This window comes from Dorea amylophila (assembly GCF_025567265.1).
Taxonomy (GTDB): Bacteria; Bacillota; Clostridia; order Lachnospirales; family Lachnospiraceae; genus Dorea_A; species Dorea_A amylophila.
In genome coordinates this window covers 1-57,671 of record NZ_JAOQJW010000007.1, presented here as the reverse complement: position 1 = coordinate 57,671, position 57,671 = coordinate 1, and the positions used below count along the sequence as shown (strand labels likewise).

At 40.5% G+C, this 57,671-nt stretch carries 44 protein-coding genes and 2 pseudogenes (1 of these 46 running past the window's edge); 37 read left to right on the top strand and 9 right to left on the bottom strand.

All coding sequences use genetic code 11. From position 1 onward, the window contains the following. From OCV72_RS05700 to OCV72_RS05600, 20 genes are all read left to right on the top strand, one after another. Positions 1 to 2,248, top strand: the 3' end of a protein-coding gene (locus OCV72_RS05700; protein WP_055282544.1) for a SpaA isopeptide-forming pilin-related protein. The gene continues 3,647 nt to the left of window position 1, outside the view; only the last 2,248 of its 5,895 coding nucleotides appear in the window; the start codon falls outside the window, past its left edge; it ends in the stop codon at positions 2,246 to 2,248. Between the two features lie 94 nt (positions 2,249 to 2,342). After that, a complete protein-coding gene (locus OCV72_RS05695; protein WP_172677208.1) occupies positions 2,343 to 2,489 on the top strand; it encodes a hypothetical protein in 147 nt (48 codons plus the stop codon). Further along, positions 2,479 to 2,721, top strand: coding sequence for a hypothetical protein (locus tag OCV72_RS05690; RefSeq protein ID WP_029730830.1), 243 nt, complete (start codon positions 2,479 to 2,481; stop codon positions 2,719 to 2,721). The genes OCV72_RS05695 and OCV72_RS05690 overlap by 11 nt, the downstream gene beginning before the upstream one ends. Continuing rightward, positions 2,714 to 3,622, top strand: a complete 909-nt coding sequence (locus OCV72_RS05685; protein ID WP_276554499.1) for a DUF6017 domain-containing protein — start codon at positions 2,714 to 2,716, stop codon at positions 3,620 to 3,622. Before OCV72_RS05690 ends, OCV72_RS05685 begins: the two co-directional genes overlap by 8 nt. Before the next feature lie 31 nt (positions 3,623 to 3,653). Next, positions 3,654 to 4,172 (top strand): PcfB family protein, encoded by a 519-nt coding sequence (locus OCV72_RS05680; RefSeq protein WP_029730832.1) that lies wholly within the window; start codon positions 3,654 to 3,656, stop codon positions 4,170 to 4,172. Next, complete coding sequence (locus tag OCV72_RS05675; RefSeq protein WP_055282540.1) at positions 4,169 to 6,106, top strand: VirD4-like conjugal transfer protein, CD1115 family; 1,938 nt, start codon at positions 4,169 to 4,171, stop codon at positions 6,104 to 6,106. The genes OCV72_RS05680 and OCV72_RS05675 overlap by 4 nt, the downstream gene beginning before the upstream one ends. Before the next feature lie 147 nt (positions 6,107 to 6,253). Beyond that, positions 6,254 to 6,466 carry a Maff2 family mobile element protein gene (locus tag OCV72_RS05670; RefSeq protein WP_005421639.1) on the top strand — a complete coding sequence of 71 codons (213 nt, stop codon included), beginning with the start codon at positions 6,254 to 6,256 and terminating at the stop codon, positions 6,464 to 6,466. Positions 6,467 to 6,493: 27 nt separating this feature from the next. Next, positions 6,494 to 7,363: a VirB6/TrbL-like conjugal transfer protein, CD1112 family gene (locus OCV72_RS05665; RefSeq protein ID WP_055282538.1), complete on the top strand. Its 870-nt coding sequence runs from the start codon at positions 6,494 to 6,496 to the stop codon at positions 7,361 to 7,363. A gap of 24 nt (positions 7,364 to 7,387) precedes the next feature. Further along, positions 7,388 to 7,756 carry a PrgI family protein gene (locus tag OCV72_RS05660; RefSeq protein WP_029730837.1) on the top strand — a complete coding sequence of 123 codons (369 nt, stop codon included), beginning with the start codon at positions 7,388 to 7,390 and terminating at the stop codon, positions 7,754 to 7,756. Then, positions 7,737 to 10,562, top strand: coding sequence for a VirB4-like conjugal transfer ATPase, CD1110 family (locus OCV72_RS05655; RefSeq protein WP_055282534.1), 2,826 nt, complete (start codon positions 7,737 to 7,739; stop codon positions 10,560 to 10,562). Before OCV72_RS05660 ends, OCV72_RS05655 begins: the two co-directional genes overlap by 20 nt. A 16-nt stretch (positions 10,563 to 10,578) precedes the next feature. Then, complete coding sequence (gene srtB, locus OCV72_RS05650) at positions 10,579 to 11,370, top strand: class B sortase (protein ID WP_029730839.1); 792 nt, start codon at positions 10,579 to 10,581, stop codon at positions 11,368 to 11,370. After that, the gene (locus tag OCV72_RS05645) at positions 11,339 to 11,785 is read left to right on the top strand and encodes a hypothetical protein (protein WP_055282532.1); all 447 of its coding nucleotides are present in this window, start codon (positions 11,339 to 11,341) and stop codon (positions 11,783 to 11,785) included. Before srtB ends, OCV72_RS05645 begins: the two co-directional genes overlap by 32 nt. Before the next feature lie 5 nt (positions 11,786 to 11,790). Next, a complete protein-coding gene (locus OCV72_RS05640) occupies positions 11,791 to 14,220 on the top strand; it encodes a C40 family peptidase (RefSeq protein WP_055282530.1) in 2,430 nt (809 codons plus the stop codon). Positions 14,221 to 14,236: 16 nt separating this feature from the next. Next, on the top strand, positions 14,237 to 14,572 hold the full coding sequence (locus tag OCV72_RS05635) for a DUF4315 family protein (protein WP_029730842.1): 336 nt from the start codon (positions 14,237 to 14,239) through the stop codon (positions 14,570 to 14,572). Beyond that, a complete protein-coding gene (locus tag OCV72_RS05630; RefSeq protein WP_055282528.1) occupies positions 14,562 to 15,227 on the top strand; it encodes a CD1107 family mobile element protein in 666 nt (221 codons plus the stop codon). The genes OCV72_RS05635 and OCV72_RS05630 overlap by 11 nt, the downstream gene beginning before the upstream one ends. 72 nt (positions 15,228 to 15,299) lie before the next feature. Then, positions 15,300 to 17,414, top strand: a complete 2,115-nt coding sequence (locus OCV72_RS05625; protein WP_055282526.1) for a type IA DNA topoisomerase — start codon at positions 15,300 to 15,302, stop codon at positions 17,412 to 17,414. Positions 17,415 to 17,441: 27 nt separating this feature from the next. Beyond that, complete coding sequence (locus tag OCV72_RS16605; protein WP_055282524.1) at positions 17,442 to 25,895, top strand: Eco57I restriction-modification methylase domain-containing protein; 8,454 nt, start codon at positions 17,442 to 17,444, stop codon at positions 25,893 to 25,895. A gap of 59 nt (positions 25,896 to 25,954) precedes the next feature. After that, positions 25,955 to 30,691, top strand: coding sequence for a DUF3849 domain-containing protein (locus OCV72_RS05610; RefSeq protein WP_055282521.1), 4,737 nt, complete (start codon positions 25,955 to 25,957; stop codon positions 30,689 to 30,691). After that, positions 30,688 to 30,921, top strand: a complete 234-nt coding sequence (locus tag OCV72_RS05605; protein WP_029730849.1) for a transposon-transfer assisting family protein — start codon at positions 30,688 to 30,690, stop codon at positions 30,919 to 30,921. Before OCV72_RS05610 ends, OCV72_RS05605 begins: the two co-directional genes overlap by 4 nt. After that, positions 30,918 to 31,769 (top strand): YodL domain-containing protein, encoded by an 852-nt coding sequence (locus OCV72_RS05600; RefSeq protein WP_055282519.1) that lies wholly within the window; start codon positions 30,918 to 30,920, stop codon positions 31,767 to 31,769. Before OCV72_RS05605 ends, OCV72_RS05600 begins: the two co-directional genes overlap by 4 nt. An 82-nt stretch (positions 31,770 to 31,851) precedes the next feature. Here the strand turns inward: OCV72_RS05600 and OCV72_RS05595 are convergent, their stop codons facing one another. Continuing rightward, positions 31,852 to 32,052: a helix-turn-helix domain-containing protein gene (locus tag OCV72_RS05595; RefSeq protein WP_029730851.1), complete on the bottom strand. Its 201-nt coding sequence runs from the start codon at positions 32,050 to 32,052 to the stop codon at positions 31,852 to 31,854. 103 nt (positions 32,053 to 32,155) lie between these two features. Here OCV72_RS05595 and OCV72_RS05590 point away from each other — a divergent pair, with 103 nt between their 5' ends. Continuing rightward, on the top strand, positions 32,156 to 32,593 hold the full coding sequence (locus OCV72_RS05590; RefSeq protein ID WP_055282517.1) for a hypothetical protein: 438 nt from the start codon (positions 32,156 to 32,158) through the stop codon (positions 32,591 to 32,593). Positions 32,594 to 32,656: 63 nt separating this feature from the next. Here the strand turns inward: OCV72_RS05590 and OCV72_RS05585 are convergent, their stop codons facing one another. Both OCV72_RS05585 and OCV72_RS05580 read right to left on the bottom strand, forming a co-directional pair. Then, positions 32,657 to 34,309: a relaxase/mobilization nuclease domain-containing protein gene (locus OCV72_RS05585; protein WP_055282515.1), complete on the bottom strand. Its 1,653-nt coding sequence runs from the start codon at positions 34,307 to 34,309 to the stop codon at positions 32,657 to 32,659. Beyond that, complete coding sequence (locus tag OCV72_RS05580) at positions 34,281 to 34,670, bottom strand: plasmid mobilization protein (protein ID WP_055282513.1); 390 nt, start codon at positions 34,668 to 34,670, stop codon at positions 34,281 to 34,283. The genes OCV72_RS05585 and OCV72_RS05580 overlap by 29 nt, the downstream gene beginning before the upstream one ends. A 362-nt stretch (positions 34,671 to 35,032) precedes the next feature. Here OCV72_RS05580 and OCV72_RS05575 point away from each other — a divergent pair, with 362 nt between their 5' ends. The 7 genes from OCV72_RS05575 (at position 35,033) to OCV72_RS05545 (ending at position 43,685) form a co-directional block, all read left to right on the top strand. Next, positions 35,033 to 35,293 carry a DUF6870 family protein gene (locus tag OCV72_RS05575; protein WP_055282511.1) on the top strand — a complete coding sequence of 87 codons (261 nt, stop codon included), beginning with the start codon at positions 35,033 to 35,035 and terminating at the stop codon, positions 35,291 to 35,293. 174 nt (positions 35,294 to 35,467) lie between these two features. Next, entirely contained in the window at positions 35,468 to 37,123 is a 1,656-nt protein-coding gene (locus OCV72_RS05570) for a recombinase family protein (RefSeq protein ID WP_055282509.1), read from the top strand. Further along, on the top strand, positions 37,111 to 38,610 hold the full coding sequence (locus OCV72_RS05565; protein WP_055282507.1) for a recombinase family protein: 1,500 nt from the start codon (positions 37,111 to 37,113) through the stop codon (positions 38,608 to 38,610). The genes OCV72_RS05570 and OCV72_RS05565 overlap by 13 nt, the downstream gene beginning before the upstream one ends. A gap of 2 nt (positions 38,611 to 38,612) precedes the next feature. Beyond that, positions 38,613 to 40,307, top strand: coding sequence for a recombinase family protein (locus OCV72_RS05560; protein ID WP_055282505.1), 1,695 nt, complete (start codon positions 38,613 to 38,615; stop codon positions 40,305 to 40,307). Continuing rightward, on the top strand, positions 40,300 to 41,910 hold the full coding sequence (locus tag OCV72_RS05555; RefSeq protein ID WP_055282502.1) for a recombinase family protein: 1,611 nt from the start codon (positions 40,300 to 40,302) through the stop codon (positions 41,908 to 41,910). The genes OCV72_RS05560 and OCV72_RS05555 overlap by 8 nt, the downstream gene beginning before the upstream one ends. After that, positions 41,907 to 42,242, top strand: a complete 336-nt coding sequence (locus tag OCV72_RS05550; protein ID WP_055282500.1) for a DUF6050 family protein — start codon at positions 41,907 to 41,909, stop codon at positions 42,240 to 42,242. Before OCV72_RS05555 ends, OCV72_RS05550 begins: the two co-directional genes overlap by 4 nt. A gap of 123 nt (positions 42,243 to 42,365) precedes the next feature. After that, positions 42,366 to 43,685 (top strand): hypothetical protein, encoded by a 1,320-nt coding sequence (locus tag OCV72_RS05545; RefSeq protein WP_021860387.1) that lies wholly within the window; start codon positions 42,366 to 42,368, stop codon positions 43,683 to 43,685. A gap of 97 nt (positions 43,686 to 43,782) precedes the next feature. On the opposite strand, the gene OCV72_RS05540 is transcribed toward OCV72_RS05545, so the two are convergent. Further along, entirely contained in the window at positions 43,783 to 44,406 is a 624-nt protein-coding gene (locus tag OCV72_RS05540) for a helix-turn-helix domain-containing protein (RefSeq protein ID WP_021860388.1), read from the bottom strand. 253 nt (positions 44,407 to 44,659) lie between these two features. On the opposite strand from OCV72_RS05540, the gene OCV72_RS05535 reads away from it, so the two are divergent. From OCV72_RS05535 to OCV72_RS05525, 3 genes are all read left to right on the top strand, one after another. After that, positions 44,660 to 45,595: a ParM/StbA family protein gene (locus OCV72_RS05535; RefSeq protein WP_021860389.1), complete on the top strand. Its 936-nt coding sequence runs from the start codon at positions 44,660 to 44,662 to the stop codon at positions 45,593 to 45,595. Positions 45,596 to 45,607: 12 nt separating this feature from the next. Then, the gene (locus tag OCV72_RS05530; RefSeq protein WP_021860390.1) at positions 45,608 to 45,961 is read left to right on the top strand and encodes a hypothetical protein; all 354 of its coding nucleotides are present in this window, start codon (positions 45,608 to 45,610) and stop codon (positions 45,959 to 45,961) included. Positions 45,962 to 46,104: 143 nt separating this feature from the next. Next, a complete protein-coding gene (locus tag OCV72_RS05525) occupies positions 46,105 to 46,914 on the top strand; it encodes an HNH endonuclease (protein ID WP_055282498.1) in 810 nt (269 codons plus the stop codon). Between the two features lie 112 nt (positions 46,915 to 47,026). Here OCV72_RS05525 and OCV72_RS05520 read toward each other — a convergent pair whose 3' ends face one another. Further along, entirely contained in the window at positions 47,027 to 47,380 is a 354-nt protein-coding gene (locus OCV72_RS05520; RefSeq protein ID WP_021860392.1) for a helix-turn-helix domain-containing protein, read from the bottom strand. A gap of 179 nt (positions 47,381 to 47,559) precedes the next feature. On the opposite strand from OCV72_RS05520, the gene OCV72_RS05515 reads away from it, so the two are divergent. The 6 genes and pseudogenes from OCV72_RS05515 to OCV72_RS16770 all read left to right on the top strand — a co-directional run. Then, positions 47,560 to 48,531, top strand: coding sequence for an AAA family ATPase (locus OCV72_RS05515; protein WP_021860393.1), 972 nt, complete (start codon positions 47,560 to 47,562; stop codon positions 48,529 to 48,531). Beyond that, positions 48,528 to 50,381, top strand: coding sequence for a recombinase family protein (locus OCV72_RS05510; RefSeq protein ID WP_055282496.1), 1,854 nt, complete (start codon positions 48,528 to 48,530; stop codon positions 50,379 to 50,381). Before OCV72_RS05515 ends, OCV72_RS05510 begins: the two co-directional genes overlap by 4 nt. After that, complete coding sequence (locus OCV72_RS05505) at positions 50,374 to 51,090, top strand: hypothetical protein (RefSeq protein WP_055282494.1); 717 nt, start codon at positions 50,374 to 50,376, stop codon at positions 51,088 to 51,090. The genes OCV72_RS05510 and OCV72_RS05505 overlap by 8 nt, the downstream gene beginning before the upstream one ends. A gap of 40 nt (positions 51,091 to 51,130) precedes the next feature. Next, the gene (locus tag OCV72_RS05500; protein ID WP_117650070.1) at positions 51,131 to 51,502 is read left to right on the top strand and encodes a hypothetical protein; all 372 of its coding nucleotides are present in this window, start codon (positions 51,131 to 51,133) and stop codon (positions 51,500 to 51,502) included. Positions 51,503 to 51,633: 131 nt separating this feature from the next. Further along, positions 51,634 to 51,930: pseudogene (locus tag OCV72_RS05495) on the top strand (sugar transferase); the annotation flags it as partial. Between the two features lie 443 nt (positions 51,931 to 52,373). After that, positions 52,374 to 53,156: pseudogene (locus tag OCV72_RS16770) on the top strand (Eco57I restriction-modification methylase domain-containing protein); the annotation flags it as partial. A 234-nt stretch (positions 53,157 to 53,390) separates the two neighbouring features. On the opposite strand, the gene OCV72_RS05485 reads toward OCV72_RS16770, so the two are convergent. The 4 genes from OCV72_RS05485 to OCV72_RS05470 all read right to left on the bottom strand — a co-directional run. Further along, positions 53,391 to 53,594, bottom strand: coding sequence for a helix-turn-helix transcriptional regulator (locus tag OCV72_RS05485; protein WP_039930565.1), 204 nt, complete (start codon positions 53,592 to 53,594; stop codon positions 53,391 to 53,393). Between the two features lie 100 nt (positions 53,595 to 53,694). Beyond that, complete coding sequence (locus OCV72_RS05480) at positions 53,695 to 54,606, bottom strand: conjugal transfer protein (RefSeq protein WP_055282486.1); 912 nt, start codon at positions 54,604 to 54,606, stop codon at positions 53,695 to 53,697. A gap of 15 nt (positions 54,607 to 54,621) precedes the next feature. Continuing rightward, positions 54,622 to 55,629 (bottom strand): bifunctional lytic transglycosylase/C40 family peptidase, encoded by a 1,008-nt coding sequence (locus OCV72_RS05475; RefSeq protein ID WP_055258563.1) that lies wholly within the window; start codon positions 55,627 to 55,629, stop codon positions 54,622 to 54,624. Next, positions 55,626 to 57,671: CD3337/EF1877 family mobilome membrane protein (locus OCV72_RS05470; protein WP_055282484.1), on the bottom strand; the 2,046-nt coding region annotated here is incomplete at its 5' end. The genes OCV72_RS05475 and OCV72_RS05470, both read right to left, overlap by 4 nt.

The window sequence follows — 57,671 nt, the reverse complement described above, 5'->3', positions numbered from 1 at the left end:
TTTCCAGAAAGATGACAATGGAAACCGTATTCTGGAATATGCAGCCGGAACACTTGTAAAAACTGTTACAACCGATAAAGAGGGAAAAGCGGTCCTGAAGAATCTTCCACTTGGAAGTTATAAGATTGTGGAAACGTCTGCGCCAACAGGATTTGTTTTAAACAGCGAAGCACAGACAGTCACTTTTACTTACAAAGATCAGGAAACACCTGTCATTGAGCAGACAGCTACTTTTGAGAATGAACGCCAGAAGGTAGAAATTTCGGTGGAAAAACAGGATGCTGATACAGAAAAAGCAGTTGCAGGGGCAGAATTTGGACTTTATGCGAAGAATGACATAGAAGCTCATGGAACTGTGATTGTGAAAGCAGGCTCACTTCTTGGAAAAGCTGTTTCCGGAGAAGATGGAAAGGCTGTATTTACACAGGATCTGCCATTTGGAGAGTATTATATCAAAGAACTGGCAGCACCGAATGGCTATGTATTTTCAGATGAAGTTCTGGAAGTAAAGGCAGAGTACCAGGGACAGGAGGTTAAGGTCGTGCAGTTATCTTCTGTACTTAAAAATCAGCCTACAAAAGTTGTGGTTTCCAAGTCTGACCTGACTACTGGCGTGAAATTATCTGGTGCGACTCTTACGGTACTGGACAAAGATGGAAATGTAGTTGATACATGGAAGTCTGTAAAAGGTGAGCAGCATATGATTGAACGGCTTACTGTAGGGGAAACCTATACTCTCAGGGAAGAAATAGCTCCTTATGGATACCTCAAGGCAGAAGAGGTCACTTTTACGATTGAGGATACTGGGGAAATCCAGAAAGTGGAAATGAAAGATGATGTGCCGACAGGAACGATCATCATCAATAAAAATGGAGAGTTTCTGGATAAAGTAACGGCATTGGATTCTGTTGGAGGATGGATCAGCCATTTATTCCAGTATGTAACAGGCAGTCTGAAAGATGTTACCTTTGAAGTATTTGCTTTAGAGGACGTGAAATCTGCTGACGGGGAAAGTGAAGATTATTATAAAAAAGATGAACTGGTAGCAACCATTACAACGGATGATACCGGCATTGCAAAGTTATCCGGACTTCCTCTTGGCAAATATTATGTCAAAGAAAAAGCTACAGTGGATGGTTTTGTGCTGGATAATGAGGCAAGAGAGATTGACCTGACATATCGTGATCAGGATACTGCAGAAGTCACTTACTCTGCTGACTGGCAGAACAATCGCCAGAAAGCGGAAGTGGAAGTTGTGAAAAAAGAGAAAGATTCGGATCGTGTACTGGAAGGTGCAGTATTTGCCCTTTGTGCCAAGAATGATATTACAGGAGCAGACGGAAAAGTTATTCTGGAAGCGGATACTGTGATTGAAGAACTGGCAACGGATAAAGAAGGAAAACTGACTTTTACAGCAGATTTACCGATTGGTTTTGAGTATTATATCAAGGAAACTTCCCCGGCACCTGGATTTGCAACGACAGATGAAACACAGGAGTTTACATTTGAGTACGAAGGTGCGGAAAAGGAAAAAGTATTTTATTCATTTACTTTTGAGGATGAACCGACAGTAATTGAGATTACCAAGACTTCCCTGACAGATGGAAAAGAGCTGGAAGGTGCCAAGTTACAGGTAACTGATGAAAGCGGTAAGGTTGTAGATTCCTGGATTTCCGGTAAAGAAGCTCATATCATCAAAGAACTGGTAGTCGGACAGAAGTATACCCTGACAGAAACAAAACCAGCAGATGGTTTTGTGACAGCGGAAAGCATTACATTTACCGTTGAAGATACCGTAGAAACACAGAAAATCGAGATGAAAGACGATATTACCAAGGTAGAGATCTCCAAGACGGATATTTCCGGTAAGGAACTGCCGGGCGCAAAACTGACAATTCTCGACAAAGACGGTAAAACGGTAGAGAGTTGGACTTCTGAGGAGAAACCGCATTACATTGAAATGCTTCCGATTGGGGAGTATACACTTCGGGAAGAATCTGCCCCTAATGGTTATCTGATAGCTGAGGACGTGAAGTTCACAGTGGAAGATACCGGGGAGATTCAGAAAGTTGTGATGAAAGATGAGGTAAAACCGGAAGAAACATCAACACCGGAAACACCATCTACACAGGTAACAGATACACCGAAAACCGGAGATGATACACATATGCTGCTTTGGATTCTGCTTGCAGTAGCAGGTATGGCAGGTGTAGTGTCAGCGGTATGGGTGGCAAGAAAGAAGAAATAAAAATCAGTTAGTTAAGAGGGCATTTATGGACGAAAAAGATTCATAAATGCTCTCTTTCTGGTTAATACTAGGAAAAATGAAGGGAGAATGTATTATGAAACAGGTATTAATTATAGCGGTTGTAGCAATTATTGCAGCAGTTAATTTTGTGATGTATTGCTGTCTGAGAGTAGCATCACAGGAAGATCAGATGTTGGAAAAACTGAGCAGGAGAAAGGAGTCAGAAAGCGATGGCGATTAGATATGCAGAGGACAAGCCGAAATCCTGTGAATATTGTTATTTCTGGAATGAAAAGAAAAAGGAATGCAGGCAGATGAGATGCTTTTATCAGCTCCCTGAAAAGCCACCTGATCCAGATCCGGCACACAGGTTTTGGGTTCCATGCAAAGGCTGTCCGTATGGAAGAAATCCATGTATTGGCTATTGCATGGCTAAAATTCTAAAAGAGCAGAGGAAAAAACAATCTGGATAAGGATACATACATATTCCCGTATCACTACGGGGAGGAAGCAGAACAGTATACGTTCTATCGGATTCCCAAGATTCTCTTTACCAGTCCGGTATTTGGAAAACTGACCTGTGAAGCTAAGTTGTTGTATGGTCTATTGCTAGACCGGATGCAGTTATCTGTGAAGAATCGGTGGATGGATTCGGAGGGAAAAGTGTATATATATTTTTCGCAGGAGCAGATAGCAGGGCTTATGGGATGTGGAGTAAAAAAAGTCCGGTGCTTGTTAAAGGAACTGGATGACCGGAAAGGAATCGGATTGATTACGAGAGTCAGACAGGGATTGGGAAATCCCGATAGAATCTATGTAAAAAAATGCGTATCACCAGAACGGTTCAAAGAGAACTTCCAGACAGGTCAAAATGACTTCTCAGGAAAGGTACAAATGACCGATGCAGACAGGTGTAAACTGCCAGGTAATGATATAGAGGTTAGTAATACTGAGAATAACGATACAGAGTATCTTTCTTTCTATTCAGATGCCAGTGAAGTGAAAAGGAAAGAAGCTGAAAGGAATGCTTATCAGCAGATTATCCTTGAACACATTGGATATGACTATATCGTAGATGATTTCAACCGGCATATGTTGGATGAGATTGTGGGGTTAATGGTAGATGTGGTGTGTTCGGAACAGGAGTTTATACGGATTGGAGGGGACAGAAAACCTTTATCCGTAGTAAAAAGCCAGTTTTTAAAACTGGATGCAGAGCATATTCGGTTCGTATTGCATTGCATGAAAGAAAATACCAGTAAAGTAGTAAATATGCGTCAGTATTTGTTGGCAGTATTATATAATGCACCGCTGACCATCAGCAATTATTACTCATCTTTGGTGCAGCATGATATGTACGAAGGGAATATATGAATTTTAGATTTTCAGGAAGGGAGTGATTCTATTGCAGGAAGAAGTAAATGAGAAAACCGTATCGTTATGTATCACTGGTGGAAAAGTAACAGTCCGTTTATTGAAACAGGCAATGATGCGTTTTCTGGCGGCAGTGGAGAAAGAAAAAGCAGAGAAAGCAAGAAAACAGCAGACAAAGGCACCTCCGGATAAAGAATATCATGGAAAGCAGAGTTTAAAGAAGCTGACACAGCAGAATATTCAACTTTCCAACATTGAGATTACAGATAATAACATTAAGGCTTTTGAAAAGGTTGCAAAAAAATATGGTATTGATTTCAGCCTAAAACGTGATAAGTCTGTAGATCCACCAAGATATTTTGTTTTCTTTAAGGCGAGAGATGTGGAGGTGATGACAGCAGCATTTCGGGAGTTTACCGGAAAGACACTGAATAAAACCAAGAAACCATCTGTCCGTAAGAAATTACAGCAGGCAATCACAGCCCGTAACCAGGACAAACAGAGAGAACGGGAGAAATCAAAAGAGAAGCAGAAGGAGCCAACATTATGAGTGGGATAAAAAATATAAAGAAAAAACTGAAAGGTTTTCAGGTGCGTCCCCCGAATGTGGAAGTAATAAAAAAGGTTCTGCTACATATACCGTATGTGGTTGTGTTTTATGTGGTAAATAAATGTACCTGGCTTTATCAGTATTGCAGGGGCAGTACAGTAGTAGACAGGCTGATGATTCTTCTTATGAATTATCCATTAGCTTTTAAGAAGCTGTTGCCAAGCATGAAGCTGAAAAGTCTGGTTGCGGGAACAATCGCAGCAGTTGGCATATGGGCAGTGGTATATTTCAAGGGAAAGAATGGAAAGAAGTTTCGCCAGGGGGAGGAATATGGTTCTGCCAGGTGGGGAAATGAAAAGGATATAGCACCTTTTATTGATCCGGTTTTTGAGAATAATATTCTGCTGACACAAACGGAACGTCTGACCATGAACAGTAGACCAAAGAAACCGAAGTACGCCAGAAACAAGAATATTATAGTGATAGGTGGATCTGGTAGCGGTAAGACTCGATTTTATGTAAAACCGCAGCTTATGCAGATGCCGGACAATGTAAGTTTTGTGGTCACCGATCCAAAGGGAACGATTATCGTGGAATGTGGTAAAATGTTAGCAAGAGGGACACCGAAGAAAGATAAAAACGGAAAAATTTTGCGTGATAAAAATGGCAGGGTGGTAATGGCTCCTTACAAAATCAAGGTGCTGAATACCATCAATTTTTCCAAGAGTATGCATTATAATCCATTTCATTACATTCGTTCTGAAAAAGATATTCTGAAACTGGTAAATACAATCATGGTAAATACCAAGGGCGAGGGAGAAAAATCTTCCGAGGATTTCTGGACGAAAGCGGAACGTCTGCTGTATTGTGCTTTGATTGGTTATATCTATTATGAAGCACCAGAAGAAGAACAGAATTTCTCAACCCTGCTGGAATTTATCAATGCCAGTGAAACCAGGGAAGAAGATGAAGAGTTTAAAAATGCTGTGGATCTGTTATTTGAGGAGTTGGAAAGGGACGAGCCGAACCACTTTGCAGTAAGGCAGTATAAAAAATACAAACTGGCTGCAGGAAAAACGGCAAAGTCGATTTTGATCAGCTGTGGTGCCAGACTTGCTCCGTTTGATATTGCGGAACTTAGGGAACTGACTTCTTATGATGAAATGGAACTGGATATGATTGGAGATCAGAGAACGGCACTGTTTATTGTAATTTCGGATACAGACGATACTTTTAACTTTGTGGTTGCTATGATGTACAGTCAGCTTTTCAATCTGTTATGCGACAGAGCCGATGATGTTCATCATGGAAGACTGCCTTATCATGTGAGAATCCTTTGTGACGAGTTCGCAAATATTGGTCAGATTCCGAAGTTTGACAAGCTGATTGCAACGATCCGAAGCAGGGAAATTTCTGCTTCCATTATACTCCAGTCCCAGTCGCAGCTCAAGACAATTTACAAGGATGCAGCCGAAACCATTACGGGAAATTGTGACACAATGTTGTTCCTGGGAGGTAAGGAAAGTACCACTCTGAAAGAAATTTCAGAAACACTGGGTAAGGAAACCATTGACTTATATAACACTTCTGATACAAGAGGACAGAGCAGATCTTACGGTTTGAACTATCAGAAAACAGGAAAAGAATTGATGAGTCGGGATGAACTGGCAGTCATGGACGGTAACAAGTGTATTTTACAGCTTCGTGGTGTCCGTCCGTTTTACAGTGATAAATTTGACATTACAAAACATAAACGGTATAAGCAGTTATCCGATTATGATAAAAAGAATGAGTTCCATGTGGAAGAATACATGAAACATCAGATGGAAGTCCGGTTAGATCCGGAAGAACAGTTTGACCTTTATATGTATGAAGGCAGTGAACTGGAAGAACAATCAAATAATGAAAATGAAGGCACAGGGCATGTAACGTAAAACATACATAGCTCTTTTTTTATGCCCTTTTGGGAGGTAGCGATATGCACAAGCATGAAAGACCGCCCATCAGGGCGGAACCCTCCGAGTAGTAACCAGTAAAAAATCACAATGAAAAACAGGAGTTACGAAAGGAGAACATAGATTATGGCGTTTTTTACATCAGCAATTAATATATTACAGACACTCGTTGTCGCAATCGGAGCAGGACTTGCAGTTTGGGGAGTTATCAATCTTCTGGAAGGTTATGGTAATGATAATCCGGGTGCGAAGTCACAGGGAATCAAGCAGCTTATGGCAGGTGGAGGTGTCGTTTTAATCGGTACACAGCTTGTACCATTACTGGCGAATTTATTTTAGCCGGGGCAGTAAGAAAGGAGAACACGCATGGATAAGATTTTTGAGTCCATAGAAGAATGGATGCGTAACCTCCTTACAGGCATGGTCAGCTCAAACCTGACGAACATGTTTACCGATGTAAATGAAAAAACCGGTGATATTGCAAGTCAGGTTGGGCAAACGCCCCAGGGATGGAATGGCAGTATATTTAGTCTGATTCAGAATCTGTCAGATTCTGTGATCGTGCCGATTGCCGGGATGATTATAACCTTTGTGCTGTGTTATGAGCTGATTTCCATGCTCACAGAGAAGAACAACATGCATGACATTGATACATGGATGTTCTTCAAATATTTTTTTAAAATGTGGGTTGCAGTCTGGTTCGTAAGTAATGCATTCACAATTACTATGGCAATTTTTGATGTGGGCCAGAATGTAGTGAACCGGGCATCAGGAGTGATCAATCATCAGACAGCAATTAATATTGATTCGGTGGTCACTTCAATGGAAACGGCAATGGAATCAATGGAAGTAGGGGAACTGGTCATACTGGCACTGGAAACACTTCTGGCAAGCCTGTGTTTAAAGGTTATTTCCGTTTTTATAACGGTCATTCTTTATGGACGTATGATTGAGATTTACTTGTATTCGTCCATCGGTGCAATTCCGTTTGCAACAATGAGCAATCGGGAATGGGGACAGATTGGCAGCAATTACTTAAGAGGATTGTTCGCATTGGCATTCCAGGGATTTTTTATCATGGTGTGTGTGGGCATTTATTCCGTACTGGTTGCTAATATACAGGTATCAGATAACGTGCATACAGCATTGCTCAGTGTAATGGCTTATACGGTTGTACTTTGCTTCAGCCTTATGAAAACAGCCAATTTCTCAAAGAGTGTGTTTAACACACATTAAATATAAAAAAGGAGATGATAGAAAATGGCTTTTGTATCAGTACCCAAAGATCTGACGAAAGTTAAAAATAAGATTATTCTGAACCTCACAAAACGTCAGCTTATCTGTCTTGGCATTGCAGCGGCAGTAGGGCTTCCATTTTATTTCCTGGCAAGAGGATTGATTGGTTCAAGTAATGCGGCAACCGGAATGTGTTTGTTGATGCTTCCGGCTTTTTTGTTTGCCATGTATGAGAAAGACGGACTTCCTTTAGAAAAAGTCCTGAAAAATATGATTACAGTAAAATTTATCCGTCCTCCGTTGCGAAAGTATGAGGTGGAAAATATGTATGAGAAAAGAAAAATTATAACAAAATCGAAGGGAGGTACAGTTCGTGGAAAGAAGAGAAAATGATAAATTGCTGCCAGAACATGCCAAAGATGCTTCTTATCCAGAGGACTGGTGGTTAGATGAAGCAGATTCTGCTGATGGTTTACCAGTGTTTGCCATGGATGAAGCAGAAGATTTTGTCAAGGACAGACAGCGTTTGAAGGGAGTACCTATGGTTACAGGGTATGAAGCACTGGAGCGACATCGGGGTATCCGCAGACCAAGACGTAAATTAAGCAGACGAGAGCAGCGAGCCTGGGAAAAAGCACAGAAGTATGAAGCAAAACTTCATAAGGCACACGAAAAAGAAGATAAAAAACGTGCAAAGCAGGAGGCAAAGCTGGCAGCTCGTGAAGAAAAAGCAGCAAAGAAACAGGCGAAAAAAGAGAATAAATATAAAAAGAAGACGAAACCAGCAGTGTCATCTTCTGTAAAATCCAATGGTAAAAAGGGAGCTGTAAAAAAAGTAAACAGGAATACGAGTGGTGGAAATAAAGAAAAGAAGATTACCGCACAACAGTCTATTCCATACAGAGAAATGGGAAAAGACGGTATCTGTCGTGTGGAAGATGGTTATTATTCCAAGACCATCCGTTTTTATGATATTAACTATCAGTTGGCACAGAACGAAGATAAAAATGCGATTTTTGAAAACTGGTGTGATTTCCTGAACTATTTTGACAGTACGATTCATTTCCAGTTGTCCTTTATCAATCATCACAGCAATATGGCAGAATATGAAGATGTGATTCGCATTAAGAAGCAGAATGACAGTTTTGATGATCTGCGTATGGAGTTTGCTCAGATGCTCAGAAACCAGTTGGCAAAGGGAAATAATGGTCTTGTCAGAACAAAGTATCTTACATTTGGAATCGAAGCAGACAATATCCGGGAAGCAAAACCGAAACTGGAGCGTATCGAAACGGATATTCTCAATAACTTTAAGGTATTAGGGGTGTCTGCTTATCCGTTGAATGGCGTGGAGCGTTTGCAGATTATGTATGAAACGTTCAACCAGGACAATAAAGTTCCGTTTCGGTTCAGCTATGACGATGTGCTGCGTACCGGACTGAATACCAAGGACTATATCGCACCATCCAGTTTTGTGTTTAAGAACGGAAAAGATTTTCAGATGGGAGATACTATCGGGGCAGTATCCTACCTGCAGATTTTGGCACCGGAGCTGACTGATAAAATGCTTGCGGAATTTCTGGAAATGGACTGCAATCTGCTTGTGAATCTTCACATCCAGTCCATCGACCAGATGAAAGCGATTAAGTTGGTAAAAGCAAAGGTTACAGATATTAACAGGATGAAAATTGAGGAGCAGAAAAAAGCAGTTCGTTCCGGATATGATATGGATATTATCCCGTCTGATTTGAATACTTACGGAGGGGAAGCAAAGAGGCTTCTGGAAGATTTGCAATCCAGGAATGAGAGAATGTTTCTTGTGACGGTGGTGTTTTTAAATACTGCAAAAAATAAACAGGAACTGGAAAATGTGGTATTTCAGACCGCAGGTATTGCACAGAAATATAATTGTGCATTAAAGAGGCTTGATTATCAGCAGGAACCGGGACTTATGAGCAGTCTGCCACTTGGAAAAAACTGGATTCCTATTAAAAGAGCATTAACGACAACTTCAACAGCGATTTTTGTTCCGTTCACGACACAGGAATTATTTATGGGTGGAGAATCCATTTACTACGGTCTGAATGCCTTGTCTAACAACCTGATTATGGCTGACAGGAAGAAACTGAAAAACCCGAATGGCTTGATCGTGGGTACTCCGGGAGCTGGTAAGTCCTTTGCGGCAAAACGTGAAATTACCAATGTTTTTATCGTGACAAAGGACGATATTATTATCTGTGATCCAGAAGGCGAGTATTTTCCCATAGTCCGGGCATTCAATGGACAGGTTGTTCGTATTTCGCCAACTAGTCATGATTATATCAATCCGATGGATATTAACACCAATTATGCGGATGATGACGATCCGTTATCTCTGAAATCAGATTTTATTCTTTCACTTTGTGAACTGGTAGTAGGTGGGAAGAATGGCTTGGAGCCAGTAGAAAAGACGATTATTGACCGTTGTGTCCGCTTGGTATATCAGGACTATCTTGCAGATCCGGTTCCAGAGAAGATGCCGATACTGGAGGATTTATACAATCTGCTTCGCAAGCAGGAAGAACCAGAGGCACAGCGTCTGGCAACGGCACTGGAAATCTATGTTAATGGTTCTCTTAAAGTATTCAACCATCGCACGAATGTTGAGTTGAATAACCGTCTGGTATGTTTCGACATTAAAGACCTTGGTAAGCAACTTAAAAAACTTGGTATGCTGATTGTTCAGGATCAGGTCTGGAACAGGGTAACAGTCAATCGTGCTGCACATAAATCTACCAGATATTACATTGATGAGTTTCACTTGCTGCTGAAAGAAGAACAGACAGCAGCATATAGCGTGGAAATCTGGAAGAGGTTCCGTAAGTGGGGCGGTATTCCGACTGGTATCACACAGAATGTAAAAGACCTGCTTGCTTCAAGAGAAATCGAGAACATCTTTGAAAACTCTGATTTTATTCTGATGCTTAACCAGGCATCCGGGGACAGACAGATTCTTGCCAAACAGCTTAACATCTCTCCGCATCAGCTTTCCTATGTGACAAACAGTGGAGCAGGAGAAGGCTTGATTTTTTATGGAAATACAATTATTCCGTTTAAGGACAGATTTGATAATTCTCTTATGCTGTATGCGTTAATGTCATCGAAACCGGAAGATGTGGAAAAACGTGAAAAACTTGGCATCAAAGACAGGGACGATTAACAGGAGGAGTGGCAGAGTGAGGCGGTTTATAGCAGGAATATTGATGATTGTTTCGATTATTTTGCTTACTATCAGTATTTACTTTCTGATGGGAATGTTCATACAGGAAAGACAGGACAATCAGTTACAGCAAGAGTTGCAGGAACTTATGCAGGAGAAAGAGGACGAGCCGGGAGAAAATTCTTCCGGCGATTCTTTTATAGAAGTAGATGCTGGAATACTGGCATTGCATGAGGAAAATCCAGATTGTATTGGGTGGCTTACGATTGAGGGAACAAAGATAGACTACCCAGTTATGTACAGGCCCGGAGATAAGAATTATTATCTGCATCGGGATTTTAATGGGGACTACTCAGCAAATGGCTGTCTGTTTCTTGCTGAGGAATGTGTGCCGGGAGATTCAGACAACCTGATTATCTATGGGCATCATATGAACAGTGGGAAGATGTTTGCTGATCTTGAAAAATATAAAGACAAGGGATTTTATGAGGAGCATCCAACAATCCTGTTCCGTACCATATGGGGAAATGAACAGTATCAGATATTATCAGCATTTACAACACCGGTTTATACCGGAAATGACTTTAACTATTACAGTTTTATAAAAGCACAGAAAGGGGCAGATTATGAGTACTTTATTAGAGAAATTAAGCGAAAAGCAATCTATGAAACCGGAATCACAGCAGAATATGGGGACAAGCTGCTTACATTGTCCACATGCGAATATTCACAGCGGAATGGGCGTATGGTCGTGGTTGCAAAAAAAATTCAGCAAAATGAAAGCCGAGAAAGAACCGGAAGAATTTGAATTTGGCTGCGAAGATCTGACGAAGGACTGGTTTGATGAGATAAGTGATATGGAAGAACCGGAAGAGAAAATTAAGTGCGATGAAAATGATTTTTTTGATAATGAGCAGGACAGTGTAGAGCCGGATTCTAAACCAGATAAAGCAAGAACAGGAGGTATTTGGGACTGGGACAGCGAAGACTACTGGGCTTATGGGGAATCTGAAAGGTCACTTTTAGAAATGGCGCATAAGGATATGCTTTGTATTGCTGGTCTGTTAGAAGTAATGGATTCATTGGCTCTGCTTGCAGATACGCAGGGGCGAGAGTTACAGAGTGGTCTTTCTGATGTTTCAGTGAAATTAAAGGATAAGGCGATTGCCATTGAAAACAGATGGAACACGTTTCTGAACAAAAATTATGAAATCAGGAGATGATGACCATGCAGGAGCATGAATATAAAGCAAGGGATAAAACTGTCCAGAAGATGAGCCGGGATGGACTTCGGGAAGAAAATCTTCGCAGTAAAAAGGAGAAGCGAATTACCGGACGTGAGGAAGATGAGAAGAAGACAGCCGGACACAGAGAACAGGAACTGGATTTTGGAAAGGTAAGAAAGTCTCATATTGTAGAAGAGCCAGTAGAGGAAGGAACAGAGGGAAAACACAGGTTACAGTCAAGACACGCTTTTCTGGAACAGGAAAAAATTGCGGAAGCGGATGAAATGGAAAACTCAGAAATGAGTGAGGATAAGGCAGACGGGGAGAAATCTCCGTCTGTTTCACGTTCCAGACTTCGTAAAGAAAGTATCCGGGGACATCCGGGACAGGATGCTGAACGTGATTCTGAAACACCGGAACCAGACAGGCAGAGCCGAAAGAAAAAGATGGTCACAGCCTATGCAGCAAAAGAGCAGAAACGCTACCATGAAAAGTCAGAAGTTGATGAAAAATCAATGGAAGATTTTCGGGAAGAGATCAAAGTCAAGACGAAAAGGGAACAGACGCTAAAAGAACAGAAGAAATCAAAATCCCGTCTTTCCTTTGAAGATGAAGGCAAAGGTATGATTCCAGGCAGTGGTATGGCAAGAAAGGGTGCAACCGTTGTTTCTGAAACGGCATCTGCCTATGGTCAGAAAAAGATCAGAGAGGATACCGACGATAATGCGGCTCTTGATGCAGCAGAGCAAATGGAACTTGCGGGAGAAAGTCTTGCAAGAAAGTCAATTTACGTCCGGGAACGGTTAAAAGAGAACCGGCAGAGAAATAACCGGTTAAGGGAATCTGTGCTGGAAGAAATGGAAAAATCCCGCTTGCAGTTTGGAACTAGTGCTTCCAATGAGGCAAAAAAGGCGGTTCAGAAAGAAGCAGAGCAGAAAAAACAGTCTGCCTTAAAGAAATTACTGCAGAAAAAGCGTTACCAGAAACAGTATCAGGCTGCGAAACAGGGAAAGGCTGCGAAAGACGCAGTGTTTGTAAATGCACAGCGATTTACGGAGAAAGCCAAGGCAGCAGTCAAGGAGATTGTGGCGCAGAACCGGAATATCCTTCTGACGATAGGAGTTATGGTTCTGCTTTTTGCATTGATGGCAACGAGTCTGTCAAGTTGCGCTGCATTATTCCAGGGAGGTTCCAATGCCATTATTTCTACCAGTTATTCCAGTGAGGATGAAGATATTTATGCTGCGGAAAACGCTTATGTAGCATTGGAAAATGCACTGAATGAGCAGATCAATCAGATGAAGGCAAACCATTCTGACTATGATGAGTTCCAGTTCCAGATTGATGAGATTGGACACAACCCGTATCAGCTTATTTCTTACTTGACAGTCAAGTATGGCGGTTTTACCTATGCAGAGGTTGCAGATGAGATTCAGGAGATTTTTAAGGAACAGTATGGGTTGTATACGGACTCGACACGAGAAACTGTAACAGAAAAGAAAAAGGTCAGGGTTGGGGAATCACTGGGACAGGTGGTTACCAGCGGATATTGTAACTGTTCAATCTGTTGCGGGCAGTGGAGTGGTGGTCCGACTGCAAGTGGCGCATATCCACAGGCTAATCATACGATTGCAGTAGATGCTTCCAATCCATTTGTGCCAATGGGAACCCATGTCATTATGAATGGAGTGGAATATGTAGTAGAAGATACGGGAGCATTTGCAAGATATGGTGTTCAGTTTGATGTATATTATGGCGATCATGCTTCTGCATCAGCACATGGGCATCAGACCTGGGAAGCATACATAGCAGACAGCAACGGAAGTCAGGAAGTGGAAGTAACAACGACAAGAGAAGTGAACCGTCTGGATGTAACACTCACGAACCATAATCTGGATGCAGTTTTAAGAAACCGTATGACGGATAAAGAGCAGGAGCAGTATGACGCTTACAACAAATACTATGGAAATCGTGATTATCTGTTTGACATTAACAGTATTCCGACAGGCGGGGCGGGCTTTGGATATGATATTCCGGCAGAAGCACTTTCTGATCCGCAGTTTGCCAAGATGATTCGGGAAGCAGAAAAATATCTGGGTTATCCGTATGTGTGGGGCGGTGCATCTCCATCTACCAGTTTTGATTGTTCCGGTTTCGTATGTTGGGTAATCAATAACTGCGGAAATGGCTGGAATGTAGGAAGAACAACGGCAGATGGGCTTCGGTCTTATTGCTCCTATGTATCTCCATCTGATGCAAAGCCGGGAGATCTGATCTTTTTCCAGGGAACTTATGATACGCCGGGAGCGAGCCATGTTGGAATTTATGTAGGAAATAATATGATGATCCATTGTGGAAATCCGATTCAGTATACAAGTATTGCAAGTTCTTACTGGCAGCAGCATTTTATGGCATTTGGCAGGATTCATTAGAAGGGAGTAGACAAACATGAATATGCGATTGAAAAAGGTTCTGGATGATATTCAGAAAACAGAAGATAAGATTTTGGAGTTACAGGAATATGTAAAGAAACTGAAAATCCAGAAAAAGCAGATGGAGGATGCAGAAATCATCAAGGCGATCCGTTCCATGAAAATGGACAGCCGGGAGATGCTGACTTTTCTGGATGGGATTCAGAACGGAACAGTTACCATGCAGTTTGATGAGGAGGGCAATCTCTCTATGGACAGTTCCGAAACAGATGCAAAGAAAGAAGAGAGTCTGGAGAGAAATGTGGCAACCGGACAGGTAGAAGAAAGTGAGGATTTGGAAGATGAAGAATAAGGTAATGAAAAAAATTTTGATGGTCATGCTGTCAGCTACGATGCTGATTGGTTCTGCCAGTGTGACTGTTTTTGCACAGGCAAATGAAAATGCAGAGCAGACCGAAGCAACAGAGCAGGTCATAGAAGAACAGCCTGCAGAGCAGCCTGTCACAGAAGGAACACCGTTTTCTACACCGGGAAACGGACAGCTTGTGGATGATAAGGAGAATGACAGTACCAAGCAGTTTCTGACTGTACAGACAAAGAATGGAAATACCTTTTATATGGTCATTGACCGTTCCGGTACTTCTGAAAATGTGTACATGATGTCACTTGTGGATGAAAATGACCTGGCAGAGTTCTTAGATGAAACCAAAGAAACGGAAAAGAAAGAGGAATCTGCGGTTGTTCTTCCAGAAACGACTACAACACCAGAACCGGAAACTACAGCACAGCCGGAAACAGAGGTAAAGCAGGAATCTGGCATTAACAAGATGATTGGCTGGATTGCTTTGGGAGCAGTTGCAACGCTGGCATTGGGTGGTCTTGGCATGTTCGCTTTTGGAAAATTGAGAAAGAAAAAAGAGGACGGCATTGTAGAGGAAGGTCTGGAATTTGCTGATGACAGTTACATCAATGAAGATGAAGAAAATGCAGAGAATCAGCAGAAATAACAAAAAATCATAAGGTATGGAGAAAGGGCAGTTCTTTTGGGACTGCCTTTTTGACAGGAACAGGAGGAAAATATGGCAAAATTTTTAGTGATTGCAGAGAAACCAAGTGTGGCACAGAGCCTTGCAAAGAATTTATCTGCATTTCAGAGAGCGGACGGCTATCTGGAAGGGAACAGTTGCATTGTCAGTTGGTGCCTGGGACATCTGGCAGAATATGCACCACCAGAAATTTATGATGAAAAATATGAAAAATGGCAGTTTGAGGATTTACCGATCATCCCGGAAGTATGGAAAGTGCAGGTATCAGAGGATAAAAAGAAGCAGTTTGAAGTATTGTGCAGCTTAATGAATCGGGAAGATGTGGCGTATCTGGTCAATGGCTGTGACGCCGGGCGAGAGGGAGAACTGATTTTTAAAAGAGTTTATGATCTGGCAGGCTGTCAAAAACCAGTGAAGCGTCTGTGGATCAGTTCAATGGAAGATGAAGCAATTCAGAAAGGCTTCCAGACCTTAAAGGACGGGAAAGAATACGCAGGTCTTTGTAATGCTGCGGTGTGCAGAGCGCAGGCAGACTGGCTGATCGGAATGAACGCAACGAGAGCCTATACAACCAGATATTTTAAACGCCTGGTGGTCGGCAGGGTACAGACACCAACGCTTTCCATGCTGACAGAAAGAAAAGAGAAAATCGAGCATTTCAAGAAAGAAGCCTATTATAAGGTTTCTCTGTCAGATGGGAAACTTACAGTAACATCAGAAAATATCCAGTCTGAAGCAGAAGCAGACGAATTAAGAAAACTTTGTGATGGGGAAGAAGCAATGGTTACAAAAGTAAAAAAGGCGCAGAAACGAATTTCATCGCCGAAACTTTATGATCTGACCAGTCTGCAGAGAGAGGCGAACCGTTATTTTGGATACACCGCTCAGAAAACACTGGATATGCTGCAGGAACTGTATGAGGAAAAGATGGTTACATATCCGAGAACGGATAGCCAGTATGTAACGGAAGATATGAAAGAAACGGTAGAAACACTTGCAGATGAAATGACAGATTTTCTCCCATTTTTGAAATCTGAACAGTCTGGAGGAAATGCAGAGCGTGTAATCAATAATACAAAAGTATCAGACCACCATGCAATCCTGCTGACAAAAGAGGCAGTAGAAAAAGGTATGGGAGGACTTTCAGATGGAAAGAAAAATCTTATGATGCTGATTGGACAGCAGCTTGTACAGGCAACCGGAGAAGATTACCTTTATGAGCAGACTGAAATTTCTGTACAGTGCAAAGAACATGAATTTGCTGCGAAAGGAAAGCTGCCTGTGCAGATGGGATTTAAAGAAGTGGAAGAAGCCTTTCGGAAATATTGTGTGAAGGATAAGAGATCTGATGAACCAGATAATAAGACAGGACTTCCAGAAGGGTATGAGGAGGGAATGATTCTTGCTTCTGTGAAAACAGAGAAGAGTACCCATTACACTTCCCCACCGAAGATGTTTACCGAAGATACTCTGCTTGCTGCGATGGAAACAGCGGGAAATAAGGAATTTGATTCTGAAACAGAGAAAAAGGGACTTGGGACACCGGCAACCAGAGCTAATATTATTGAGAAACTGGTATCTTCCGGGTATGCAGAACGTAAAGGAAAACAGATTCTTCCTACGGCGGCAGGCTGTGAGCTGATTCATGTAATGCCGGAGAATCTGAAATCTGCAAGCCTGACAGCAGAATGGGAGAATCAGCTTCTGATGATGGAAAAGGGAAAAATTCGGGATGATGAATTTATGGATGGGATTGTATCTATGATTACTGAGATCCTTTCTGTATGCAGGGCGATTCCGGAAGAAGAACGAAGTCGTTTTCAGACTGCAAGGGAAGTAATCGGGAAATGTCCAATATGCGGTTCCGATGTATATGAGGGTAAGATCAATTATTACTGTTCTGACAGAAGCTGTCCGTTTGCTTTATGGAAGTCAAATAGGTTTCTGGAAAGTATGAAAAAATCAATGGATAAAAAGATGGCTGTGGAGCTTCTGAAAAGGGGACGTACTCATGTAAAAGGACTGTATTCCAAGAAAAAAGACAGCAAATTTGATGCTGACCTTGTACTTGGGGTGGAAGATGGAAAAGCCAGATTCAGTCTGGAATTTCCTAAAAAGAAAACAAACAGCAACAAAAAGAAAAAATAAAGAACTGACGGAAGGAGGAATAAGGTTATGGCTCGATTGGAAGATATAAGAGGTCTTGCAGAAGCACATGCATCCAGTATCAGCAGTTCGCCCAGGGACTGGATGAACTATCTGGATACCGCAGCCAGATTATACCGATACCCATTTATGGATCAGCTTCTGATTCATGCACAGCGTCCACAGGCAACTGCCTGTGCGTCGCTGGAATTATGGAATCAAAAAATGTTCCGGTGGGTAAACAGAGGGGCAAAAGGAATTGCCCTTATAGATGAAACCACGCAGAAAACAAGACTTCGATATGTATTCGATGTTCAGGATACCCATATGGTAAATGGTGGAAGAACACCGTATCTGTGGAAACTACAGGAAGAACAGCAGGAAGAGGTATTGCTTCACCTGGAAGAAGTTTATGGATTGGAAGCGAAAGATACGAAAAATCTTTCTGACGCTTTGATGGCAACCGCTAGGTATATGGTGGAGGAAAATCTGGAGGAGTATCTGGATGGTCTGTTGTATGTGACAGAGGGAACCTATCTGGAAGAACTGGATGAAGATACCATCCGCAGTGAGTTCCGAAGTCTGTTGACGGACAGCATTTATTATACACTTGCTTCCAGATGCGGACTTGATCCAATGGAACGGCAGGAGGAAATGGATTTTGTACATATTACAGATTACAATCGCCTCTCTGTGCTGACATTCATTGGAAATGCCACAAGCAGAGCGAGTGAATCAGTTCTGGTGGATATTGGAAGATATGTACATCGCATTTCATTAGAAGAAATGAAAAAAGGTATTGAAAATTCAGAAGAAAGGAATTATAATAACTTTAACACGTTAATTCGTGAAAACAAAGAAAACAACGATACTATTACAGAAAAAGAATATTCACAGGAAAATGAAGGAGGAAATGAGAATGGCACTGACATATTATCGAAAAGGGGATTATCTGTTTCCAAACCTGACAATTCAGGAAACAGAAGCACAGATCGGGAAATACGGAATGCTGCGGAGGACATTTCTGAAGGAGTACAAGAACAGCCTGTACCAGAGCCTGTTGCTGACCGGGAAATTGAACAGCCATCTGGAGGAGATCGAGAAAGCGGCACAGGAGAGATTGGAAGTACTGATGGAGAAACTGTTGGAGAAGAATCCGGCACCGTCGAAAGAGGAGAACCCGATGGCGTGGACAGCACATATGAACAGTCTGACGGCAACAGCGGAAGAGAGCATCTTGACGGAATTGGTATACAGTTAATTGAAGATACAAGTGAAGATCAGTTAAGTAAAGCAGAGGAAGAAATTGCCTCTGCTTTATCTTTGCCAGAACTTCCGTCTGTAAATGAACAGAAACGAGAAATTGAAAACAGAGTAGCTGCCCTTTATGCAGGAGAGATTGCCATTCCAAGTGAAGTGGTCGATGAGGTTTTAAGAACCGGAGGAAACCGAAGCAAGAGCCAGCTTCGTATTATCTATAATTTTATGAGCGAACAGACACCGGAGGAATATACGGAGTTTGTGAAGCGGGAGTATGGGACTGGTGGAAAAGGCTTTGAAATCAATGGTATGGAGTATTCGGTCTGGTTTGATGAAACCGGATTGCAGATTGCAGTAGGACATACGGTTACGGATCAGATTCTGGATAAGGTGTTTTTATCCTGGGAAGATGTGAGTGGACGTATCCATCAGCTTTTGAAACAGGGTGAATATGCACCGCAGTCTGTACTCGATGTTGCAAGGGAGAACGCAGTAAAGGAACATGCCCAGGCACTTGCCTATATGAAAGCGGATATGGCAGAGGGTGTAGCGGAACTTGTTTTTGATGAAGAAGATTTACCATATCTTCGCAGTATTTATCCGGAAATAACAGATTATCTGGAAGAAAAGTTGTCAGATTCGCAGTGGCTGTCAGATATGAATGAGCGTCTGGAAGGACTGGCAATGGCTTATGAGGAAGATAGAAGCATTATGCGGTTCCGTACCTATAACCCAGTCAGAATATCCAGTCAGTTCCAGAAATTTGCAGCAGAAGTGGTTCCATACAGTGCCAGGGAGGAATTTGCATGGCAGGAACATAAGGTGTTTATTACTCAGGATGAAATAGACTCTTTTCTTGCCGGTGGAGGTCCTTATTCTGATGGCAGGCTTTCTACCTATTCGTTTTATCTTCTGAATGAAGATGATAAAGCGAGAACAGATTTTATTAAGGAAAAATACGGTACAGGTGGTTGTAGCCACGCTTTATGTGGTGCAGATAATTCCCATGCAGATTATGACGGAAAAGGGTTGAAACTGGAGAGAGGAACCTATGGGAATCCAGATACTTCGGTGTTGCTTCCCTGGGCAAAAGTGGCGAAAAGAGTCGGTTATCTGATTGATAATCAACAGTTTTTACATTCTGCTGATTATTCCCGTATGCCAGATTATGAAAGGGAACGAATTGCAGGGAAAGTGATCAGCTTTTATGCAAGACTGCCAGAAGAAATTGAGCGTCCATTTAAACAGGATTTCTTCAATGAAGAAGCAAAAAAAGAATTACCTGCTATGCTGAATGATTCGGAACAGGCACAGAAACTGTTACAGGCGATGGACGATGCACTGGCAATGCTGCCATTGAATTTTGAATCAGTAAATGAAACTTATGAGAAGAAATTACAGCTTTTAACAGAAGTACATCAGTATGTGGAGGGCAGCTATACGATTTTCCCGGCACAGGAAGTAGCAGAGCAGACGGAAGGCTTGACAGGATACCAGATGTCTTTATTTGACATTATGAGTAATTCTGAACCAGAGGAAATTACGGAAGAACTGGAAGTAGAAGAATCGGCTGCAGAAGTGGAAGAGATACAGAATGAAGAACCAGAGGCAGATCCGCATATGTCCTTTGAAGAAGCAAAAGAATTGTGGGAAGATGGCTTTTATGAGGATGATTATGTATTAAAAAGTCGTGTAGGCGAACTGATCTATGACAGTATGGATACAGTTGGAAAATCTGTAGAGGATTTTTCCGAGGAACAGATGGCGGTTATCCGAAAGCTGGCTGAACAGGAGCGTATGTTAGAACCAGTATTGAATCCAGACTTTTCACCGGAACAGATGCAGTTGGTTTCTGACATTTCGGAAAAACTCTGGAATGATAATGGCAGATGGCAGGAGGATATGATCGAGCCATATACAGATCATGTCATGAATCCAGAAGAAATTACCAGAGTACGACAAGAACTGGATTTACAAGAATCAGAGTCTGAGTCAGAAGATGTAGTTGTACAGGAACAGTGGGACGAGAATGTATTTGAATATCAGGGGTATCATTTTGAACCAGTGGGGATTCTTCCGCAAGGTCTGGAAGGGAAAGAACTGGTAAACCAGACAAGAGGAAATACAGAATTACATTTGACTACCTACGAGCGAGAAGATGATATTTTATATTCCTATGCAGGATTTTACGAAGCAAGTGGTTCATCAAAAGCTGATATTTTCCGGTGTATGGAAACTGGACGAAATTATATTCCAGGGGAGAACGAACTGTTTGGCTATGAGGGAGAATTTTTGCCATATCTGCAGAATGAACAGGTGCAGGAACAGGAACCTCATAACTTCCATATTACGGACGATGACCTTGGTGCTGGCGGTCCGAAGGCAAAGTTTAAAGCAAATATGGAAGCTATCCGGCTACTGAAAGAACTGGAACAGGATCAGAGATTAGCAACACCGGAAGAACAGGAAGTGTTGTCGAGGTATGTTGGATGGGGCGGTATTCCCCAGGCTTTTGAAGAAAGAAACAGTGCCTGGGCAGAGGAATATACACAGTTAAAAGGAGTCCTTACGCCAGAAGAATACAGTGCAGCAAGGGCATCAACGCTGAACGCTTTTTATACTTCTCCAACAGTCATCAAGGCAATGTATGAAGCACTTGGAAACATGGGACTGAAACAGGGAAATATCCTGGAACCGTCCTGTGGAGTAGGAAACTTTATGGGACTTTTACCGGAAAGTATGAGTACCACAAATATGTATGGTGTAGAGCTTGATCCGATTTCCGGGCAGATTGCAAAGCAGCTTTACCAGAAGAACAGGATTGCAGTACAGGGATTTGAGGAAACCAGTTACCCGGACAGCTTTTTTGACTGCGTAATCGGAAATGTACCGTTTGGGGCATACCAGGTCAGTGATCGCAAGTATGACCGATACCATTTTATGATCCATGACTATTTTATTGCAAAATCTTTAGACCTGCTACGTCCCGGAGGAGTGGTGGCAGTTGTCACATCAAGCGGTACGATGGATAAACAGAATCTGGAAGTCCGACAGTATTTTGCAAATCGGGCAGACCTGCTTGGGGCGATTCGCTTACCGAACAATGCTTTCCAGAGAAATGCCAATACCAGTGTGGTTGCGGATATTCTGTTTTTCCAGAAAAGGGACAGGGCTGCGATCACAGAGCCAGACTGGGTACAGTTAAAAACCACACCAGAAGGATATACGGTCAATTCTTATTTTGCTGACCATCCGGAAATGGTGCTTGGGGATTTTACAACAGAAAGTACCCAGTACGGAAAACAGGAAGTAACGGTAAAGGCAAAAGAGGGAGCAGATCTGGCTGAGCAGTTAAAAGAAGCGGTGAAGCATATCCAGGGAACCATCACAGAGCAGGAGATTTCGGATACGGAACTGGAAGAACAGGTGGTATCCATACCGGCAGATCCGGACATTAAGAACTTCAGCTTTGCACTTGTCGGAGAGGATATTTATTACAGGGAAAATTCTGTTATGAATAAGATGGAACTTCCCGTTGTGACAGGCGAACGTGTCAGAGGGATGGTTGCGATCCGGGATGCAACAAACAGACTTCTGGAACGGCAGTTGGAAGAATGCAGTGATGAAGAGGTTGCCAGCTTACAGGCTGAGTTGAATCAGGTTTATGACAGTTTTACTGCCAAGTATGGACTACTCAGCAGCAATGCAAATAAAAGAGCGTTCAGCATGGACAGCAGCTATTGCCTTTTGACTTCCCTTGAATTTCTGGATGAAAAGGGCGAGTTGAAGCGGAAAGCAGACATATTTACGAAAAGGACGATCCGCAGGGCAGAGCCGGTAACATCGGTAGATACTGCAAGTGAGGCACTGGCGGTATCTATCGGGGAAAAGGCGAAAGTGGATATTCCTTATATGATGGAGCTTACAGGGAAAACAGAGGAAGAGGTCACAGAGGAGCTTACAGGTGTTATCTTCAAAAATCCGCTTACAGATAAATGGGAGCCATCCGACGAGTATCTTTCCGGGAATGTCAGGGAGAAGCTGAACGTTGCAAGGCAGTTTGCAGAAAACCATCCGGAATATATGGTCAATGTGCAGGCACTGGAACGGGTACAGCCGAAAGACCTGGATGCTTCCGAGATTGAAGCAAGGCTTGGTGCAACATGGATTTCTCCGGACTATATTACAGAGTTCATGGCAGAAACATTCCATACACCACGACACCATATCAATTATGAGCGTATTAAAGTGCAGTATGCGGAAGTGACTGGACAGTGGAATGTAAAGGGAAAGAATGTGGATAGCAGCAATAATCCACTTTCCACATCAACTTATGGAACACAAAGGGCAAATGCTTATAGATTGTTGGAGGATGCGTTGAATCTGCATGATACAAAAATTTATGACACAATACATGATGCGGATGGGGAACACCGGGTACTGAACCGAAAGGAAACTACTCTGGCGCAGCAGAAGCAGGAACTGATCCGGGAGGAATTTAAAGAGTGGATCTTTAAGGATATGAGCCGACGGGAAACGCTCTGCAAGATTTATAATGAACGGTTTAACAGTGTAAGACCAAGAGAATATGATGGCAGTCATATCCAGTTTGTCGGAATGAATCCGGAAATTAAGCTGATGGAGCATCAGAAAAATGCGGTGGCACATATTCTTTATGGAAATAATACCCTGCTCGCACACTGTGTAGGTGCAGGCAAGACATTCCAGATGATCGCAGCTGGTATGGAGAGCAAGCGTCTGGGACTGGCACAAAAGAGCCTTTATGTGGTTCCAAACCATTTGCTGGAACAGTGGGGAAGCGATTTTTTACGCTTGTATCCGGGAGCAAATGTTCTGGTGGCAACAAAGAAAGATTTTGAACCGGCAAACAGAAAACGGTTCTGTTCCAGAATCGCAACAGGGGATTATGATGCGGTTATTATTGGACACAGCCAGTTCGAAAAAATCCCGCTTTCTAGGGAAAGACAGATTGCATTGCTTGAAGATCAGATTGCAGATATTACATTTTCTATTGAATCAGCAAAGACGCAGGTTGGAGAGCAGTATACCGTTAAACAGATGGAAAAGACGAAGAAAACCCTGAAAGCAAAACTGGAAAAATTAAATGACCAGACACGAAAAGATGATGTTGTGACTTTTGAGCAGTTAGGCGTGGACAGGCTGTTTGTGGACGAGTCACATTATTACAAAAATCTTTTTTTATACACTAAAATGCGGAATGTGGCAGGCATTTCACAGACCGATGCACAGAAAAGTTCAGATATGTTTATGAAATGCAGGTACATGGATGAGATTACCGGGGGAAAGGGAATTACGTTTGCAACGGGAACACCCGTATCAAACAGTATGACCGAATTATACACCATTATGAGATACCTCCAGTATGATACTTTAATGAATATGGGAATGGGGCATTTTGATTCGTGGGCAGCTACTTTTGGAGAAACTGTTACGGCAATCGAATTGTCACCGGAAGGGACGGGCTATCGTGCAAAAACACGATTTGCCCGTTTCTTTAATCTTCCGGAACTGATTTCCATATTTAAGGAAACAGCAGATATTCAGACTGCGGACATGTTGAATCTTCCTGTACCGGAAGCAGAATATATCAATGAAGTATTAAAACCGAGCGATGAGCAGAAAGAAATGGTGGAAGCATTTTCAGAACGTGCAGAGCAGGTTAGGGGAGGTGCGGTAGATCCAAGGGTAGATAACATGCTCAAAATTACCAATGATGGAAGAAAATGTGCATTAGACCAGAGGCTTTTAAATGATATGTTGCCAGACGCAGGGAAAAGCAAGGTAAATGCCTGTGTGGAGAATGCTTTCCAGGTATGGGAGGACGGAAAAGATACACAGGCTACCCAGTTAATCTTCTGTGACCTCAGTACACCGAAAACTGACGGAACGTTCAATGTTTATGATGATGTAAGAAACAAGCTGGTGGAACGGGGAATCCCGAAAGAGCAGATCGCATTTATTCATGAATACAATACGGAAGTAAAAAAAGCGGAGTTGTTTGCAAAGGTGCGGGCCGGGCAGGTAAGAATCCTGATGGGTTCCACTCCGAAACTCGGCGCTGGTACCAACGTCCAGGACAGACTACTTGCACTGCATCATCTGGACTGCCCCTGGAAACCGTCCGACTTGGAACAGCAGGAGGGACGTATTCTCAGGCAGGGAAACCAGAATGACAAGGTAAAAATCTTCCGGTATGTAACGGAAAATACGTTTGATTCGTACATGTGGCAGATTCTGGAAAACAAGCAGAAGTTTATTTCACAGATCATGACCAGTAAATCCCCGGTGCGTGCCTGTGAAGATGTAGATGATACAGCTCTGTCCTATGCAGAAATCAAAGCACTGGCAACAGGAAACGAGTACATCAAAGAAAAAATGGATCTGGATGTGCAGGTAAGTAAACTGAAACTTTTGAAAGCAAACCACACCAGTCAGATCTATCGTCTGGAATCGGATATTGCAAAGCGGTATCCGGTACAGATTACAGCATTAAAAGAGAAGATTGCCGGTATGCGTGTGGATGCAGATGTAGTAAAAGGAATAGATTTGCAGGATAATGACCACTTTGCAATGACAGTTGGTGGAAAGCTGTATACCGATAAAAAAGAAGCGGGAGTTGCACTCATTTCAGCAGCATCCGGCTTGAAGTCCGTAAAATCAGCAGGGCAGATCGGAGAATATCATGGTTTTGCACTTTCTTCAGAATACAATTTCCTGTCGAATACTTATACCCTGACGATCAAGGGAAAATGTTCTTATAAGATTGAGTTCGGAAAGGATACTCTGGGCAATATCCAGAGGATTCATAATGCACTTTCTGCAATCGAGAAAAAGCTGGCAGATACCGAGCAGAATCTGGAAACGGTACAACAGCAGTTAAAGACCGCACAGGAAGAGGTGCAGAAGCCATTCCCGAAAGAAGCGGAACTGAGTGAAAAAATGGAACGTCTGGCAGAACTAAATGCCATGCTGAACATGGATGAGAAAGGGGGAGAAAATCTTCTGGCAGATGAGGGCATTGGGGAAAATCCGGAAGTAAACGTGACAGAGGAACGACAGGACAGAATTGCTGACAGTGTTCATAAAACATCTATTCTGGAAAGACTGAAAGAACAGAAACAGCAGGAGCAGACAGGCGAAATACAGCAGAAACCAAAAAAGAAACACGAACAGGAGTTATAAAGGGTATCCCGTCAGAGTGACCATAGCTTTGGCGGGATTTTTCTATGGAGGGTTTGATTATGGCAAACAGAGAAGAACAGTTAAAGCAGATTACAGAGCAGTTGGAACAGGGTGTTGCAGAAATATTCACATCAGAAAAATATACGGAATATCTGAATACAATGGCAAAGTTCCATAATTACAGTTTTAATAATACATTGTTGATCGCTATGCAGAAACCGGAAGCAACACTGGTAGCGGGGTATCAGGCATGGCAGAAGAAATTCAACCGACAGGTAAAAAGAGGGGAAAAAGGCATCCAGATTATTGCCCCGGCTCCGTTTAAAGAGAAACAGGAGATTGAAAAAACTGATCCGGAAACAGGCGAGATTGTGATTGGGAAAGATGGACAGCCGGAAACAGAAGTAGTAGAGCGTGTTATTACAAAATTCCGGGTTACGACAGTATTTGATGTCAGCCAGACCACAGGAGAACCGATTCCAGAGTTTGAGGTATCAGAACTGGATGGAGATGTTTTGATCTACCATGATTTTATGGAATCATTAAAAATGGTTGCCCCGGTTCCTATCCGTTTTATTGAGATTGATGGGGAGGCGAAAGGCTTTTATCAGCTTGTCGATAAATATATTGCTATCCAGCCTGGCATGAGTGAGGCACAAACCATGAAAACAGCGGTGCATGAAACCGCACATGCAGTATTGCATGATCGTGATCAGATGGAAGTAGAGGGCATCGTAAAAGATCAGCTTACAAGGGAAGTAGAAGCAGAAAGTGTTGCCTATGTGGTATGTAACCATTTCGGACTGGACACATCGGAGTATTCTTTTTCCTATATTGCAAGCTGGTCTTCCGGTAAAAATATGAAAGAGCTTCGTGCTTCTATGGACACCATCCGTAAGACTTCTGCTGATATGATCGGACAGATTGAGGAAAAACTCAAAGAACTTCAGATAGAAAGAGCAGAGCAGGAAGCAGATGTTGTGGAGCAGACAGAAGAAATGAGTGCCATGCAGTATGCAGAACAGACTATTAATCGTCTGGAGCAGGAACGGACGATTTTCAGCAATGACCAGAGAAATCTTATCGTGAATTTTGCTTATAAACTGGATGATAGGGAAGCAATGGAAAAACTGGCAGAGAATCTTGCAGAATCTATTCTGGATGGAAACAAAGAAGCGGTACAAAAATTGATTGGAGAAGCGGAGGAACAGATTGAAAGTCTGCCGGATTCGATGATTGGTTTATCAGAATTGCATGAAGTCGGATTTTATTCAGAAAGTATGCTTCCGCTTACCAGGGAACGGGCAGTGGAATTGCACCATGAGGGAGTAACGGTTTATGGACTGACCGGAGCAGTTGGTGGTCAGGAACAGTCGCAAAGAATTATGAATCTGGAATTGGATATTTTACAGCATGACGGGTTATTCGGAGTGACGAAATTTGAATGGGAAAATTACCGGAGAAGTCAGGAAACGATTATGACACCGGAAGAAAAAGCAAAGATCAAAGAAACGCTTCTTCTGGAAAGTGATGGAAAACGTTATGGTATTTATCAGATTAACAGTGGACAGGAAGAAAGAGGGTATCAGTTTTTAAGTCTGGAAACGGCAAAAGAAATGGGATTTACCGTAGATGGCAAAGACTATCAGATGGTTTACAGTGAAAGACTGAGAGATGCTACGACACTGGACAATCTCTTTGAGCGATTTAATATAGAGCGTCCAAACGATTTTACCGGACATTCCATGTCAGTCAGTGACGTGATCATTATGAACCGGGGTGGAAGATTAGCCGCATACTATGTAGATTCCTTTGGATTTACAGAATTGCCGGACTTTGTGGCACAGAGAGTTGAAATGTTAAATGATAATCCGGTAAAAGCATATCCAGAAGTTTATATGGGAACTTTGGAAAAAGCTATGCAGGAGAGAAATGTAGATGCTTATCTGGATTCCAGAAAACTGAACATTGATTGTAAAAATGCTATCGAACAGGCAATCGCAGAGGGATTCAACGGTATGCGTTTAAATCCAGATGTTGCAGTAGGTGTGATTGAAAAATACGGGGAAGAACGGGTTGCATTTGTTCTGGCAAATACATTGAAACAGCTTTCTTATGATGGTAGATTTTCTGATGGCAATAAACGGTGGGCAGATGGCATTGATATTCCGGAAAATATCAGCCGGGGAATGGATCTGAACAGGGACTATATTGTGGGCAGCCATCCTGCAGTCCTGAATGGATTTATTGATATGGCAAGAAAAGAAATCCGTACCCGGAAACTGGAAGAGGTGCTTGGTGTGAAAAATCAGCATATCACTGAAACTACAAGAGGGTATGAAGCAGAAGGACATACAGGCACCTGGTATGCGATGGATATGAAAACATATCATGGGGAGCGATTCTTCCAGATGCGAAATGAGGAATACGGTCAGGACGTGGCAGATATTATCGTATCGGAAAATGGGACACTGGTGGCAGAGGACATCTGGCATGGATTTGATGAAGGAGCCAGGGAAGCTATTTCAGAATATCTGGAAGAAAATGGTGCAACGGTGTATGACCTGATAGATCTTCCAGACCAGGCAACAGTCATCTTAGCAGACGGAACAGTTATGAAAATCATGGAACAGCAGCCAATCAGTACAGATACATGGGAGCCGACACTGACCGGACAGAATCTGCGGGGTGAAGAACAGAAATTCAGCTTTTTCGAGATACATAAAGTCAGAGAAAATAATGGCATTGACCTGAAAATGCCAGAAAATCATTATATTGACCAATATTATGTGATCGAAGATCTGGCAGCAAAAGGTGGGATGAAGATCGAGAGATATAAGGATTTGGGAGCTGCCCTTGGAGCATATTACTCTCTGCCTAATCATAAAATGAAAGCTCTTGGAATTGAAAATACAGCACCGTTGCGAGGTAGTCTTGATTTTATTCAGTGTAAGAATGGAATAGATACATTGATTTATGATTGCCAGGAAGTGGAAGGATGGCTGAATCCGCAGATATACAATACTTTTAAAGAGATAGGAAACAGTCTGGCAGTGCATGATACAGAGATAGCATACCAGATTGGAGATCAGTATTTTACAATTCAGACGGTAGAAGATGGTTATGATTATACATTCTATGATAAAGATTATCTGGAACTGGATGGCGGCGTTTATGATGATCCGACTATTTCTATTACTGAAGCAATGGAGAATATTTTGGAAGATGAAGGACTTTCGATAGAAGATGCAAGCGTGATGGATTATGAAGAAATGTATGCAGAAATTGAATATGCAGAAGAAGAGAGACTGGAGAAGATACAATTTGAACGTACTTGCCCAAAGGCTTTTTTTGATGGTTATGACAGGGAAGCGGCATTAAAAAGTTATGAGGGAATAACCGTACAATTTAAAATGTCTGGTATGTATTTAACAGTGCAACCGACGGAGGATGGCTATAAATACCTGGTTTATGATCAGGAACTTCATGAAATTTCAGGAGATGCCTGTGGAAATCCAGAAGATTCTATTCAGAAAGCAATGTATGCCAGCTTGAAAAATGAAGGATTGGAAGATGTTGAATGTGTAAAAGTTGATGACAGGGAGTTTCGGGATAAGGTAATCAGTCATTCTAAAGAAGTGCTGGCCAGTGGAGATGTTCGATTCACTTCGGAACTTGGCAGATGTGAAACAGCATTGAATGGGATGGACAGGGCAGAAATTGAATATGAAGTTTTATTTCATGCAAGAGCTGTTCTGGAAGAAATGGGACTGGAAAATGAAGTTACATTGATTGGGGCGAGAGTACATGGTTCCAGAAGCAGAGATGACCTGTATCGTGCAGATTCTGATCTTGATGTGGTGCTTTCTTATCGAGGAAATATTCGAGAGGATAGTTTTTTTAACGAATTGAATTCGTATGGTATGGCAATAGCAGGCATTAAAGTAGACATTAACCCAATCTTAGAAGAAAGAATTACTTTGGCAGAGTATATAAAGGAATCGGAAGCCTATCTTGATCAGCAGGAAATCAGGAAACTCGCAGTGGACTTGGATAATTTTAGTTATGAATATGATACTTATGAATATAAAGATACCGTTGAAAATAGGGAAGAACAGGTTGAGAAACTCACAGAGGATATTTTGAACAAGGAGACAGCAGGTTTAAAAGACTGGCTGACTGAGGTGACAGAAGAATCGGATATAGACAGCGATGTAGTCACTGCCCAGTCATTACTTTCACGTCTGAAAAATGCAGAAACACTTTCTGTTTTTACCAGACAGCCAGAGCAGAAACAGCCGGAAGACACGATCACTTTTTATGTTGCGGAGTGTATGGAATTTCCTGTTATGGGTGAGTACCACGAAAATCTTACTTTGGAAGAAGCCTTACACATTTATGAAACCATTCCCGCTGAACGTATGAATGGGATAAAAGGTGTTGGATTTGAACTGCATGATGGAAGCGATTATGACGGACCGTATGATCTTATGCGACTGGGAAAAGTAGACCGGGAAGGTGTGGAGATGATTAAACACTATAAGGAAAGTCCATTAGTTCAGAAAGCAATGGATGATGTGGAAAAATATTTTGCCAGGAAGCAGGAACTTACAAAAAGAACAGAACAGGTAGTTGGAGATAAGCCTATACAGAAAGAAAATGTTTCACATCCAAAGAGCAGAAAAGAATCTGTTCTTCAGGCACTCCGGGAACGTCAGGCAAAAATAAAAGAGCAGGAACAGACTGCAACGAAAGAAAAATCCAGAACACATAAGAAGGGAGAGGTGTCATTATGATGGTAAGATTTGAGGAAGATGAATATATTGCTGTTGCGATTTTTGATGCGGGTGACAGGATTCAGACAATGAATGCTATGGATGAAATTTTTTCCTATCTGGATGAAGATATGAAGTATCTGATATTTACAACAATTCAGAAGCTGTATTATCTTAGCGATGAAGGATACAAAGAGCTGGAAAGAACCGTAGAGATTTATAAAGCAGACTTGGAGGTGGATGGAGAATGAGTAGAAGTCAGTTTGCAGTTTATCAGTTAAAAAAGAAGCCGGAATTGAGAAACCTTCTTTTCCGTACCTATGAAGAACTTGCACAGGATCAGATTCCTGTGCAGGTGAAAAATTATGAACAGGTGTATCTTGGAACAATGAAACCGGGAGAAACGCCAGAGCAGATAAAAAAGGAGCTGGAGAAGAAACAACCACATAATTATAAAGGTCATGCAATCAGTACCAGTGACGTGATAATCTTGAATGATAATGGTATCACGACTGTTTACTATGTAAATAAAGATGCTTTTATAGAGATTTCTGATTTTATGAAAGTTGCATCTTCGGAAAACGGTGGACTTACGAAGGATACGGTTGGCTATGAAATAGAGGGAAAAGACGGATCATGGGAAGTAATAGATTATCTGCTGGTAGAAGGCAAGAATTATTTCCTTATGGAACATGAGCAGTATGGGAAAGATGTTGCGTATGTAGTTTTGAACCAGGACGGCAAAGTGATTGTAGATAGCACATATAATGGATTTGATGATGCGGTAAAACAGAAAATTCTTGATTCTCTGCATCCGCCAGTGCAGGAACAGACAGAAAATAGTAAACCGAAACTGGATAACTGGCAGAAGTATCTGGAAAATGGGGAATACCTGAGAAGTGCGGAAATTACAGAGGAAGCAAATTATAATATGATTGACGGACTTAGAAATAATTCTGCACCGAAAGATAAAAAGAAGCGTCCAAAAGAATCCGTTCTTGCGAAGCTGAATGAGAAAAAGGAAGAAGTTGCCAAGCGTAGTGGACAGAAAGCAATGCAGCAGATAATGGGACAAGACGTGGAGCGTACAAAAAAATAAAAATGAGAGGCTAGTCACAGTTGTGGCTGGCTTCTTTTTTTGCATAGAAAAAGACTGGCCAGTGACGAATAATCAGTTAGGGCTAGTCTTTATAGTGTGTTGCAATATCTTCAATTTTACAATCCAGAATATTACAGAGAGTGTTGATGGTGTTCATACTGACACCTTCATTATTCTGCAAACGATGTATCAGGGACTTACTGAAATGATATTCTTTGTGAAGAGTGTATTTTGTGATACCTCTTTCCTGCATGGTAAGCCACAATTTATCATATTTAATCAACGGCTATCTCCACCTTTTTCTTGTCTTTCCCTCATTATAGGGTTAAGATAGAAAGTAACAAAGGTTCTGTTTTCGGAACCCATATCAATGAGGAGGAGATGGATTGAAAAAGCAGAGGATAAAAGGAATTGTACTGGTAGTTGTTTGTTTCATATGTGTATTGTGTATATGTAGTGGATTTTATAGAGTGCAGTCGAAGGAACTTTCGGAAATTCCTGATGCAGTCAATAGTACGAGATTTAACACTACGGAACATTTAACAGTTGTAGCAAATCAGGAGGAAATTGCTGATAAAAAGGAACTGGCAAAACAGATTATAAAAATGTGCAGGGAAAATTCTTTTCAGTCTATAAAGTTTTCTTATGATATGGTATGCCCGACAGAATTACAGATCAATGTATATAAGACGGAAAACGACTTTAACGATAATAAGCAATTCTGTGAGATAGCGTATTTATCAGATGAAGAAAATGGGGAATATGATATTATCCACAACCCTGAAAAATTTATATTGTATGTAGATGGAGAAAAGGTAGAATAGAGAAATAGAGGTTTGCTTCCCTGGATTTAAGGAAGAACCTCTATTTTTATGAAAAAAAGTCGGTTATGATTTTTCTTGTGTATGTTCACGCTGGCGATTTTGAACTTGTGAGGTTCCAAGAATAATATCTACATTGGAACACACTGTACGGAGTTCCCGTTCATGTTCCCGTCGGGCATTAAAGTCTTCACGTTGCATCGTCTGTAATTCTGTTAAGCGATTCTTTTCCTCACGCAGCATTTTTAATGTAGGAAGTTTATTGCCCTGTGATTTTTCTTTGAGTATTCGGAGGGCAGATTCATAGAGTGTAAGTTCTGCCCGGTGATCATCATAAAATTTTTCTTTGTTCCGACTTTTGCGGTAATCAGAATATATAGATTTATTGGCAAGATACTGTCCGGTATAATGAATCTGTTCATTGACATTCTTCAAAGTATTCTCTGTGGATTTTAGTGCATTTCTTGCATCAGTGCTTTGAGCAGAGGCATCGGAAAGAGCTGCATCTAAATCTGCCTTGGATTGAAAGCCATGTTCCTGTACATAGGCAACTGTCTGAGCCATCATTTTCAGGTTAGACAGTTTTACTTTTTGAGCATACGCCTGACTTTGCTGTGCTTTAATACAATGCTGCAAATCTGTTACCAACCGTAAATCAGATTTTATAAAGAGAAAAGTATGTGGAGCTTCTGTAGTTGTAGCAGTGTAGGCAGAAACTGTTGGAGTTGAAGAATTAACAACTTGAGAAATATCAGGAACCGGATTTTCAGTAATCTGTGAGGTAGAATTTTCTTGAAATATTTGCAGAAGATGTTTTTCCTCATAAAGCGTACCAAGGCTTCTTCCAGTAATGTATTTACTGCGATTGGGATGCAGGTAGCTGTATCTGCCACGACTGACTTTGAATGTAATATTATATTTTTCAGACAGCAATCTGGAAAAATCTTCTTGTGATATTGCCTGTGAAGCAACTGTATCAATCGCATCACGAAGATATTGCTTCTCGGTTTGAAAAGTAGTCTGCCTTGGAGTCAGCCCTTTCTTTTCAAGCTGTGCATTGTGTTTATCAAGTTTTTTTTGTCCTCTGCGTTTTGCCCAGTACTCTTTTTCAGATATTTTCCTTTCCGCAGGTGTTAGAAGGTCTACCTGGTTCAACCCATTGGCGGTACACATATCCATGACTTTTTGCTTTAAATAGATTCGGTATCTATCGGAAAGATGATGTTTATATCCAGCTTTTGAATCCCGGTCAAATTCCATATAGGGCTGAGGCTTAGTGTCATATTTGCGGATACTGTTGATTACAATATGCACATGAATATTGCCACTACCATTGTGACCGTCAGTGTGAGTACAGACAAGTGCCTGGTGTCCGGGAAAATTCTCTTTGGCATATTCTACGCCAAGTTGCTGCGCCAGTTCTCCAGTCAATCCATGTTCGTCCCGGTCTTTAGGATCGAAGCTGATGATATAGTGGTGTGACTTGATATCATTGTAAGATTGGTTCTTATGAAAATAAGCATTTGTTTCCTGACATTCCGCTGCAAAGGTAAATGGGTTGCAGTTTATTCCATCAAGATAGTATTCCTCACGAATAAGCATATGACCGTTTTCATCAAGGATAGGTTTCTGTGTATATTCGTCATGTTGAAAGATCAGATAACGTTCAGCTTCTCCATAATCTGCATTTTTACTTGCTATATGTTTCAGTATTGCCATGAAAGTCACCTGCCATTTCCATTACCTTATATTTCATTTCGTATAAATCTCGAAGTCGCTTATTTATTTCTCCTCGCATTTCCTGAGAAAGAATCCCACCCTGATTAAAATATTTTGCAATCTGATTGAGGTTGCTGCCTATCTTTCCAAACTCTGCGAGCAGTTTCTTTATTTCTGGAACATCAGCAACTATTTCAATTTTGGTCTGTACTTTTCCTTTTAAAACTTGTGTTCGCACATAAGAAGCCAATGACATATTAGCTTGTTTGGCGGCAGTTTCGATAATTGAAAATTCTGTCTCAGTGAAACGAACGGTAATACGATGGTTACGATACATTTCTTCTTTTTTAGGTCTTGTCATAACTTTAATCCTCCAGTTTTTTTTGTAAGTAAAATTCACAGTCTGCTGTGAAAGTTAAGTAATAAAAAATTATTACGCTGTGACCATGCAAATGGGAACCAATGAAACAATCATTGATTGTGCTTGAGGGTATGGGGAGCAAAATCCCCATCAAGTTGCCTGCTGTCAAAATCCGGGAACCGGGTTTCTGGCAGCCAGGGCGAAACTTGCTCTAAGAAAGAAATCCCTTTACTAATAAGGCTTTGGAAAGCCTGTTTACCAACCCTCAAAATGAAAAAAATAAAAAAACAGGAAATGCAGGTTGGTAAATAGCCTCTGCCGAGCTTTATAGGTAGAAGTAGTTTTTTCCGGGAGGTGTAAAAATGGCAGAGAAAGAATTACCAACACCAGAAGAAATGCAGGAGATGGCAGAGATAGATATTAGAACGGTAGACACAAGCAGTCTGGTAGATATAGAGCAGGTGCAGATACAAACAGAACTGCCACAGGAAGAACGGATTGCAGATTATATCAGGCAGATTAAAAATCCGTATTGCTATATCTCTCATGGAGTAGCGGTAAAAATAAGTTTTACTGGAAAATGTACACTGGAAGAAAGCCTGAACAGGTGTATCTCGTTGTGAAAATGAAGAAAAACAGGATGGAAAGAAATTTAAAAAGAATGAAAAAAGGTATAGCAGTGAGCCAGAAGTTATGTTAATATGGTGTTGGGTCAAAATTTAAAAGCATTCAAGAAGCCATGAATTTCTTGGTTTACACTGCCGGACGGCATAGTAAATTAGGAGGTTGATGGCTTTATGTATTTCAATCAAAAGTCTATATTAGCAGCGGACTATCTCAGACTCTCCAGAGAAGACGGAGATAAATTGGAAAGTGATAGTATCCGCAATCAAAGAAGTCTGATTAACGATTTTGTAAAACAGCACCCAGAGATCACATTGGTCGATGAATATGTTGACGATGGTTACAGTGGAACAAATTTTGAACGTCCTGCATTTAAGCGATTGATTGAGGATGTGAAGAAAAAGAAAATCAACTGTATTATCGTCAAGGACTTATCCAGACTGGGAAGAAACTATATTGAAACAGGAAGATACCTGGAAAAGATATTCCCGTTTCTTGGAGTAAGGTTTATTGCAGTTACAGACCATTATGACAGTGCAGCAGAATCGGATGATGCAGACCAGATCATTGTTCCTTTTAAGAATCTGATAAATGATGCTTATTGCAGGGACATCTCAATTAAAATCCGAAGTCAGTTAGATGTAAAAAGAAAAAATGGACAGTTTATTGGCAGCTTTGCCGGGTATGGCTATCAGAAAGATCCAGAGAATAAAAATCATCTCATTATAGATGAATATGCAGCAGATATAGTCCGATATATTTTCAATCTGAAAATGGACGGTTACAGTTCTCAAAGGATTGCAGAGAAGCTGAATGAAATGGGAGTGCTTCCACCAATGGAATATAAACGAAGCTGTGGTATGAATTATAATAGTGGATTTCGTTCAGGAGCCAAGCCTAAATGGGCGGTCACAACTGTAAATCGCATTTTGACAAATGAGTTATATACAGGAACAATGGTTCAGGGAAAGAATCGTAAAATCAACTATAAAGTAAAAGAGTGCAGACCAGTAGCAGAAGAAAACTGGATTCGTGTAGAGAAAACGCATGAAGCGATTATTGCAGAGGAAATATTTCAGTATGTACAGTCATTGATGGAACTGGATACCCGCACAGCACCAGAGGAAGAATCCGTATATATTTTTTCGGGATTTTTGCGATGTGGAGATTGCGGGCAGAACATGGTGAAGAGAAGCACAACAAAAAATGGAAAGCGGTATTATTACTACCATTGTTCTACATATAAAAACGGAGATGGATGTAGTTCACATCTGATTAGTGAAAAGACGGTTCATAAAGTTGTTTTGGATGCTATACAAAGGCAGATTGCCTTATTGGTAAATGCGGAGAATATCATTCAGAACAGTGGAATGAAAAATTATAAAAAAACAGAACTGGATTCACTGGAAAAGCAGTTGGTGGTTCTGCATGAGGAAGTAGAGAAGTATAAAGATTTAAAAACCCGGTTGTATCAGGATATGTTAGATAACATTGTGACGAGAGAAGAATACCATGAGTATAACCGGAGATTTACAGACAAGCTACATAATGCGGAAAAGGCAGAACGTGAATTAGAGCAGAGGAAAGAAAAGGCATCTGCGGAGGGAAAAAGGGAACACCCTTGGATTGAGGATTTCAAGTGCTATCAGAATATTACACAGCTTGATCGTAAAGCGGTAGTTACTCTAATTGATAAAGTCATTGTGTATGGAAAAGACCGTCTGGAAATTTGCTTTAAGTATGCAGACGAAATACAGGAAATGACAGAAGCAGCTCAGAATATTCGGGAAATGGAAGAAAGGGAAGGTAGATTTAAATGCGGTGCGTAAGTTATACAAGGACTACATCGTGCAAAAATACAAAGAAAATTCCATCAGATATTATCCAACAGCAGAATGAACATATTCAGAACTATATACAATCACATGGTTGGAAGCTGGTAGCAAAATACAGTGACCGGAAAAAGGACGAAAATGAAAATACAGCTTTTGAAGAAATGACGGCAGATGGGATTAACCGTAAATTTGATATGGTGGTAGTAGATAGTGTTGACCGTTGCGGAAAATATATTTCCTGTGCGGAAGATGTACTGGTTAAAACATTCTTTCCGGCGGGACTTCACTTTGCGATAGTACAGAGCGATTTTTGCAGTATTGGAAAAAGCAGGGAAGAAATAGACGAGTATTTCAGAAAAGAGAAAATTGCGGTACAGGTAAAGAGTATGCGTGAATATGCGATTCGTGAACAGGTAGAGGGATATTATACAGTTCACGATGAAAAATATGGATACATACTTTCAGAAGATAGAAAAGAATTAATTGTCGAGGAAGAGGCTGCGAAGATTGTACGGGAGATATTTCAAATGACATTGGCAGAAATCTCTATAAAAAAGATAGTAGCCATTCTGAATGAGCGAGGAGAAGAATCTCCAATGGTACATAATGCGAGAGTGGGGCATAAGCACTGGCCGCATTATGAAAATAGGTGGAGCGAGGGCGCTTTGCGGAGGATTTTAGAATGTACAGCATATGATGGCTATTGGCAGAAAACAATCAACGGAGAAGTTTGTACGCTTTCAATAACACCAATACTAGATGAAGGAGTTTTTGATCAGGCTAGAAGACTTATTAAAAGTCGAACAACTACAGATAATATCATAGGTGGGAAGCCGGGGCCATATGTAAGAAAAATCTATGATGAAGCAACTGGAAAGCCGTTGTACCTGAGAAATTTCCGAAGTGGTGACGTTGCTTTTGTGTTCAATCCGCAGATGGGTGAATTACCAAAGAAAAGAAAAATTTATATAGAAGAAGCTAAGGTTACAGAGGCAGTAAAAAATGCAATTTCTCTGGAAATGGATATGGCTGAAAAAATGAAAGCATATTTGCAGACAGAAAAAATGCAACAGCTATTACAGAAAGAGACTCAACAATATTCAGAAAAGGCATGGATGATATTTCAGGAAATGGAGCAGGTAGAGAAAGACCGTATTCCTTTATATGAAAAATTCCGGGACTATGAGATTGGTCAGACAGAATATCAGGAGAAAAAAGAAGAAATACAGGCGCAGTTGCAAATGTATGAAAACGATTTTGAAGGACTGATGGACAGGCTTGCAAATATGAAAAAGGCTTATAGCGAGGAAAATGAATGGATAAAAACATTTCAAAGGGAAGAGTTACCGGAGAAGTTGGAAAGTCAACATGTTAAAAAATGGGTAGATAAAATAATTGTTTCAGATTTAAGAGATGTGCATGTATACCTGACAATGCAGAACTGGAAGAATTATTTCCCAGAAGAATGGATGGAGGAATAGCGATGGCAAGGAAAAGCAGAAGAAATAAAAATGTTGAGGCTGTTAGTAATCAGATTATAGAAAACTGTGAGAATCTGATAGATACCGGAGCGTATATTCGATTATCTGTTGAAAATGGTGGAAATGAAACGGACGAAACTTTAGTTGTACAACAAATGCTGGTTGAAAAGTTCATAGAGGAGCATCCGGATTTAAAATTGGCAGATACATATATAGACAATGGATTTAGCGGAACTAATTTTGAACGACCAGGCTTCTTGAAACTCATGGAAGATGTCCGGTCAGGAAAGATTCAGTGTATTGTTGTAAAAGACTTATCACGTTTTGGCAGGGACTATCTGGAAACAGGATATTATCTGGAAACGATTTTACCAAGGTTAAATGTAAGGTTTATCGCAATTACAGATGATTATGACAGTTCCAGAAAAGAGGACAGGGAAAACATCAGTGTTCCATTAAAAAATATGGTTAATGCCATGTATGCAAAAGATATGTCAAAAAAGATTCTGGCTGCAAAAGATGCACAGCGAAAAAAGGGAAATATTACTTTATCAAAAGTAGCATTTGGATATGTCCGTTCAGAGGATAGGCACAGACAGATTGTTGATGAAGAGGTTGCACCATTTGTAAGGATGATATTTCAGTGGTATATGATGGGAGTCAGCAAAAAGAAAATTGCAGATAGATTAAATCTCATGGGAATTGCAACACCTGGACAAAGAGAAAAAACTGGTGTATTGACTGTTCCGTTAGAACAGACAAAGTGGAGAACGGATACAGTAGATAAGATTGTGAATAACCCTACATATGTTGGAGATATTGTAACCGGAAAGTTGAAGCAGTCATTGTATAAAGGGATAAAGCAGTATAGAACTTCGCCGGAGGACTGGAATGTTCAGAGAGATATGCATACGCCGATGATCGCAAGGGATGATTATGAAGAACTGCAGGAAAGGTCAAATAAAATAAAAAAGGTCACAAGAAACTGGCATTTAAAATATATGGAGGACAGAGAAAAATACAAAGACTGTTTTCCCGGTATGGTTCGATGTGGAGATTGTGGACGTCCAATGTATTGTGTCCGCTATACCCATAATTATAAGACAATGGAGAAAGTAGGAATTTATTATACCTGTTCTGCTCAAAATTATGCGAATAATTATTGCGGTCAGAAGATAGAAGAAAATCTGCTGAAGATACTTGTGATGGATCAAATTCAGATTCTTATAAGAAGTATGTGTGACAGAAAAAAGCTGTTACAAAAATTGAAAAGTGATTCCAGTGAGAAAAATGCTTTTTATGAAGCAGCTGCAAAAGTGCGGATGTTGGAAAGAAAAATAGCGCAGGCAGAAGAAAAGAACACTGTATTGTATGAGGACTATGTAGGTAGGATTGTAGAAAAAGAGGACTTCGATATGATGAAAGAGCGTTATATCCGGGAGTTACAAAATCTGAGGGATGATTTGCAAATTGCAAAACAGAATCAAAGAATGTTGGAGAAAAAAACTGACAGATATATGAATATGGTCAGCAACTTGGAGCAGTATCTTTCTGACAGGAGCTTCAATGAAGCACTGGTACAGGAACTTGTAGAATATGTGGAGATATATAAAAACGGAAGCATTCATGTGCGCTTCAAGTGTGATGATAAATTTAAACAGATAACAGAATTGATAGAGGGTGTTAAAAGTGCGTAAGAATGGATTGTATCTGAGGTTATCTATTGCAGATGGAGATTTGGGAAAAGACAATAAGGATGAAAGTAACAGTATTGATAACCAGAGAACGCTTCTTGTAAATTTTGTTCAGGACAGGGATGACCTGTCAGATGAATATATAGAGTATGTGGATGACGGTTATTCAGGAACTAATTTTGAGCGTCCGGCGTTTAAACGCATGATAGAGGATGCGAAAACTGGGAAAATAGATACGATTATTGTAAAAGATTTTTCACGATTTGGCAGAGATTATATTGGTGTAGGAGATTACCTGGAGCAAGTACTTCCAATACTGGAAATCCGTTTTATCTCATTAAACAATAATTATGACAGCAATGATTATTTAGGAAAAACTATGGGAATGGATATGGCAATTCATAACTTGGTCAACAACCTTTATAGCAAAGACATTTCTAAAAAGCTGAAAAGTGCATTAAGAGTGAAATGGAAAAATGGTCAATGGACTGGGGGAAAACCGCCTTTTGGTTATTTACGAGATAGTAAAACAGGGGAATGGTTGATAGATCCGGTAGCAGGGAAATATGTGCGAACGATTTTTGATAAGGCAATCGAGGGATGCAGTACTTCTCAGATTTCTTATTATATGAATGAACAGAGAATACCTACACCGGGAAGATATAATAAAGAGAATGGTCTTACGCATTATGGATATAATCAAAAAATGCCAGAGTCGGAAATTCTGTGGGATTGTGGCATGGTTCGAGCCATTCTTGGAAGATATGAATATACAGGAGCTTTAGTGCAGGGAAAACGACAAAGTATTGCGGTTGGCAGTAAAGTAACCAGAAAATCGAGGGATAAAGATGTGGTTATTACAAAAAATGTTCATCCGGCAATCGTGTCAGAGGAAGAATATGAAATAGCAAAGGCAACTATCGCATTTATGAAAAAACCAGATTACCGGGGTACAAGAAAGTTTGCATTGAAAGGAAAAGTCAGATGTGGGAATTGCAGACGATCAATGGTATTGATGGAATCCGGTGCTAATGACAGGGTATATTGTCCACATAAAAAGATGACAGGAAAATTTGCCAAGTGTTCAGACGAAATGGTTTCTGTTTCAATTATAGAAGGGCATGTATGGTATGCTTTAAAACGTGTCCTTTATGTATTGGATGCTATACAGTTGGATTTTGAGGAAAAGACAACTAATTTGGATAGTGTCAGAAGAAAAAAGATAAAACAGCTAGAGGCTGAGAGTAATGTGTTAAAAAGTGAGAGAATACGTCAGTATGAATCGTATGCGGAAGGTATTATAACGAAAGAAAAGTATATGATGAAAAAAATGCAGATTACGGATCGAATGAATGGCATACAGGCAGAGATAGAAACACTCACATGTTTATCGGCGGAGGAAGAAGCATATAAAAGTAAAGTGGCATCTGCTGTTGAATTACTGGAAGGGGAAATGCAGCATGAGAAGATTACAAAAGAACTTGTAAATGCCACGATTGATACAGTTTATGTATATGATAAAAAGAGGATAGAGATAGTATTCAGTTTTGATGATGTTCTGATGAAAGCAATAGAAAAATACCAGAAAGGGGTAAAGGAAGCATGACATTTAAAAATTTTGTATGTAAAGGAATCTTAGTATTTGCAGGGTTGCTTCTGCTTGGATGGATTGGAAAATATATTTATATGGTGGATGGGGAAATTGACTGGTTCAGATTTATGCTGGTTTACGGAGTGCCAGTGGGAATCCCACATATGTTTATTATAATTCCCTGGCATTGGGATTTATCCGGTATCCTTGGAATGGCTGCTCTGTGCGTAATTGTAGGCGGGATATTTGGTTGTGTGATTGCAGCATGGCTTGGAATCCGGGCGGTATGGTATATGGTGGGATTTCCAATTAGCAAGATTGTGGTGATACATAAAAGGACTTGCTAAAAATAATAGTATGAAATATGACCACAGGTGTAAAGTGATATGCCTGTGGTTTTATTTTGCCATTTATATGATGCGGAAGATGTGATAAAATATCAATCAATAAATCAATGGGAGAAATGAGATATGTTAGATGATGAAAAATGCCTGTGTGGTTCAGGACGCTTGTATTCCATGTGTTGTAAACCGTTTAGTGGACAGGGAATAGAGAATTATAAAAAAGAAATCGACAGCAAAAATTATATTAAAGCGTATTATGTAGCTGTGGCGATGCTTTCTGATTATCTGGAAGATGTAAGAAAGCATACGAACAGAATATTGAAGGATAACCCTGTAATTGGAAGATTTGTGTTACATAAAGATGTAAATGCACTATCGGAGTTGGCAGATCGTATTTTTCACTGCATACCAAAAGGAAATACAGATAACTGGGGAGAACGATTTGAATTTATAAAAGGATTGGTGGATGCAGAGGACTGGAAGAATGAATGTGAATATTATCAGCTATTGTATTATGAACTGAATAATGATAAGGGAAAATTCTCAGAGCAGATTGAGGCTATTGTAAAAAATACAAAAGTGGATGTACATACAGACCAGAGAATGTTGGAACTGTTGCGGTCTGTCATTTTACCGTCAGGACAATTAACGGAGCTGCTTAAATTGGATGATATTTTGATTGAAAAGACGGATAGTTCCTTAATGAAATTGAAATATAAATTTGATAAGGCAATACAGCTTGCATTGGTTTCTGATAATACAAGTGCGAAAAAGATTGCAGATGAAGTGATGGCAGAACTGGAAAAAGAAGATTTATATACAGAAGATGAAGTGTATTCGCAGGATGTTATTGCAATGATGTATGAAATGTATCATAACTTTGATCCAGACGTAAAGTGGCTGGAAAAAGCATTGCATGTGCGTGAAAAAATGAACATTAAAAAGTTTACTGAAGCCGGAAAGGTAAAATATTATTCTGACATTGCCTATACATACTGGAAAATGGGAAATTATGAAGTTGCAGAACAGGATTTTTGCACAAGTCTTGAGTATGCAAAAACAGCATTTGCACAGATATATTTGTTGGATTGTTTGGTAGAACAAAAGAAAATCAAAAATCTGAAAGAGTATCTGGAGAGTGTGGAATTTGAAGATATGGGAGCCGATAGCATAGACTTTCTTATAATTGTAGGCAATGCAGCTATACAGCTTAAGGATAACGACAGTATAGAACTGATCAAGCGTTATATCGAGGAAACAAATATAGAAGTTCCATATTACAAGTTTTACTTGAAGGAATTAGAGTTAGAATTAGAAAAGAAAAGTGGTAAAATCATGCGACTGCTTAATAAGCTAAGTCCATTGAAAAAGTATCTGATCCTGCAACCACAATTAAACGGAATTGGAATTAATGTAGAAAAAATACTGGAAGATCTAAAAAAATAGACTATACATGATGAGTGAGGGAAACGTTTTGTGACGCTTCCCTCAAATTTTTTTCTATAATCATTTTCTGTAATAGTGATAAGGAATCCTCCGAAAATTATTTAGTGTCACGCAGACAGTCTTTTATGAGTTGAACAGATTTTAAGATCCATTCCATTTCTTGCGGTGTGCAATCAGATAACAGGTTTTGTATTTTCTGATAAGACGGATCTGAAAAAGTGGAATCCGGTATGTTATTAGTGGAATTACTCGCAGGAGCAGTCTTGTGAATTTCTGTATTGTCGTTAAGAAGCTGATTCTCTAATTCCTGAAGCGTTTGAGTATATTGTTCCCTTTCAGAGCCGGTCATTTTGTTTAAGAAAGAAACGTAAGTGCTGAGCTTCTGATTGATTATTGGATTTTTGAATGAAAGAGTAAGGGTGTCAGGAATGATATTTCCGTTTGTATCTTTCTGAGAATCAAAGTTTAAATCCAGTTGCTCGTTCATTTTAAATATAAGCGAGAGCAGATCGGAAACTGTATGAATATCAAAATCCATAAAAATATTGATACTAATGCCCAGGGCCTGTGATATTTTCAAGAGTTGCTCCGGCTTGGGCTTGCGTTCATCAGACTCGTATTTTTGCAAAGTGCTTATGCTTAAACCAGTAGCCTGTACAAGTTGTTCCTGAGTGAACCCATGCATAGTTCTAAAGTATTTGATTTTTTCGCCAACGGTCATTATCGCTACCTCCATAAAGGGATTATAACATATTTTTTACTGTTAAATACACAAAAATATATAAAAATGTATTGACACACACAAATGTATGGTATATATTTAAAACACATACAAAAGTAATATTTAAGTAGAATAAGACATACAAAAGTGATAGTAAGAATGAGTTAAGTGATACTTAAATAGAAGCAATTTTGGAACAAAAATATATGTTAGTGCAACTTAAAGTACAGTTAAAAAACAGGAGGAAAAAGCGATGGCAGAAATCATTTTTGGAATTGATCATGGAAATGGAAATATGAAGGGAGAGAATGTATGCTTCCCATGTGGACTTGTCAGATATGTGTCTGAACCGGGACGCTTTATGAATGAAGATATTTTGGAGTATCAGGGAACATATTATACACTGTCAGATACAAAAATGCCGTTTAAAGCTGATAAGACAGTAGATGATGATTACTTTATTCTCACATTATATGCTCTTGCAATGGAAGCTCGTAATAAAGGAATTACATTAACGGGAAAAGATGTAGTGCTTGGCGTGGGATTGCCACCCGCAGATTACGGTCAGCAGGCAACTTCATTTAAGAAATATTTCTTAGATCATGCAAAACATGGAATCAGTTTTAAGATGAATGGAAAATCTGTTAATTTCTATTTAAAAGATGTATTTGTCAGCCCGCAGAATTTTGCAGCAGTCATGTGTTTTAAGGCAAGTCTTTTGAAGAAATATAGAACGGTAAACTGTATTGATATTGGGGATGGAACAGTTGACCTTTTGGTAATCAGAAATGGAAAACCGGATTTATCAGTTCGTGTCAGTGATCGTTCCGGTATGGCTGTTCTACGGTCTGAAATATCCAATGCGATTCAACAGAACTATGGCATTCATTTGGATTCGTCAGATGTAGAACAGGTTTTAATGCAGGAAGAAACCATATTAGATGAAAAAATCATACTGGAAATTCAGCGAATGGCAGAAAACTGGTTACAGAGAATTATCAATAAACTACATACCCATGTAACCGACTTTAGAACAAATCCGGCGGTCTTTCTTGGTGGAGGAAGTCTTTTACTCAGAAAACAGATTGAAAATTCCCCGGAATTTAAATATGTGGAATTTATTGATGACGTCCGGGCGAATGCGATTGGATATGAAAAACTGACAACAGCACGTCTGCGGAGAGGGTAGGAGGTGCTGGTCATGGGACAGATTAAGGTTGTATTGATATTTAATGAAGATGATGAACGTCAGAGAGAAGCAGGAGAATACTTAAAAACCAAGAAAAGATGCAAGACAGCACTTGTGACAGAATTGGTTCAGGCGTGGATGAAGAATGGAGAAGCAGGAACAGGAACATACACAGGAGCAGTGAGCATAGACGCTATCAAAAAACAGTTACTTCAAGACAAGGAGTTTTTGTTAGAAATAGAAAAATCAATGGGCGGAACGAGTTGTCGAGAAGTCGAGGAAACAGAGCCAGAAGATAGTGATAATCTGGATATGGACGAGGATATGATGCTTGCAGGAATGTCAATATTTGAAAACGAAATTTAAAATGTATCGAAGTACCGCTGAACATAGAATAAGTCTGTTTGGCGGTATTTTTATGCTTTTTTGTTATAGTGGGATATGATAGAATAAGTTTAAATCCTTTGTAACTAAGGGGACCTTGGAATTATAGAAAGAGGAAGTTGCATATGAGAGAAGCTGATTTTTCAGAACGTATTAAGACAATTCTTTGTGAACGTGTTGGGGGCAGATGTTCAAATCCAAATTGTAGAAGGGAAACATTAGGTCCTCATAGAGAGGAAGATAAACGATTATCAATAGGTGAAGCCGCCCACATTTTAGGAGCATCACCAAAGGGCGCAAGATATGATGCGAGAATGACAAAAGAAGAAAGAGAATCTATAAATAATGGAATATGGTTATGTAGTGCTTGTCACACATTAATTGATAAAAATCCAGACGAATATCCAGTAGAAGAATTGCTAAAGTGGAAGATGATAGCGGAATATGAACAAGAACGACGTCTGAAGGGAGAAGATATAGTTTCTTTTCAAAGCCAGCAGATGGAAAGGAAAAAGGAAGCATTAAAGCAGGTCAAGTATGCAACTGATTGCTTCCATGATTTGTTGGAATATTCATATAAATATTGGAAAATGAATTTTGCACAATCTTTTTCTAATCCGATTGATTTACAAAATGAAATAGATGATCATCATTTTATGTATGAAGAAGAATTGCTTCACATAAATAAATATCTTGAAAAAAGGGATGATCTTTATGAGGCGCTAAATCAACATTCTCTTGACTTGGGAAAACAAGTAGTAGAATTGTTGAATGAATATATAAATTTGACAACATTCCAATATTATGATGATGGTATAGGAATGGCTAATAATTATTGGTCTTCATTTTTTAATATGATTTCTAAGAATATAGATAATTTAAGAAAGATTAAAAAGGAAACAGATGATATACTATATTCTATGTATTCAGCTTAAACTGACGGAATAAACTATAATATAAAATCGTAATGGACAACATCGCAAGGAAGCAAGACCGCAAAAGTATAAAAGAAGGGTGCAGAAATAACAAAGTTTCTGCGCCCTTAAATTATTTGCCTGGTTTGTAGTTGCGTAATGCAGTTTTGGTTGATTTTATAATTTCCAGTAAAAATTCTTTTTCCTGATTGCTACAATCAGAAGTAAGCTCTTTTATATCGGCATCAAATTTTGAAACCAGTACAGGCGTATTGTCATATAAAAGCTGATCTACAGTAGTATCAAGGCTTTGAGCAATGCCGAGCAATGTTGCAAGGCTTAATTTGGTATGTCCGTTTTCGATACTGCTGACATAGGTAGGGGCAACGTCGATCATATTTGAAAGTGTTTCCTGAGTCATTTTTTTTGACAGACGTGCAGTGCGGATCCTTTTACCGATAGCAAGATAATCAATTTCTACTTCCAAACCTGTCACCTCCTAGACTTTGACTATTAGTTAAGATTTATTGCGAAACTCCACACACATTTGATATTCCTTATTGTATTCCCAAAAAAGATATATTATAATGAAACATAAGTAGAAGTTTAATGCAATTATTCACATGTAGTAGAAAAAAAGAGTAAAAGACACCGGGGGCATCAAATTTGGAAAGTATAAATACGGGTGTTGAATTTTATTCAAATGTGAAAGCCTCGGAGGTGGAATGGGTATGGTACCCATATATTCCCTGTGGGAAGATTACAATGTTGCAGGGAGATCCGGGAGAGGGTAAGTCAACACTGATTATTCATGTTGCAGCGATACTAACAAAAGGCGGATATTTGCCAGATGGACAGAAGATAAAAAAGCCAGAGATGGTAATATATCAGTGTTCAGAAGATGGAAAAGGAGATACGATAAAACCAAGGCTGGAACAGGCTGGGGCTGATTGTAGTAAGGTTGCATTCATAAAGGAAGATAATGATGAATTGACACTGGAAGATGAACGTATAAGAAATGCTATTATACAGATCAGTGCGAAAATGGTTGTGCTTGATCCGATACAGGCATTTATCGGTCACAATGGAAATATGACAAATGCAGTAAAAATGCGAGAAATCTTATCAAAGTTATCCAAGGTGGCAGCAGAAACTAATTGTGCAATAGTATTAGTTGGACACATGAACAAAAGTGGTGGTGGAAACCAATTATACAGAGGATTAGGCAGTATTGACATTGCGGCAGCAGCGAGAAGCATTCTTATGGTATCCAGAGATAAAGAAGAACCTTGGAAACGGTATATGTTTCCGGTAAAATCAAGCCTTGCACCAGAAGGAGAACCGATAGGGTTTGAACTGGATAAGAAAAAAGGGTTTCGATGGATTGGAAAATGCCAGATAAATGTGGAAGAGTTGCTTAATGTTGAGAAAAGCACAGGAAAGAAAGATATTGCTGTAGAATATCTGCAAAAACTGTTATCAGTAGAAGATTTAGCAAGTACCTATATTTATGAAAAAATGAAAGAGTATGGTATTGCAAAAAGAACGGTACAGGAAGCAAAGAAAATTGCTGAAATAAAAGCATATAAAAAAGGTAAAATCTGGTACTGGCATATGGAAGTGGGGGACAGCATATGAACGAACAGGAAAAACATGCTGCAAGCCAGGAAGAACGGAAAGAAAAGATTCGTGCAAGGTATAAGGGCGTGGATCGCAGCGAATTAGAGTTCATTCCTGCGAAACAGAAAGAAAAATTATTTGAAGATGCAGGCACCAAAAGGGTGTGTGCTTATTGCCGTGTGTCTACAGATGATGCCAATCAGACATCTTCATATGAACTGCAGAAAAATCATTATGAAGATATGATAAAGGAACATGCAGGGTGGACACTGGTTGGGATATATGCGGATGAGGGAATTTCCGGCACATCTTTACAGCATAGGGATGAATTTAATCGTATGATCGAGGATTGCAAAGTAGGGAAAATAGATTTAATAGTTACCAAAAGTGTATCACGATTTGCCAGAAATATCGTGGATTGTATTGCTAAAGTTCGTGAATTAGCAAATATGAAACCGCAGGTAGGCGTATTTTTTGAAACAGAGCATATTTACACACTTGATAATACGAGCGAAATGATGCTTGCAGTGTTATCGGCAGCAGCACAGGAAGAATCACATACGAAAAGTGAAATTATGAATATTTCTATTGAACAACGGTTTTCAAGAGGAATATTTCTGACACCCAAACTCTTAGGTTATGATAAGGACGAGGACGGGAATTTAGTTATTAATGAGTCGGAAGCAGATACGGTTCGCTTGTGTTATTATCTGTTCCTGAGTGGCTTTCCTACTTCTGAAATTGCTGAAATTTTGATGGATTTAGGACGTAAAACTAAATTAGGAAATACAAAGTGGACAGGAAGTACAGTTGTAAATGTTCTACGCAATGAAAGGCATTGTGGGGATGTTTTATCAAGAAAAACTTTTACACCTAATTACCTGGATCATAAATCAAAGAAAAATAACCATGATCGGAACCAATATAGACAGACCGATCACCATGAAGCTATTGTGAGCCGGGAGATTTATGATGCAGCGCAAAAAATGCTGGATGCAAGCAAATATATGAAAAAAGGGTATCCATTGCCAACTTTACAGGTAGTAGATCAGGGAGCCTTAAAAGGCTTTGTACCTGTAAATCGTGCATGGAATGGATTTTCGTCAGCAGATTATAAAAAGGCATCATTAAGTGCTTATTCTGAAAACAATAATGAAATTTGTGTAGAGAAAACGGAAAACCGAGGATTTGATTTAAGCGGTTATGAAATTGTGAGGGCGCAGTTTTTTTCAACAAGATTCGATCCGGCAGTAACGATTTCTTCAGGAAAAATTGTATTTAATACAGCTTGTTTGAAAAAATTTGAAGATGTAGAGTATGTAGAATTACTTTTCAATTCTGTAGAAAAGTGCATTGCAGTTCGTCCATGCGAAAAAAGCAGCATAAATGCTATTAAATGGGGAACTATACGAGATGGACGTTGGGCGGTGCTCCCAAAAAGCTGTAAAGGATTTTCAGGGCCATTATATGAGCTTATGGGATGGAATAAAGACTGCAAGTATAAATTGCGAGGACAGTTTTGCGGTACTGCAGATGAACGGGTAATGATTTTTGAATTAGAAGAACCAGAAGTGCTTGTAAAGGAAAAGGCAGAAGAACAATTTGCGGAAGAAACGGAGAAAAAGCCAGAAGAAGCTCAGAAGCCAGTAAAGAAAATACTTTATCCGGAAGCTTGGGCATATAATTTTGGAGAGTCTACAAATAGAATGGTGTTTTTACAGAGAGTGTCATATAAAGGAAACTGGGACATACTGCGTCCTGCAAGAACTGTTGAAGGGATGGAGATTATAACCAGAGAAGTTCTCAATGCTCTGCTGGAGTCAGCAGAGAAATTGATAGATAAAATGAGGTGTGCTAATTATGCATGATACAGCGGAGTATACGGATGAAAAAGAAATTATTGATCAGAAAGCAATCAAGTTGGCGGAGGATTTTAGTTATGATGGGTATCAGGTTGTCAGACGAGAACTGTTTGCTCATCTAAGGGAACCGGCTGTCGTGATTCGTAGAGATAGTGTGACATTTAATACAGCCTGCATTGCTGGTTTAGAGGATACAGTTTACATACAGATACTTGTGAACCAGGATAGTAAGAGAATGGTTGTCCGAAAATGTGAGGAAAATGATAAAGATGCACTTCGTTGGTGTGTGGCAAAACCAGATAAGCGTAAAAGCAGAAAAATGACAAATAAAATCTTTTCTGCAATGATGTATGAAATGATGGGATGGAATCTGGATTGCCGATATAAGATTTTGGGACACAAGATTACTTTTGAAGATGAAACAATTTATGTGTTTGACTTGATGGAAACGGAGATATTTCTTGACATTAAAGGAAAAAGAGCGAAAAAAGACACAGAAAGTCAGTTTACTACTGAAAAGGCTAATAGTATAGAAGAAACAGCATCAAATTCTACAGATAATGAGCGTTCAGTGGAAGAAATAAAAAGGAAAAATCGAATACCATTTTATCCAAAGGAATGGAAAGATTCTTTTGGTTTGCCAGTGGAAGAACATAGGAAAGCACTGGAAATAAATATGCTGGATGGTTATGCAGAATTTACAACAGGAAAATAGTTAAAGGGGAAAGTCTGCCCTAAAGATGGGAGGTATCAGTGTGCAGGAACATAATATTGTGATACCGGGGATTTCTCTATGCCAAAAATGGGGGAAGATACGGATTTTTCATTCAACGATAGTGGCATTGGGTGAGCCAAAGTATATAAGATTTTTGTTTAATCCTGAAAAGCGGGGATTGGTGGTGCAGGCATGTGCCAGAAAAGATGCAGAGTGTTTTCGTGTGCCTAAATATAACCCGGAGAATTGGGAATTTAAGATCAGTAGTGTGCCAATGCTGCGAATGATATGGAAAACGTGCGAATGGGATGCGGAAAAGACGTATCGTTTGACGGGAATATGCCATTCGGAGTACAATCTGGTGGAATTTGATATGAAGCAGGCAACGATGCTGACAGTGGAAGAATTTTAAGAAAACAGCGTAAAATAGGAACTTCTGAGAGATCAGAGGTTCTTTTTTTGTGCTGTTTTTGAGGGTAATTGCATGGTATGGTGCTGAAAAAATTTCTCTGAAAAAAAGTTGTTTCTATCTTTACATCAGGAGGCGATATGTCGATTATAGGTACTCGCCCACCCTTGATTTCAGAAACGAATCTGTATGAGCTTCACCATCGTGCAAGATTGGCAATTAAGCCTGGAATCACTGGCATGTGGCAGGTAAGCGGACGAAGTGATATTACCGATTTTGAAGAAGTAGTTCGTCTTGATAAAGAGTATATCACAAACTGGAACATTGGGCTAGACATTAATAAGATACGACGATATGACATAGATTTATTGAAATTTATTGCATGGAGCTCCTGGAAGAAGAGGATTTCATGGCAGATGTGGAGGAAGTAGAAGAGAAAGAGGTTACTGCCGAAGAAGCTGTTCCAGAAAGTCAGGAACAGGAAACAACGAAAGATTCTGAGGAACAGGAACAAAATGAACCAGAGGAAGAGATAACAGCTAAAACAGCAGAAGAACTGGCAGAGTCCTGGGATGAGGGCGTTTTTGAGTATCAGGGGTATCACTTTGAAGCAGTAGGAATATTGCCGGAAGGAATAGAGGGGAAAGATCTGGTTGCACAGACCCGTTCCAATACAGAACTGCATTTATCGACCTATCATACAGAAGATTTCCCAAAGTATTCTTATGATGATTTTTATGCAGTCAGCAATGCACCAACTGCCGATGTGTTCCGGTGTCTGGAAACCGGACGCAATTATATTCCCGGAGAAAATGAACTGTTTGGATATGAGGGAGAATTTCAACCATATTTAAAACCGGAAGCAGAAAAGATTGTAACAGAACCGCACAACTTTCGGATTCAGGATAATGACCTTGGAGCAGGTGGTCCGAAAGCAAAGTATAAAGCAAATATGGAAGCTATCCATTTGTTACAGACTTTGGAGAAAGAAGAACGTCTGGCAACACCCGAAGAACAGGAAAGCTTATCCCGTTATGTTGGCTGGGGTGGTATCCCACAGGCATTTGAAGAAAATAACAGCAGCTGGGCAAATGAGTATCTGGAGTTAAAGAATACCTTATCACCGGAAGAGTACAGTGCAGCAAGGGCATCGACCTTAAATGCTTTTTATACGTCCCCGACTGTAATCCGAAGCATGTATGAAGCACTGGAAAATATGGGACTGAAGCAGGGGAATATCCTGGAGCCATCGTGTGGTGTCGGGAACTTTATGGGACTGATCCCGGAGAGTATGAGCAAAGCCAATATGTACGGTGTGGAACTCGACCCGGTTTCGGGCAGGATTGCAAAACAGCTTTACCAGAAAAATAAGATTGCGGTGCAGGGATTTGAGGAAACCAATTACCCAGACAGCTTTTTTGATTGTGTGGTAGGAAATGTTCCGTTTGGAGCATATCAGGTCAGTGACCGCAGATATGACAGGCATCATTTTATGATTCATGATTATTTTATTGCAAAATCCCTTGATCTGGTGCGTCCTGGCGGCGTGGTTGCAGTGGTAACTTCCAGTGGAACGATGGATAAACAGAATCCGGCGGTGAGACAGTATATCGCAAACCGGGCAGAACTGCTTGGAGCCATCCGATTACCCAAGCATTAGTAATTGCGATATTTCTTTCATCATTTTCTAATATTTGCATTTCTTTTGTCGGCTTACTGAATATATCACACCCCATTAAAATCAATATTATTCCAATAAGTGTTGTACCATAGACAACCAAATCTGGACGAGGTACAGGTAATAGTTGATGTACTCCTAAACCATAAGTTAGTAAACCACCTAAAAGAACTATTACACCGACAAATAATTCTACTTTTTGTATCTTATGCTTCATTTACTTTCCTCCTCATAAATAAAAATTTCTTCAATGCTCATTTGAAAGTACCTTGCAATTTTAAAGGCTAACATAATAGAGGGATTGTAGCGTCCATTTTCTAAAGAGCCTATTGTTTGACGAGATACTTCAAGAGCAGTCGCTAAATCTTCTTGTTTAATACCTCTTTGTTTTCGTAATTCTTCTAAACGATTTTTCACAACATACCCCTTTCTTGAACGAATGGAAAGTTTACTTTCCTTTTCTAATCTTATGATACTCCTGCGAGCAAAGAATGTCAAGCAAACTTTCCATATTTTATTAACCTACAATCTTCCAGTTGCTATCCTTATGTAATACAAGCTCATACTGCGATACTTGCGTCGCTTTTGTCTGATTATCAAGGAACTTCACGGCAACCTTGACTTTTACATTGTCGCCGTCCTTTATAAAGATAGGGTTTACCAATTCAGAATAAAAGTAGTCCCTGCCGATAGGTTCAAGCACATTTCCCGATACATAGTAAGCAAGTTCTTTTTCTGTAGCTGTCGGGTAGAGCTTAAAGAATGTTTCCAAAAATGAGGTAGCGTCATTTACGGTATCAGCGTCCACGCTTGCGTCTGCTTCTGGTGTCTTTGGCTCATAGTCTGATTTTTCGATTGCTGGTGCAAGGGTAGGGTTCTGAACGATTACCATATCCCCGTCAGCGTCCACATGGACTTTCACGGTATAGGTTGCTTTAATTGCTGTTGTCTGTTCTCCCTCTTTTATCTGCTGATCTACTTCGTAGGTGGCAGAAAAAGTGTCCGTTCCCGACTGTTCGATATTCCACACAATCACATCTGTAACCGTGGAACTGGTCGGTATATCGGTTCTAATGGTATCCACATTCAAGTCCTGCAATTCCTTTGTCAGATAACCGTTGATTGCCTGCGTTCTTGCTTCAATCGCTTCTTTGCTGTTATTCCATGTGTAATAGGACTTCGCAAAGTTCTTCACGAAATTTTCTATCCCGTTGGTGTCCTGCAAGCGAAGTTCAATGATTTCTTTTTCATGGGTCGTGTGCTGGTCGATAGCCGTAAAATTCTTATACACCCCGAAGCTCACGCTTGCAATAAGTACCACCCACAACGCAATCACGGCTTTCTTATGTGTGCCTACCTTAACAGTACGCACCTTTTTTTCTTTTGGTTCTTTGATAGTTTCTGTCTGTTTCTTATTCTTCTTAAACATATTTTCAAGTCCTTTCTATTGTTTTACTCGTCCTGCACCGATTAAGTGCTGTTGCCAGTAACTACTACTTAGGTCTGCATATCCTATCGGGTTGCCTGCATGGTACATCTGTGTCGGCGAAACGAGAATACCAACGTGTGTTACATAACTTCCAGCATTATAGGTAGAATGAAAAAACACCAAGTCCCCAGCCTTTGCCTGCGAAAGTGGAAGATGTTGGGTAGCGTCATACTGTGCTTGTGCCGTTCTCGGTAAGGAGATACCAGCTTTTCCATAACACCATTGCGTCAGTCCCGAACAGTCAAAAGAAGTGTTGGGATTGCTACCGCCATACACATATTTCCAGCCTTGATATTTCAACGCTTCATTCATTACCTTTTGTGCCAGCTCTCCCGATACCTGCGAAACAGTTAAATACTGATTGACTAATTCCACATAGAACATATTTCCATAGCCATACCGCCAGCCCCCGTTCTTCGCAACAGCTATCGGGTTGGTGTAGGTTATTTTCTTTCCACCCGATTTCTCACGAGCGAAGCTCTCTGCAAGATTAAAAGTGTGTTTCTTTCCTTTTCCTGCCACATATCCCACATAGCCACCGCCATAGTTATAGGACTGTATCGCTACATTCAAATCGTCGATACCTTGATTTTTGCAGGAAGAAAGCAGGGACGCAAAATACTTACACCCCTGCTTGATTGAACTTTCTGTATCTAAAGAGTTAGGTGGTAAACCAAGACTTTCCGAACTCTGCATAACATCTTCTGCCGTACCGCCACTTTCTACTTGAATGATAGCAAGCAGTACATTGACATACTCGGAGATACCGTTTTCTCTGGCGTATTTTTCCACCATAGGCTGATGTTTCAAAACTTCTGCGGATAGGTTCATACCCGTAATGCCAGAAGAAAAGTTGCTGTTCTCGTCGTCGCTGTCCGCACTAATCAACACCCCAAAGAAAAGCACCAGAGAAAATAGGATAGGAAACAGACTGCCAATGAGAGCGATATGTTTCAGTTTCATTTTTTCTTCTGTCCTTTCTTTGTTACAAGGCTTCGGTTTTTCTCTTTGGTCTGCTGGTTCTTTTGGACGGTTTGCGTCTGCTGAACCTTTGTCCTGCGGTCTTTCGTGTCATTCTGGCGTGTTTCCTGCGATACCACTTTTTCTACATTCTGCCTATGTACTGGCTGTGCAGGTTGGGTCGCTTTCTTATCAGAAGCACTAGAAGATAACGGACGTTCTTTGATAACATTTGTCTTGACTGGTTCACTTACTTTTGAAGCTGGAGCTGTGGCAGGACGTTTGATTTCCTGCATTTTTTCCGCACTCGGCTTTGGAATGGTTGAAGCTGTGGCTGGTCGCTCATGGGGACGGGTAGCTCCCATTGTCGCTGATCCGTCAGCCTTTCGCTGTGTCTGCCTTGCTTCTTGTGCCTTTTGAAGCTCCATACGTTTGTCAGCGATATTCTGTCTATGCCGTGCCTGCTTTTCCAAGCGTCCCGTCTGTCTGGACTGCTGTTCCTGCACCATGCCACGCTTGAAGTCGGACACGCTGGACTTTGCTTTTTCCTTTGCGGAATATACCGCATAAGCGGTCTGTGTCGGCATATCCTTGATATTCTCTTTGGCAGCATTTGCCTTGTCTTTCACTTTATTTTTCGTATCTAAGACAGCACCCACCTTTGAGCCTGCACGCTGTCCCATGCTGGAAGTGGTATTGCCCCGATTTTCTTTAGAAGCCGTATTTTTTCTTTCGGCTCTCTTTCCAGCAACGGCACTTCCAGCTACCGCACCAGCGACACCGCCCGAAATACCGCCAGCACTTACCGCCCTTGCAATACGGTGTTCCATACGCCTAGCCCGATGTCGCATAAACAGATACGGTCTGCGGAAAATTCTTCGTCCCATGCTTTGACTGTCATTAGCGTTCAAAGAGAACATACTCATTAAATCGCCCAGCTTCATGTAGATACCAGCGAAACATACTATCTGCAAGAACGCCACCATAAAGAACGGGTAATCCGTGGAAATGTTATAAAACATACTGGAAATGCTGAACGCCACCGTTACAATAAGCGTTATTCCTGCCCGTGTCATTATGGTATTAAACACCCTCACGATTGCCTGCTTTGCTATGCTTTCATAGCTCGGTATCATAGAGAGCAGAAAACTAATAGGCAAGAACATAGCGAAAATGATAAAAAGTATCTGGCTGAACAACATCATACCCGTAAGCAAGAATACAAATATTGTTATCCCTAAATTGAAGAACAGTAGGAAGAATACCATGCCTAAACGGTTTACAACCTGCGGTATCGTCAGATTGTTGTTGTCGTTGTCCTCGATTTCTGTTTTCACGACTTCCTCTCTGGTTTTTCCGTCCTCGTCCTCTGGGCTTGCCGATACAAGAGCTTCTACACGGTCTGTCCCGATTTCCTCTGCATTGCTGTTCCCGAATTGCAGAAGTAGCCACGGCTGTTCCACTTGAATAGAAAATAAGCTGTCCCGTATCAAGTCCACGCTGTCCTTGCCCTCGCTGTCAGAGTTGGGGAGCATGATTTTTGTTCCCAAGTCCAAAGAAGCGGTACTGATGTCTGATGAAAATTCATTTATCTTCTTGATGTAATCGGGAGCATAGGCGATAAACGAAGCGGACAGTACAAACACCACCACAAAGTTAATAACGGCGTGAAGTGCCTTGCTGGTTTCCCGTTTTATAAGTCCCGTATAGGCAACATAAAGTCCCACCACTAAGATAATGAGAAGCAGGAAACCAACATAGAAGCCAGTAGAAGAAAAACCGTTCTGCGTTACGCCTGCAAGGGTCTGTATGCTCTTTCCGATACTGTCTGCCATATCATTGATGAAGTCCAGCTTATAGGCTTCCTGCACCACATAGCCCGTTGCGTTAGATAAGTAAAGGCTTATCGTCCAGACAAAGTTGGTAATGCAGTAAAGCCCATACTGCACCGATTTTCCAATACCGTCCAGCCAGTTCCACGGAAGCCACGACCAGCTATTATCCACATAAAAATCAAGCTGGTAGTTGGAAAGGGGATATTTTGA

Bases quoted from the DNA above. Each gene is read 5' to 3' on its own strand.
- OCV72_RS05695 (WP_172677208.1), top strand. From the start codon at position 2,343: ATGAAACAGGTATTAATTATAGCGGTTGTAGCAATTATTGCAGCAGTT.
- OCV72_RS05690 (WP_029730830.1), top strand. From the start codon at position 2,479: ATGGCGATTAGATATGCAGAGGACAAGCCGAAATCCTGTGAATATTGT.
- OCV72_RS05675 (WP_055282540.1), top strand. From the start codon at position 4,169: ATGAGTGGGATAAAAAATATAAAGAAAAAACTGAAAGGTTTTCAGGTG.
- OCV72_RS05670 (WP_005421639.1), top strand. From the start codon at position 6,254: ATGGCGTTTTTTACATCAGCAATTAATATATTACAGACACTCGTTGTC.
- OCV72_RS05665 (WP_055282538.1), top strand. From the start codon at position 6,494: ATGGATAAGATTTTTGAGTCCATAGAAGAATGGATGCGTAACCTCCTT.
- OCV72_RS05660 (WP_029730837.1), top strand. From the start codon at position 7,388: ATGGCTTTTGTATCAGTACCCAAAGATCTGACGAAAGTTAAAAATAAG.
- OCV72_RS05645 (WP_055282532.1), top strand. From the start codon at position 11,339: ATGAAAGCCGAGAAAGAACCGGAAGAATTTGAATTTGGCTGCGAAGAT.
- OCV72_RS05640 (WP_055282530.1), top strand. From the start codon at position 11,791: ATGCAGGAGCATGAATATAAAGCAAGGGATAAAACTGTCCAGAAGATG.
- OCV72_RS05635 (WP_029730842.1), top strand. From the start codon at position 14,237: ATGAATATGCGATTGAAAAAGGTTCTGGATGATATTCAGAAAACAGAA.
- OCV72_RS05630 (WP_055282528.1), top strand. From the start codon at position 14,562: ATGAAGAATAAGGTAATGAAAAAAATTTTGATGGTCATGCTGTCAGCT.
- OCV72_RS05625 (WP_055282526.1), top strand. From the start codon at position 15,300: ATGGCAAAATTTTTAGTGATTGCAGAGAAACCAAGTGTGGCACAGAGC.
- OCV72_RS16605 (WP_055282524.1), top strand. From the start codon at position 17,442: ATGGCTCGATTGGAAGATATAAGAGGTCTTGCAGAAGCACATGCATCC.
- OCV72_RS05610 (WP_055282521.1), top strand. From the start codon at position 25,955: ATGGCAAACAGAGAAGAACAGTTAAAGCAGATTACAGAGCAGTTGGAA.
- OCV72_RS05605 (WP_029730849.1), top strand. From the start codon at position 30,688: ATGATGGTAAGATTTGAGGAAGATGAATATATTGCTGTTGCGATTTTT.
- OCV72_RS05600 (WP_055282519.1), top strand. From the start codon at position 30,918: ATGAGTAGAAGTCAGTTTGCAGTTTATCAGTTAAAAAAGAAGCCGGAA.
- OCV72_RS05585 (WP_055282515.1), bottom strand. From the start codon at position 34,309: ATGGCAATACTGAAACATATAGCAAGTAAAAATGCAGATTATGGAGAA.
- OCV72_RS05580 (WP_055282513.1), bottom strand. From the start codon at position 34,670: ATGACAAGACCTAAAAAAGAAGAAATGTATCGTAACCATCGTATTACC.
- OCV72_RS05575 (WP_055282511.1), top strand. From the start codon at position 35,033: ATGGCAGAGAAAGAATTACCAACACCAGAAGAAATGCAGGAGATGGCA.
- OCV72_RS05570 (WP_055282509.1), top strand. From the start codon at position 35,468: ATGTATTTCAATCAAAAGTCTATATTAGCAGCGGACTATCTCAGACTC.
- OCV72_RS05565 (WP_055282507.1), top strand. From the start codon at position 37,111: ATGCGGTGCGTAAGTTATACAAGGACTACATCGTGCAAAAATACAAAG.
- OCV72_RS05560 (WP_055282505.1), top strand. From the start codon at position 38,613: ATGGCAAGGAAAAGCAGAAGAAATAAAAATGTTGAGGCTGTTAGTAAT.
- OCV72_RS05550 (WP_055282500.1), top strand. From the start codon at position 41,907: ATGACATTTAAAAATTTTGTATGTAAAGGAATCTTAGTATTTGCAGGG.
- OCV72_RS05545 (WP_021860387.1), top strand. From the start codon at position 42,366: ATGTTAGATGATGAAAAATGCCTGTGTGGTTCAGGACGCTTGTATTCC.
- OCV72_RS05540 (WP_021860388.1), bottom strand. From the start codon at position 44,406: ATGACCGTTGGCGAAAAAATCAAATACTTTAGAACTATGCATGGGTTC.
- OCV72_RS05535 (WP_021860389.1), top strand. From the start codon at position 44,660: ATGGCAGAAATCATTTTTGGAATTGATCATGGAAATGGAAATATGAAG.
- OCV72_RS05530 (WP_021860390.1), top strand. From the start codon at position 45,608: ATGGGACAGATTAAGGTTGTATTGATATTTAATGAAGATGATGAACGT.
- OCV72_RS05525 (WP_055282498.1), top strand. From the start codon at position 46,105: ATGAGAGAAGCTGATTTTTCAGAACGTATTAAGACAATTCTTTGTGAA.
- OCV72_RS05510 (WP_055282496.1), top strand. From the start codon at position 48,528: ATGAACGAACAGGAAAAACATGCTGCAAGCCAGGAAGAACGGAAAGAA.
- OCV72_RS05505 (WP_055282494.1), top strand. From the start codon at position 50,374: ATGCATGATACAGCGGAGTATACGGATGAAAAAGAAATTATTGATCAG.
- OCV72_RS05480 (WP_055282486.1), bottom strand. From the start codon at position 54,606: ATGTTTAAGAAGAATAAGAAACAGACAGAAACTATCAAAGAACCAAAA.
- OCV72_RS05475 (WP_055258563.1), bottom strand. From the start codon at position 55,629: ATGAAACTGAAACATATCGCTCTCATTGGCAGTCTGTTTCCTATCCTA.